Below are 55,321 nucleotides of genomic sequence, written 5' to 3'. Positions count from 1 at the left end.
TCCGACATCGGGCCGATCGTCGTGCCGGACGGGATCGAGGACGAGCGGGTGCTCTTCCTTTCCGACATCTTCCCCACAGGCTGGATGGCCGCCGAGAATGCGGGCATCGAGCCGGGCGACACGGTCGCCATCTGGGGCTGCGGGCCTGTCGGCCTGTTCGCCATCAAGAGCGCCAGGCTGATGGGCGCCGCGCGGATCATCGCCATCGACCACCATCCGCGTCGTCTGGAACTGGCCCGCGCCAACGGCGCGGAGGTCCTCGACTATCATGAGGTCAAGGTGCGCGAGGCCCTGATGGAGATGACCGCCGGGATCGGGCCGGACGCCTGCATCGACGCCGTCGGCATGGAGGCGCACGGCTTTTCGCCCGACAATATCATCGACGCGGTGAAGCAGGAGACCAAGCTGGGCACCGATCGCCAGCATGTGCTGCGCGAGACCCTGATGGCCTGTCGCAAGGGCGGCCGCGTCTCCATCCCCGGCGTCTATGGCGGCATCGGCGACAAGCTGCCGATCGGCGCGATGATGCAGAAGGGCCTGACGATCAAGACCGGCCAGACTCACGTCCAGAAATATCTGCCCGAACTGCTTCAACTGGTGCTCGAGGGCAAGATCGACACGACCGACCTGATCAGCCACCGCCTGCCGCTGGAACAGGCGCCAGAGGCTTACAAGAACTTCCACGACAATCCGAACGAATGGACGAAGGTCGTCCTCAAGCCGCACGCCTAAGCCTGAACCGGATCCGCTGACGACACTACGCAAACGTTTCCGTCAGCGGATCAGATTCACGATCGGCCGTCAGGATGACTGCGCCATGCGGCGACAGCCGCAAGCCGTGCTTCTCAAGGCGTCGATGCTGGTCAGACGAATCTGGCCGCGCGCCGTGCGGGTCAGACCGGCGTCGTGAAGGGCGCGGCACGACGCATTGACGGTGGTGCGACGCAGGCCGAGCATCACGCCCAGGCGTTCCTGGGACAGCGGGGCCGTGGCCAGGCCTGTTACGTCATGCAGGGCGCACAGCAGGTCTGCGACACGCTCGGTCGCACGATGCCGGGATGCGCACCGCAGACCCCGCTCGAGGCGGGCCTTGCTCCGGTCGACCGCTTCGAGCAGGTGAGACAGGCCGTCCACGCCAGCCGTCTCAATCCAGTCGGCCAGCGATGTCCGATAGACCAGTCCGTCGGTGATCCAGTTCCCCGCGACCTGCCGGCCGGCCCCCGTGGAGAAGACGTCGCCGGGTCCCAGAATGTCCGACGACAACCCCGAGCCGCCGACATGGACGCACAAGACGCCGGCGACCACCACGGCGACCTCGTCGCTGACGGCCAACCCTTGGCCAGCACCCGCAGCCTCCACCCGACCCTTCGCCAGCGCCCAGCGCCGTCGTTCCGGCGGCAACGGCGCAAAAGCCCGCCACAGCTGCAAGGTCTGTTCGGCGACCTGTGTGGGTTCGCCCCCTGCGGCCGGGTCCGAAAGTCGGCGTTCGGCAGTGATGGGCGCGGCGGAAGCCAGCAGGGGAGCCTCTGTCATGCCGCACCATGGGATTTCTTCGACAGCTGCGCATTCACATAGGTGAACGGCTTCACCGTGCGCCGCTTCGGCGAGATCACACGGGCTCGGACTGAAGTCTCAGATATACAGGATCGAATTCGGCCAGCTCCACCAGTCCGTCCCAATCGAGAACGACGACCCTTCCCTGCGCCCAGTTAAGCAGCCGCCGGGTGCGAAGTTCCGAGATCAGCCGGTTCACATGCACCGTCGAAAGGCCGAGAACATCGGCAAGGACAGACTGCGACAAGGGAAGATCGAACGCCCGATCCGGCGCGGCGCCGACAACGGCCAGCCTTGTGCACAGTTCGCACAGCAGATGCGCCATGTGGGCCAGGGCGCTGCGCCGCCCCATGGAGGCGATACACTGACGGTGGATGGCCGCGTCGATCACCGTGTCGAGCCAGAGCAGCCGCGAAAGGTGGGGATGGCTTTCCGTCAGCCGCCTTAGCGCGACGTGTGGCGCGGGCTGGATCACGCAGTCCGTCAAGGCCATCACGCCATGATCCATATGTTTCATGACGAAGCTGTGCAGATCGATGAAATCGCCGCTGACGTTCAGTTCGGTGATCTGACGTCCGCCATCGCCCAGCGTCACGTATCGCGCGGTGAAACCTTCGATCAGCAGGGTGCTGTTCTGGGGGCGATCGCCCTCGCGAATGATGTCCGTCCCGGCGGCGGCGATCTGGGTTTCGCCGAGAACCTCACGGAGCGCGGCCTCTTCCTCGCGGCTCAGATCGTCCCGTCGACGCAGTTTCTCGACAAGCCTGTCCACTTCACGCCCTCGCGCCCTGACCTGCCCTGCAACGCTCGGGCGGCGCAGCCGTTGCGCGAGATCGTCGTTCACATAAACGCCGGCGGTCCTTCCCGGCATGGTCGTCCCGCCTGCTCGCGCCAGCCGGCCAGCAAGGCGCCGGCGTCCTCGACCGGCGGCTGCGATACGCAGACGGCCGACACCACCTCGCCCGCAGCGTCGGTGCAGACGACGGCGAGATCCGCCCGGCCGGAAAGCTCGTCCATGTCGCGCAACATGTCTGCGGCGACCCGCAGCGCTTCCCGGCCGGCGGCCCCGACGTCCGGGAATTCCTCCCCGATCTCGTCGGGCGTGAAACGGTGATCCCGCAGGTGGAAGAAGAATCGCGGCATCAGGTCGACCAATCGCGCCTATTCCGCCAGTTGCGTGGTCTTGCCCGCGCCGGGACCGGCCCCGAGGTCGGCGCCTGTCACAGGGTTGCTGGCCGGGTTCGACGCGGTCCGCTCCGCGAAGGCCGCAACCGCCGCTCTGTCCGCCTTGTCCAGGTCCACGCTCGCGGTTCCGTCTCCGCCATCGACCGCCGACTGAAGGTCGGGATCGTCCACGAACTCCCATTGTTCGCCTTCATTCCAGGGCCCGCGCGCATCGCCTTCGCCGCGCGAGAGGTCGTAGTATTTGTCGCTGAACTCGGGCAGCCCGCCCAGCTTTCCGGCCGGGAAGTTCGGCTCGATGGCGTAGAGCGCCTTTTCGAAGGATTTCTGGTGCGCGACCTCGCGCGTCATCAAGAAGGCCAGCGCATCCTTGATCCCGACGTCGTCCGTCACGTTGATCAGCCGTTCATAGACGATCTTAGCGCGCGATTCCGCCGCGATGTTGGAGCGCAGGTCGCACGTGGGATCGCCGATCGAATCCACATAGGCGGCGGTCCAGGGCGTCCCGGCCGAATTCACCAACGCCGGCGCGCCGCCGTACAGGATCGACGTGGTGTGGCTTTCCCCGCGGTCGTTCAGCGAGAGATAGAGATCGGCCTCCTCCAACGCCGCCTCGGCCATCTTGCCCTTTGCGCCGCGGTTCAGCATGGCGACGATGGAGCCGATGACCTCAAGATGACTCAGTTCCTCGGTCGCGATATCCAGCAGCATGTCCTTGCGGCCCGGATCCTCCTCCGCCAGGGCCTGGGTGAAATAGCGCATCGCCGCAGCCAGTTCGCCCTGCGGTCCCCCGAATTGCTCCAGCATCAAGGTCGCCAGGCCGGGGTTCGGCTCGGCGACCCGGACCGTGTACATAAGACGTTTGTTGTGCATGAACATTTGGGCCGCTCCGGTTATGACAAAGCGCTAACCGGCCCCTCTGACCGCCTGTTCCGAAAGTCGTCTAGGCGACGTTTTCACCTGAGCGGCGTCGCATCCGGCGTCAGACCCGGCGGAGCGCGTCAAGGACCGTCCTGAAAAGGACGAGCGCCTCCCCATCCGTCAGGGCCTCGAAGTCGACGTCAGCCGTCAGGGTGTTGAGGCGATGGATGATGCTGCCGCAATCCGGCTGAGCGCCCGATGTCTCTTCGTCCACCCATTCGGCGATCGCGGAAATGGATTCCAGCGCTTCCCGGTCCGTCATCTGGGTGTCGGGCAAGCGCGCCACGGCGGCGATCTCTCCGATCTCCCGAAGCGCGCGACGACAGGTTTGTGGATCATCAGTCGACATTCGCCTTCAACTCGCGCCCTTGGAGACGGTTCACGCGGCGGAATTTCCATCCGCTTCCCATTTAATGCGGTTCGCTGCGCACGAGATTACAGCGGCGGCGTCGGGCCGGGTGCTCACCCTGACAGCAGCGTCTATCAGAATTTTGCTGGACCGAGCACATACAAGCCAGCGGGCCAAAAAGACCGCTAGGCGACTTTTGGAACGGATGAGGAAGTTGTCTTCTTCTCTTCGTATGCGGAGAGATGTTTCATGACCCTCAAGACCATCCTGGTCACTGGCGGAGCCGGCTATATCGGTTCGCACACCGCAAAGGCGCTGGCGCACTCCGGCCTGAGGCCTATCGTCTATGACGATTTCAGCAACGGCCACCGGGACGCCGTCCGCTGGGGATCGTCGATCCAGGGCGACGTTCGGGACCAGGCACGCCTCGCCGAGGTCATGAAACTCTTCGAGGTCGATGCGGTGATCCATTTCGCCGGATTGATCGAGGTCGCCCGATCGGTGATCGCGCCAGACCTGTTTTGGGACGTCAATCTGAACGGGGTCGCGGCGGTGTTGGGCGCGATGAGGCAGACCGGGGTCAGGCGAGTGGTGTTTTCATCGACCGCTGCGGTCTACGGCCAGCCCGTCGCCGACGATCTCGGCCGTCTCGACGAAGACGAGGTCACGGCTCCCATCAATCCCTATGGCGAAAGCAAACTCGCCGCCGAACGGCTGATCGCCGCCCATGCTCGGGCCTATGGCCTGGAAGGTGTGGCGCTGCGCTATTTCAACGCCGCCGGCGCCGACCCCTCGGGCGAACTGGGGGAGGCCCATGCTTGCGAAAGCCATCTCATCCCGCTCGCCATAGAGGCGGCGCTGGGCCTGGGACCGGCGCTCACGATCCATGGTGCGGACTATCCCACCCCTGACGGCGGGTGCCTGCGCGACTACGTCCATGTCTGCGACCTGGCCCGGGCTCACGTCCTGGCGCTGACCGCGCCCCTTAGCCCCAACGGCTTCGAGGCGATCAACCTAGGTTCCGGCGCCGGCCATTCGGTGCTCGATGTCGTCGGGGCCATCGATCGCGCGACGGGGCGCGCGACGCCCTATTCGATCGGCCCGCGCCGCGAGGGCGATCCCGCCGCGCTCGTCGCGGACCCCTCCCGCGCCGGACGGCTGCTGGGATGGCGCGCCGAACAATCCTCTCTGGACGAGATCGTTACGACGGCCATGGCTTGGCGCAAGGCGCCGCGGTTCGGCTTCGACCGCACCATCGGCGCAGCCGCTTGAGCATGGCGGGGCTCGACCTCTGGGGCGGCGCGGAGTGCACGGTCAATCGTGTCGGCGACCGGACCTACGATCAACTCAAGCTCACGGGCCATGAGAACCGCCTCGATGACCTGGACCGTTTCGCAGCCCTCGGCCTGCGGGCGCTCCGGGTCGCCGTGCTTTGGGAGAAGGTGGAAACGGCGCCCGGCATCCTAGACTGGCGCTGGCCGGACGCTGTCATGCTGCGCCTGCGGGCCCTTGACGTGCGCCCCATCGTCGGACTGATCCACCACGGCTCGGGCCCGACCTGGACCGACCTGACCCAGCCCTCGTTTGCTGAGGGGCTAGCCGCCCATGCCGCCCGGGTGGCTGAGCGCTATCCCTGGGTCACGGACTGGACGCCGGTGAACGAACCGCTGACGACCGCGCGGTTCAGTTGCCTTTACGGCCTCTGGCATCCCGGGCTTCGGGATGAAGCCGCGTTCTGGAACGCCCTGCTGACCCAGATCGAGGCGACAGGCCTGGCCATGCGGGCGATCCGGCGCGTCGTTCCGCAGGCCCGCCTCATTCAAACCGAGGATTTCGGGCGGACGGACGCCACCCCGCCCTGCGCGGCCCAGGCCGCTTTCGACAACGACCGCCGGCTGATGACGTGGGATTTGCTTTGCGGGCGGGTCGGCCCCGGTCATCCGCTGTATGCGCGCCTCGCCGCCTTCGGATTAACGTCGCGGCTGCTCGCCTTGGCGGGCGCCCCCGCCCCGCCGGACGTCATCGGTCTGAATTATTATGTCACTAGCGACCGCTTCCTCGACCACCGGATCGATCTCTACCCGCCGCACCTGCGCGGCGGCAATGGGCGGATGGCCTATGCCGACACCGAATCGGTTCGCGCCCTGCCGGACTGGACCCCCGGCTGGCGGCGGAACCTTGAAACGCTGCACGCCCGTTACGGCCTGCCGGTCGCCGTGACCGAATGCCATCTGGGCTGCGATCCAGAGCAACAGGCCGTCTGGTTGAACCAGTGCTGGCGCGCCGCCTTGGCGGCGCGTGAAGCCGGCGTGCTCGTGGAGGCCGTGACCGTCTGGTCCCTGCTCGGCGCAGTCGGCTGGGACCGCCTGCTGACCGAGGACGACGGCCGTTACGAAGCCGGTGTGTTCGACGCCGCCGCGCCGGGAGTCCCCGAGACGCCGCTGGGGACCGCCGTACGCCGCCTCGCCTCGGGCGGACCCCCTGCCGCCGATCTTCAGCCGGGGTGGTGGGACCGCCCCGACCGGCTTGCCCTGCCGTCGACCGCTCCGCTCTGCATTCCCCAACCCCTTGTCGCCTAGTCACGCCCGGAAGCCGCCAATGCCCCCCTCGTCGAACATCCCGTCGTCCCCGGCCGCTGACGCTCGCGTCGTTCCCCTGCCCCGCCGGACGGGTATGGCGTCGCCCATCGTCTGCCTGTCCCACCTGCGCTGGGACTTCGTCTTTCAACGCCCGCAACATCTGATGACGCGTTTCGCCGCCGACCGGCCTGTCTTCTATGTCGAGGAGCCGACGCCGGTGGAGCCGGGGGACAAGGCCTGGATGGATGCGCGCCCCTGTCCGCAAAGCGGTGTTGTCGTCGTCACCCCGCGCACGCCGCACGGCCTGTCCGAGGACGACCTGCAGGCTCTCCTCCGCAGTCTGCTCGACGATCTGCTCGCCGCCTGGAACGTGGCCGATCCCATCCTATGGTATTACACGCCGATGATGCTGCCGATTTCGCGGCATATCGATGCCTCCTTGGTCGTCTATGACTGCATGGACGAACTGGCTAATTTCCGCTTCGCGCCGTCAGGCCTGCGTCCGCTGGAGCAGGAATTGATCGCCACGGCGGACCTGATGTTCACCGGGGGCTACAGCCTGTTCGAGGCGAAGCGGCACCTCCACCCCGACATCCATCCGTTTCCCTCCAGCGTGGACCGAACCCATTTCGCCCAGGCTCGCGACGTGCCTGCGGGAACCGGCGACCGTCCCCGGCTAGGCTTCTACGGCGTCATCGACGAACGGATGGATCTGGAGCTGATCGCAGACCTCGCCGACGCCCGGCCGGACTGGACGCTGGTCATGGTCGGCCCCGTGGTCAAGATTTCGGAAGCCGACCTGCCGCGCCGCGACAATATCGAATACGTCGGACCGCGAGACTATGACGATCTGCCCGCCGCTCTTTCGACCTGGGACGTGGCGCTGATGCCGTTCGCCATCAATGAATCGACCCGGTTCATCAGCCCGACCAAGACGCCGGAATACCTCGCCGGCGGACGCCCCGTGGTGTCGACGCCGATCCGGGATGTCGAGCGGCATTACGGCGACCTCGCGGCGGTTTGGATCGCTGGCACGTCAGCGGCTTTCGTCGCCGCCTGCGACGAGGCCGTCGCCCTGGCGCGAAGCGGAGCGGGCGCCTGGCTCGACGAGGTCGATGAGGCGCTCGCCGACCTGTCGTGGGATCAGACGCTGCTGCGCATGTCGGCCCAGCTGGACCGGGTTCAGGCGCAGCGGGCGGCCAAAGGAGCGCAGAGGCGAACCAGGCCCGCCCGGGGCGCAAGCGGGCGTTACGATGTCCTGGTGGTCGGCGCCGGCTTTGCCGGAGCGGTGATGGCCGAAAGGCTGGCGGCGGACGCGGGCAAGCGCGTCCTCGTCGTCGATCGCCGGCCTCACGTCGGCGGCAACGCCTTCGATCACCTCGACGCGGCGGGGATTATGATCCACGAATACGGCCCGCACATCTTCCATACCAATTCGGTCGACGTCTTCGCCTATCTGTCGCGTTTCACGCGCTGGCGTCCGTATGAGCATCGCGTCCTCGCCCAAATCGGGGAAATGCTCGTCCCCATGCCGATCAACCGCACCACCCTGAACCGGCTCTACGGCCTGGATCTGCAGACGGACGAGGCGGCGGCGACCTTCCTCGCGACGCGCGCCGAGCCTGTGCCGATCGTGCGCACTTCGGAGGACGTGGTGGTCTCGGCGATCGGCCGGGACCTCTACGAGACCTTCTTCCGGGGCTACACCCGCAAGCAGTGGGGCCTGGACCCTTCGGACCTCGACAAGTCCGTCACCTCGCGGGTTCCGACCCGAACCGATACGGACGACCGCTATTTCACCGACGCCTTTCAGGCCATGCCGCTGGAGGGTTACACGCGGATGTTCGAACGCATGCTGGACCATCCCAACATCGACGTTCGGACAGGTGTCGAGTTCCGCGAGGTGATGGCCGAGGTCGCCTATGACCAACTCGTCTATACTGGGCCGATCGACGAATATTTCGACTTCCGTTACGGAAAACTGCCCTATCGCTCCCTGCGGTTCCGCCACCAGACCCTGGACCAGCCGTGGGTCCAGCCGGTCGCGACCGTGAACTTTCCGGACGAGGCGACGCCCTACACGCGGATCACCGAATACAAGCATCTTACCGGCCAATGCCATGACGCGACCAGTTTGACTTACGAGTATCCAGCGGCCGACGGCGACCCCTACTATCCGATCCCGCGCGAGGAGAACCAGGCGCTTTTCAAGAAGTATGAGGCGCTGGCCGCCGCCGAGCCGGATGTCGTTTTCGTGGGCCGGCTGGCGACCTACCGATACTACAACATGGACCAGGTGGTCGGTCAGGCGCTGGCGACCTACCGGAAAACCCCGGGACTGCGAGCGGCGTCCGCCGAGAAGCCGCAAAGCTCAACCGCAGTTTAAGCCTCGGACCATCTCGGTCTGAAGATGCGACTCGGGCGGCCCAACGTCTAGCTCGCCCGGGGCTTGGCGACGACACGCCGGCCGAGACGATAAACCGCCTCGATCCGATCGATCGTCCGAACATCTGCGAAGGGGTCGGCGGGAAGGACGATGAGGTCCGCCAGCATCCCCGTCTGAATTCGACCGCGATCCGCCAGACCCATCACAGAGGCGGTCCCCTCGGTCGCGATCGTCATCGCTTCGCGCGGCGACAGCCCGGCCTCGACCAGCAGCGCGAGTTCGCGGTGTTCCGCGAAGCCCGGAATGCGCAAGGGCATGGGCCCCGAATCCGCGCCGAAGGCCAAGGTCACGCCCGCCCGGTGCAAGGCGGCCGCGTTGGCCTTGTTCGTTGCAAAAGCGGCCTTCCATTGAGGCAAGGCCGGATTGGACAGGGTCCCCGCCCGCCATTGCGGGTTCGACAACTGCGCTCGAAGCGCTGGATCAAGGGCGCCGGAAAGGACCGGCGTCTGAAGCAACTCCGGCTGTTCGGCGAACAGATAGAAGGCCTCGTCGAGACCGAGGGTGGGAATGCATGCGGCCTTGCGCCGTTTCATCAGGTCGATGAAGGCCTGGTCCACCGGCCGGTCGCGGACGCCATGGCCCAGGATGTCGGCGCCAGCCTCCAGCACGGCGCGGGCGTCCTCGAGGTAGTAGACGTGCGCGATCACCTTTCGGCCGCCTCTATGCGCCTCGTCGATGATAGCGCGGTAGATGGAAGGATCCATCTTGACGAGATGGGCCCCCTGAAAGTCGTCGAGCCAAAGCTTGATGAAGTCAGCGCCTCGTTCGATGCTCTCCCGGACATTCGCGCGCGCCTCGGCCTCGGTAGCGGGACGGAAGAGTTGGGCGGACGTGGCCTGGGCCGGGGGGCCGCCATTCGGCACGCCGAAGCCGCGATCGGCCCCGAACAGATCCGCGCCCTGAATGGCGCCTGTCCGCACGTCGCGCTGAATGGCGTAGAACAGGTCTGTATTCAGTCCGAACGAGGCGACGGTCGTCACCCCATAGGCCGCGTAGACGCCCAGTTGGCGGGCGATGTTCTCCCTCGTGTAGAACTGGGCGCCGACCGAGACGCCCTGGACCGATCCGATGTGGCAGTGGGCGGAGATCAGGCCCGGCGAGACGAACTTGCCGCCCAGGTCCAGGTCCTGACCGTCGCTCGCCGGCAGCGACCGGCCGATCTGAGCGATCCGGCCGTCACGCAAACGCAGGTCGACAGCTTCGCCAGCCTGCCCGGCGATCCTGACGTTGCGCAACGTCGCAATGGGCTCGGACGCCTGCGCCGCCGCCCCGCCGCCAACGAGAGCCGCCGCGCCAGCCGAGAATAGAAGGGTTCGACGATCCATGGCCGATATCCTTTCGATCAATGCTTGAAGATCAGCGCGACGGCAGGGTCCAGGCGATCACGCTGTCGCCCAACGTCGTTCCAAGACGTGCATGGCCGCCCACGACCGCCACGACATATTGCTTGCCGTCCAGTTCGTAAGTCAGCGGAGCCCCCTGAGGACCGGCAGGCACGCGCTCTTCCCATAACATTTCGCCGCTCTGGGTGTCGAAGGCGCGCATGAAATTGTCCAGCGTGGCGCCGATGATGGTCACGCCTCCCGCCGTCGTCAGGGCGCCGGAGTCGCTGGGCGTGCCCATCTGCAGCCGCACCCGGGACTTGATGCCGAGCGGGCCGGTGTCATAGCCCGAGCCGAAGGGCCGCTTCCATACGACCTCCTGGGTCCGCAGATCGACGCCGGCCAGATAGCCCCAGGGCGGCGCGATGCATGGCGTGCCCAGGACGGATAGCCAGGGAGCCTTCATCGCCCCCACGGGCAGTCCGACCTGGGGCATCAAGCCCTTGGACGAGCCCTTCTGGTTCAGCGACTTCGACCCCGCCGCATCGATCTCGGCGCGCGGAATGACGCGCTCCACATAGGGCAGGCGATTGGTGTTGATCACCATCAGCCCCCGCAGCAGATCGACCGAGACGCCGCCCCAGTTGATGCCCCCGTGATTGCCCGGATAGGCCAGGGTGCCGCCGACCATGGGCGGGGTGAACATGCCGTCGTAGCGCAGCCGCCGATACTGAACCCGGCACATCAGCTGATCGAACGGACTGATCCCCCAGGCGTCGCTCTCGGTCAGCCGTTCGGGGATCTTGCCGGGTGCGCCGACCGTCATCGGCATGCCTGGCGAGATCGGCTGGGTCGCCGCGGTCCAGTTGCCGCCATCGGCGCCCTGGGGCGCGCGGGTCTGCACGACGGGCATGATCGGCTGGCCGGTTCGGCGATCCAGGACGAAGATTTGACCCGACTTGGTCGCCTGGATCACGGCCGGCCGGGACCCGCCCTTCGTCGGCCAGTCGACCAGGTTCGGTTGGGGGCCGATGTCGAAGTCCCACAGGTCGTGATTCACCGTGCGGAAATGCCAGCGCACGCGCCCGGTCTCGGCCTCCACCGCCACGATCGAAGACGTGTATTCCTCCTCCTGCGGCGTGCGGGTGGATCCGAAAAAGTCGCCCGAGGCGTTGCCGGTTGGAAGATAGACGAGACCGAGTTCGTCATCGGCGGCGAGCGGCGCCCAGACATTCGGGGTGCCCGGGGTGTAGTGTTCGTTCGGTCCCGGCTCGCTCGTGTCGCCGGGGCGTCCCAGATCCCAGGCCCAGCTGAACCGGCCGGTCACGGCGTCATAGGCGCGGACGACGCCGGACGGCGCGAACCGGTCCTGGCCGTCCCGCACCATATGGCCGATGATGACCCGCCCCCTTGAAACGATCGGCGCGGAGGTGTTGCCGAAATAGCCGGGCGTGAAATCGCCGATGCCTTTCTTGAGATCGACATACCCGTTCTCGCCGAAGCCGGCGCACAGCCGGCCGGTGCGCGCGTCGACAGCGGCGAGCCGACCGCCGGTGACGCCCCAGAGGATGCGTTCGGGGCAGTCCGTCACGCCAGCCGGGGCCTTGTAGTAGGCCACGCCGCGGCAGTAGGCGCCGGCGGTCTTCAGGGCCTTGGCGTCGGCTTGAGGATTAAAGCGCCACTTCTCCGCGCCCGTGGCGGCGTCATAGGCCACGACCTGCTGGGTGGGGGTGCAGACATAGAGGGTGCGCCCGACCATGAGCGGCGTGTTCTCGTTCAGATAGTCGGTCGTGACGCCCGGCCCCGGCAGATCTCCCGTGTGGGCTTCCCAGGCCCGCACGAGCCCGCCGACGTTGGCCGGCGTGATCAGATCGGCTTGGCTGAAATGGTTCGGGCCGGCGTCGAACTGGGCCATGCAGGCGAAGGCGGGCGACCGGTTCGAGATCAGCGAGCCGCATCCGCGCGGCGGCGTTCGTCTGGAGCCGCACCACACGCACTATCTGCTGTTCGGCGACGAGACGGCGCTGCCGGCGATGGCGAGCATCCTGGAGGCGCTGCCGGCGGCGACGCGCGCCGACGTCTTCGTCGAAATCGAGGATCGCGCGGAGGAGCAGCGGATCGAAAGCGCTGCGGCGGTGAACCTCCAATGGCTCTGCCGAGACGGTCGGGGCGCGAACAGCAGGCTGGTCGCGGCCGCCAGGGCGATGTCGGCGCCGGGCCCCGAGACGCTGGTGTTCGTGGCGGCGGAATCGTCCATCGTCCAGGCCGTCCGCTATCATGCCGTCCAGGAGTGGCGGGTCGCGCGCGAGAATCTCCACGCGGCGGGTTATTGGAAGCGCGGGGACGCCGATCATCGTGACAAGGAGGCGACTGCCTGAGCGAACCGCCGTTTCCCCGTTGTCGTCGATACTTGGTGGAATCCGCGAAGCGTGGCCTGGTTTGTCGCTGGAGACGGCCGGGCGAACACGAACCATCCGGCTCGCGCCGCCCTCAGCGCCGGTCAGTCCACGGTCAGCACGATCTTGCCCCGGATGTGGCCCTCGGCCGCGCGCTCGTGCGCCTTGCGGGCGTCGGCGAGCGGGAAGACGCTGTCGATCGCGACGCGGATCGTCGCGTCATCCAGCAGGCGGCCGACCTCTTCCAGCTGCGCGCCGCTTGCACGGACCTGCGTCGTCGAGACGGTCACGCCGCGCTGCTCCGCCTCGTCGCCGCCGGAGGCGCCAAGACCGAAGATCGGGAACAGCGCGCCGCCGCGCTTGAGCGTTCGCAGGAAGCGGGCGGTCGTCGGTCCGCCGATGGCGTCAACGACGAGATCGACATCGTGCACCACGTCTTCGGGCGTGACCTGGGTGTAATCGAGGAACGCGTCGGCCCCGAGATCGCGCAGGAAGGCTTCATGCCGGCCCGACGCGACCGCGGTCACATGCGCGCCCTTCCACTTGGCGATCTGCACCGCAAAATGGCCGACGCCGCCCGCCGCGCCGTTGACCAGCACGGTCTTCCCCTCGAGCGGAACCGGCGCGTGCGGGGTCGGCTGGAGGGGGTTGGGCGCATCATGGCCTTCGTCGATCAGGAATTGCCATGCCGTCAGCAACGACATCGGCGCGGCGGCGGCATGGATATGATCGATACCGGCCGGCTTGTGCGCCAGATCGGAGGCCGGCACGCTGACATATTCGGCATAGGCCTCTCCCATCCCGGTAGGAAAGCGCACCATCGAATAGACTTCGTCGCCGATCGCGAACCCCTGCACGTCCGGCGCGATCTCCGCCACGCGGCCCGAGATATCCGTTCCCAGGATCAGCGGGAATTGCACCGGCTGCCGCCATTCCGGAGGCAGTATCTTCAGCCCGTCGCGCAGATACCAGTCGGGGGGATTGAGGCCGACCCCGTGGACGCGGACGAGCACTTCGCCGGCCTGAAGGGTGGGCCGCGGCGCATCCTCATATTGCAGCACCTCCGGACCGCCGAACGCATGTTGCCGTATCGCCTTCATCGTCTTTTCCGACATTCCGTGATCCTCATGGCTCGACCAGCCCGCCGCCTTGGCGAGACGGCTGTGCATCGGTCTGTTGAACGTCGCATTCTCGGGAAGAGGCCGTCGATGCGATCAGGATCGACAAATAGACAGCGCAGACTCGGTTGATAATGCCGCTCTGTGTCGCTTTAATCATGCCATGAAGGAACAGATCGGCCTGGACAGGCTGACCGGGCTGATCGCCTTCGCGCGGGCCGGGTCGATGGGCAGCTATACGGCCGCCGCCCGCTCGCTCTCCATCTCGCCCTCGGCGGTGAGCAAAAGCGTGCAACGGCTTGAACAGCGCCTGGGCGTGTCGCTCTTCACCCGCACGACCCGCTCGCTGACGCTGACCCCGGAAGGCCGCGACCTGCACGAGCGCGCCCTCAGACTGTTGCGCGACGCCGAGGAGATCGAGCAGGCCGCGATCATGGCCCGGTCGGCGCCGTCGGGCACGTTGCGGATCGCAGCGCCCCTGACGATAGGCATCCATCTGATCGGACCCGCCCTGCCTGCGTTTCGCAGGCGCTACCCTGACGTCATGGTCGATCTGCGGCTCAGCGACCAGATCGTCGACATCGTCGAGCAGGGCATCGATATCGCGGTGCGGATCGGGGAGCCCGCGGATTCGCGGCTCCTGTGGCGCCGGCTGGCGCCCTACCGGCTCTGCGCCTTCGCATCGCCGGGCTATCTGGCCGAGCGGGGCGAGCCGGGGCGCCCGAACGACCTGGAGGGGCACGACACCGTCAACCTGCGCTACCAGAGCACGGGGCAATCCTATCGCTGGCCGTTTCGGATCGGCGAGCGCGAGATCGAGATCGTCCCCCCGTCAGGGATCATGGCGGACGCCAGCGAAGCGCTGGTCGCCGCCGTCGCGGCCGGCGGCGGCATCGGCATGCTCGCGACGTTTATCGCGGCGCCCTATGTGGCGCGCGGCGAACTGGTCCCCATCCTGTCCGACTTCGCCGTCGAGCGGAACAACATCGCCGCCCTCTGGCCTGAAAGTCGAAGGGCGAACCCCGCCGTGCGGGCCTTCCTGGCCCTGCTGCAAGAGCTGACGCTGGACGGTGGCGTCGACGCTGACCTATGAGCGGCCGGTCGGCGCCGATGCGCCGCCATCGCGTGAAAGCCGCTCGCCGCATCGTCGAATCCCCCACGCCGAAGGGCCGCTCTCGCCAGTCGACGCGGTTCGCACGCCCTTTGAAGCCGGGCTGTCGCGCTTGTCGCCGAAGCCGAGACCACACCGTTCCAGCCGCGCCCCGGTGTCGCTTTGACGGCCCCTGCGCCAGCCCCTAGGTGAGAACCTTGCCGAACCTTGAGCGTTCGGCAAAGCCCCCCGGTTGTTCGGAGAGACGCGCCGCCTTCATGTCCATCAGCTTGCTTCTCCTGATCATCCTGATCCTGCCCTTCATGGGCGCGATGGCGGCGGCCGGCCTGCCGCGTCATGCGCGCACGGCCGCCGCTATCCTGTCGTGGATCGTGGCCCTGGTCAGTCTGGGGTGTCTGGCGGCGCTTTGGCCGATGTTCCAGGACGGGGAGACGCTGCGCTACGAGATCCCCTGGCTGCCTTCGCTGGGGGTCAATCTTGTGCTGCGGCTGGACGGGCTGTCGTGGCTGTTCAGCGCCCTGATCCTGGGGATTGGCGCCTTGGTGGTGCTGTACGCCCGCTACTACATGTCGCCGAAGGATCCGGTCCCGCGCTTCTTCTCCTTCCTGCTGGCCTTCATGGGCGCGATGCAGGGGGTGGTGCTGTCGGGCAACCTAATCCAGATGGTGGTCTTCTGGGAGATGACCAGCCTCTTTTCCTTCCTCCTGATCGGCTATTGGCACCAGAACCCGGCCGCGCGCGAGGGTTCGCGCATGGCCCTGACGGTCACGGCGACGGGCGGGGTCGCCCTGCTGGTCGGCATGATTCTGATCGGGCGGATCGTCGGCAGTTACGACCTGGACGTCGTCCTGGCGTCACGGGACGCCATTCAGGCCAGCCCGCTCTATCTGCCGGCCCTGCTGCTTATTCTGCTGGGGGCGATGACCAAGAGCGCCCAGTTCCCTTTCCATTTCTGGCTGCCGCGCGCCATGGCCGCGCCCACGCCGGTCAGCGCCTATCTGCATTCCGCGACCATGGTGAAGGCGGGGGTCTTTCTGCTGATCCGCTTCTGGCCGGTCTTCGCCGGCACCGAAAGCTGGTATCTGATCGTCGGGGGCGCAGGGCTGGCGACCCTTCTGCTCGGCGCCTGGTGCGCCATCTTCCAGCACGATCTCAAGGGCCTCCTGGCCTATTCGACTATCAGCCACCTGGGCCTGATCGTGTTGCTGCTGGGCCTGGGCAGTCCGCTGGGCTGCATCGCCGCCATCTTCCACACGGTGAACCACGCCACCTTCAAGGCGTCCCTGTTCATGGCCGCCGGCATCATCGACCACGAGGCCGGCACCCGCGACATGAGAAAGCTGAGCGGACTGTTCCGCTTCATGCCCTACACCGCCACCCTGGCCATGGTGGCGGCGGCGGCGATGGCGGGCGTGCCCCTGCTGAACGGCTTTCTATCCAAGGAGATGTTCCTGGCCGAGGCGGTGGCCAGCGTGAACACCCACGGCCTGAACCTGATCTTGCCCGCACTGGCGACCCTGGCCAGCGCTTTCAGCGTCCTCTACTCGCTGCGTTTCATCCACACGACCTTCTTCGGCCCGCCGCCGACCGAACTGGACCGCACCCCGCACGAGCCGCCGGCCTGGATGCGTCGTCCGGTCGAGGTGCTGGTGGGGTTGTGCCTGGTCGTCGGCATCTTCCCGGCGGTGACGGTCGGCCCCTTCCTGAAAAGCGCCGCAGTGTCGGTTCTGGGGTTCGACCTGCCCTACTACAGCCTGGCGCTGTGGCACGGGTTCAACCTGCCGCTGATCCTCAGCATCGTCGCCCTGGCAGGCGGCGTGGCGCTGTATGTCGTGTTCGGCCGGCGCATCAACGCCAATCCGCGCGGCGCCCCCTGGGGCTGGAAGCGGCTGAACGGCGGGTGGCTGTTTGAAAAGGCCATGACCGGCCTGTTCAAGGGATCCGACGCGATGGTGCGCGTCTTCGGTTCGGCGCGCCAGCAGCCCCAGCTCAGAGCCATCGTTCTGGTCGCCCTGCTGGCCGGCGGGCTGGCGGCGCTGGGGGCGGGTCTGGTCATCGTGCCGATCACGCCGACCTTCACCCTGTCCAACTGGGCTTTCGCGGGCCTTTGGCTGGCCGGCGGGGCCTGCGCCGTCGCCGCCGCCTGGCAGGCCAAGTATCACAGGCTGGCGGCGGTGGTGTTGATGGGCGGCGCGGGTCTGGCCAGCTGCATCTCCTTCATCTGGCTGTCGGCGCCCGACCTGGCGGTGACGCAGTTGCTGGTGGAGGTGGTCACGACCGTCCTTCTGCTGCTGGGCCTGCGCTGGTTGCCGAAGCGGCTGGAGACCATCCGCCTGCCTGCGGCGATGGAGCGCCGCTCTCGCCGCCGCCGCCGTCTAGACCTGATCGTGGCCGGAGCGGCGGGCCTGTCGCTGTCCGCCATAGCCTACGCCGTCATGACCCGGCCGCCGGTCGAGGGGATTTCGCGCTATTTCGTCGAGCACGCCTATCGCGATGCGGGCGGGCGCAACATCGTCAATGTGATCCTGGTCGATTTCCGGGCCTTCGACACCTTTGGCGAGATCACGGTGCTGGGCATTGTCGGCCTGACCGTGTTCGCCCTATTGCGCCGGTTCCGGCCCGCCGACGACAGCCTTCCCGGACCCACGCAGCAGCGGGTTCAGAACGCCTCCGACCGCGACCACGAACATCGGGCCGAGGGCGATACCCTGAAAGAGACCATGCTGATCCCGCGCGTGGTGATGCGCTGGATATTCCCCTTCATCATCCTGCTGGCCGTGCACCTGTTCCTGCGCGGCCATGATCTGCCGGGCGGTGGATTCGCGGCGGGGGTGGCGCTGTCGATCGCCTTCATCCTGCAGTACATGGCCTCGGGCGCGCGCTGGGTGGAGGAACGGCTGACCATCCGCCCGATCAACTGGATCGGGGCCGGCCTGGTGATCGCGGTGCTGAGCGGCGCAGGCGCCTGGGTGTTCGGCCGGCCGTTCCTGACCTCCTGGTTCCGGTACGCCGACCTGCCGATCCTGGGCCGCGTGCCCCTGGCCAGCGCTGTCCTGTTCGACCTCGGGGTGGTGGTGCTGGTGGTCGGCGCCACGGTCCTGACCCTGGTCGCCCTGGCGCACCAGTCGCTGCGCAAGCCCAAACAGACAGACCCCGAGGGAGAACCGTCATGATGGAGCTGGTTCTGGCTCTGGCCATTGGGGTCCTGGCGGCGTCGGGGGTCTGGCTGATGCTGCGCCCGCGCACATTCCAGGTCATCATGGGCCTGTCGCTGCTGTCCTATGCCGTCAACATCTTCATCTTCGCCATGGGGCGGTTGAAGTCGGGCGCTCCGCCGGTTCTGGTCGACGGCGTGTCGGAGCCCGCCCGCTACGCCGATCCGACGCCCCAGGCCCTGGTACTGACGGCCATCGTCATCAGCTTCGCCCTGACAGCCCTGTTCCTGGTCGTCATCCTGGCGGCGCGCGGCGTGACCGGCAGCGACCATGTGGACGGCAAGGAGCCGGATGCATGACCCACTGGCACGACCATCTGATCATCGGCCCGATCCTGCTGCCTATGGCCGTCGCTGCGGCCATGCTGCTGATCGACGAGCGTCGGCGCACCCTGAAGGCGTCGCTGAGCCTGGCCGCCATGGCGGCCATACTGGCCATGGCTTTGATTCTGCTCCACGAAAGCGCGACCGGGGCGGCGGGCGGCGGCGACACGGCGCGCGTCTATCGCCTGGGCGACTGGGCCGCGCCCTATGGGGTGGTCCTGGTGGCGGACCGACTGTCGACCCTGATGGTGGCCCTGACCAGCGTGTTGGGCGGCTTAGCCCTGATCTTCGCCCTGGCGCGATGGGATCGGGCGGGGCCGCGTTTCCACGCCCTGTTTCTGACGCTGATCATGGGGGTGAACGGCGCCTTCCTTACCGGAGACCTGTTCAACCTGTTCGTCTTCTTCGAGGTCATGCTGGCCGCCTCTTACGGTTTGGCCCTGCACGGATCGGGCGAGGCGCGAGTTCGGGCCGGCGTGCTCTATATCGCCGTCAATCTGACGGCGTCTCTGCTGTTCCTGATCGGGGTGTCGCTGATCTATGGAGTCGCGGGCACCCTGAACATGGCCGATCTGGCGGCGCGGGTTCCGGGCGTCGCGGCCGGCGACCTGGGCCTGTTCCACGTCGGGGCGGCCGTGCTGGGCACGGCCTTCCTGATCAAATGCGCCATGTGGCCGCTGGGCTTCTGGCTGACCTCGACCTATTCGGCGGCCAGCGCCCCTTCGGCCGCCGCATTCGCCATCCTGTCCAAGGTCGGGGTCTATGTGGTGATCCGGCTCAGCCTGCTGCTGTTCGGCGTCCAGGCCGGGGCGTCGGCCGGATTCGGCCTGACCTGGCTGCTGGTCGGCGGGCTGGCGACCGTCGCCTTCGGCACCTTCGGCCTGATCGCCTCGCGCGACCTGTCCAGGGCGGCCGGGTTCGGCGTCATAATCTCGTCCGGTTCGGTTCTGGCCATCCTCGGCGTCGGCGATACGTCGGCGCTCAGCGGCGCCCTGTATTACCTGATCGGGTCGACCCTGGCCTGTGCGGCCCTGTTCCTGTTGGCCGAGATCCTACAGCGAGGCCGCGAGCCCGACGTGGGCGAGGCGCGGGCGGTGTTCGACGACGAATATCGCGACCCCTTCGACGACGACGAGAGGAACGAGCCCGGGCTGGTCATCCCGGCGGCCGTGGCGGCCCTGGGCGGCGCGTTCCTGATCTGCACCCTGATGCTGGCGGGTCTGCCCCCGCTGGCGGGCTTCGTCGGCAAGCTGGCCATGATCGACGCCCTAGTGCGCCAGGGCGGCGCGGCGCCCTGGATTCTGACGGCCGTGCTGTCGGTCTCCAGCATCGGCGCCCTTATCGGCCTGACCCGCCTGGGCGTCGGCGCCATCTGGACGCGCGATGACGACGCTCCCGCCCTGGTCGTCGGCGCGGCCGAGGCGACGGCCCTGGCGGGCCTCCTGGCCGCCTGCGTGCTGCTGGCCGTCTTCGCTGGCCCGGCCCTGGTCTATACCGACCATACCGCCGCCTGGCTGGCCGATCCGCAGGCCTATGTTCAGGCCGTCCTGAGCGGAGGCGGCCGATGAGACGCATCCTGCCCTACCCTATCCTCTCGGCGAGCCTGTTCGTCGCCTCCGTTTTGCTCAGCAACTCCCTCGCCCCGCCGTCGCTCGCCCTGGGGCTGCTGATCGCGCTTTTCGCCCCCGCCATCATGCTGGCCCTCAGGGTCGAGCGGGTGCGGGTGAAGAGCCCTTCCGCCATCCTCAGCTTGTTTGCAGACGTCGCCGCCGACATCGTGCGCTCCAACTGGGCGGTGTCGCAGATCATCGTGGCGGGGCGGCGGCGCAGTCGCACCTCGGGCTTCATCCATGTGCCGCTGGAGCTCCGCGACCGCTACGCCCTGGCCGTCCTGGCCATCATCGTGACCAGCACCCCCGGAACCCTGTGGGTCGAATACGAGCCGGCGACCGGCCGGCTGCTGCTGCATGTGCTCGACCTGGTCAATGAGGAGGAATGGATACGGCTGATCAAGGACCGCTACGAGCGCAGGCTGATGGAGATTTTCGAATGACGGCGGCGGTTCTGGTCTGGGGTATGGGCCTGGCCCAGCTGATGCTGGTCTGCGCCATGGGATTGGCCGTCTGGCGCATCGTTCGCGGACCGCGCGCCCAGGATCGCGTGCTGGGCATGGACACCCTTTATCTGAACGCCATGCTGCTGGTCGTCGTGTTCGGCGTGCGCACCAACAGCCAGCTGTATTTCGAGGCCGCCCTGATCATCGGCATGCTGGGCTTCGCCGCCACCGTCGCTCTGGCCAAGTTCCTGATGCGTGGCGAGGTGATCGAATGAGCGCCGACCAAGTTCCCCCCTGGGTCGCCTTCGTGGTCGCGGGCCTGGCCCTGGCCGGCGCCGCCCTGTCGCTGATCGGCGCGATCGGCCTGGCCCAGCTCAAGACCTTCTACGAGCGGGTGCACGCCCCGACCCTGGGCGCCACCCTGGGCATGGCCCTGGTGCTGGCGGCCTCCATCGTCTGGTTCACGGCGGTCGAAGGGCGTTTCATGCCGCGCGAAATCCTGATCGGCCTTTTCCTGACGGTGACGACGCCGGTGACGCTTATCCTTCTGGCGCGTGCAGCCCTTTTCCGCGACCGCACCGAGGACGCCGACGACAAAAAAGAGCCCGGCAGGGGGCCGCCGGGCTGAAGCTAGGTTCGGTGATGGCGCCCTTAAGGGCGCTCTCATTGGTTAACCGAATTGGTTTCCAACATCTTAACGAGCGGCGGCGGGACGATCCGGCAGCCAGGCGCTCTGATGGCCGTTGGGCTGCACCGGCCAATTGATGCGCCATCCCTGGCCAGCGCGCGCAATGGAGAATCCGCCTTGCCCGGCGTCTCCAGGATAGTCGAAGGCCTGGCCGTCCACGACGATCTCCACGGAGCCCGCCCGGCCCGCCATGGCCCGCCAGCGCCCCCGCGACGACGGCGCGACGTTGGCTGCAACCCCGCCCATCGCGACGACGGGCGGCTTGTGCCCAGCCGGACCCGAGATCATCAGGGTCGATCCATCCGAATCCACCGCATCCAGCACGCCCCTCCCGTCCAGCCTGATCGTCGGCTGGCCTGCGGCGATCAGGGCGACCGGCCCGGCCCCGCCCTGGATCACCACCAGCGTTTCGGGCGAGACGGCGGCGTCCTCGCCCACCTGCACCTCAGGCGTCAGGCGTAAGTCGCCGTAGAGCGGCGGCAGCCTCAGTTCGAAACGCCCGGCCGCATCGGCGTTGACCGCCACCGCCGCCACGTCCGGTGCGCGCAGCACCACGCGGGCGTCGGGATCGGCAGCCCCGCGCACGATCAGCACGCCGCCGTCGCGCGTCACCCCGTCGATCAGCGGGGGCCGAACCCAGGGCGAGGCCTTTTCCGCGCCAGCCGGTCCAGCCACCCCGCCATCGCCCCGCGAACAGGCCGACAGCGTCGCGCCCGCCGCCGCCAGGGCCGCGACGATCGCGATGCTGATCCGACGTTTCATCCTTGGCCTCGACGATATAGGACTGGCGACCCAGCGGCTTGCGCTGGTGTTAGCGCGAGCGCCGCCGGTTTGGCCATGGGTCGGATCGGCATTCGTTCTGTTCGAGGCCCCATGTCCCTGCCCCCCGTTTCGTTCCAGCCGTTCGACGGCCCGTCCGTCTGTCTGTTCTGCGGCGCCTCCGAGACCGCCGACCCCGCCTATGCCGAGGCGGCCTACGCCTTTGGCCGCGCAACGGCCCAGGCCGGATGGCGGCTGGTCTACGGCGGCGGCGGCGTGGGGCTGATGGGGGCGTCCGCGCGGGGCGCGCATGAGGCGGGCGGCCGCGTCGTCGGCATCATGCCGGCGTTCCTGCGCAGCCGCGAACGCCTGTTCGACGAGGTCGAGACCGTTGTCGTCACCTCCATGCACGAGCGCAAACAGCTGATGTACGATCAGTCGGACGCCTTCGTCGTGGCGCCCGGCGGCATCGGCACCTTGGAAGAGGTGGTCGAACTGCTGTCATGGAAACGGCTGGACCTGCACCACAAGCCGGTCGTCTTTCTGAACCTGAACGGCTTCTGGGACGGCTTTTTCGCCCTGATGCGCCACAGTGTGAACGAGGGCATGACCCCACCTTCGTTCCTGGACGCCTGGACCGTCGCCGACACGGTGGAGGACGCCTGGGCCCAGCTCCAGACTCCCGAGGCGCCGCAGCAAAGACATGATCGTCGCTAAGTGATCGCCGCTTCTATTCGCGGCCGACGTATTGACAGTTTTTATCCGAAACTGACATTGGGGACACGGCGGCAAGACGCCGTTCTTCGATGCGGAAAGTTTCCCATGCGCGCCCTGCTTATCGCCGCCGCCCTGTTCGCCGCCGCTCCGGCCGTCGCCCAGACGCCCGCCGCCACTCGCCTGACCTTGGCCGACGCCGCCAAGGCGCCGGCTCGCGCCACCATCATCGACGGCGCTCGCTGGTCCTGCGAGGGCGCGACCTGCACAGCCGCTGGCGGCACGGAGCAGCCCGCCACGCGCGCCTGCCGCCGCGTGGTTCAGAAGTTCGGCCCTGTGACCGCCTTCGCCTACAAGGGCGTCGAACTTAGCGCCGAAGAACTGGCCGTCTGCAACGCCTAATCCGGCAAAGGGTCGAGGCGGCTCAGGCCGCCTCGCCTCTCAGACGCCGCTGCAGGGTCTCGCGCCCGATCAGCGGCGCCAGGGCGGCCATGTCCGGCCCGTGCGCCTGGCCGGTCAGCGCCAGCCGCAACGGCATGAACAACGCCTTGCCCTTGGCGCCCGTCTCAGCCTTCACGGCGTTGGTCCAGGTCGGCCAGGCGGTTTCGTCGATCACGTCGGGCAGCAGTTTCGCGGCCGCATCGATGAAGGCCGCGTCCTCGATCACCGGCTGGATCGGCCCCTGAACGATCTTCGCCATTTCAACGACATCGGCGAACTTGTTCAGATTGCCCCGTACAACGGACCAGAAGGTTTCGCCCAGGTCGGCGCCCAGCGCCTGAAGCCGCGGCCTGGCCGTCTCATAGTCCATGACGTGTAGCGCCTGGGCGTTCAGCCGGTCCAAATCCGCCGTGTCGTAGCGCGCCGGCGAACGGCCCATCTTTGAGAAGGCGAAGCCGGCGCCCAGCGCCGCGATGGATTCGGCGACCTCCAGCGGGTCCGACGTGCCGATCCGGCCCAGGTGGCTGGTGATGGCGATTGGCTCGTAACCCTGGTCGCGCATATCGCTGATCGACAGCGACCCCAGCCGTTTCGACAGGGCCGCCCCGTCCGCGCCGACCAGCAACGGCATATGGGCGAAACCCGGCACGGGCGCGCCCAACGCCTCGAAGATTTCGATCTGGGCGCCGGTGTTGGTGACGTGATCCTCGCCCCGGATGATGTGGGTGATCGCCATATCGATGTCGTCCACGACCGACGGCAGGGTGTAGAGGAACAGGCCGTCCTCGCGGATCAGAACCGGATCGGACATCGAGGCGGTGTCGACCTCGGCATGGCCGCGCGCCAGGTCGTCCCAGGCGACGCGCTTGCCATCCAGCTTGAAGCGCCAGTGCGGGCGACGGCCCTCGGCCTCATAGGCGGCCTTCTGCTCTTCGGTCAGTTCCAGAGCGGCGCGGTCATAGATCGGCGGCAGGCCGCGCGACAACTGCACCTTGCGGCGGCGGTCCAGTTCGTCGGCCGTCTCATAGGCTGGGTAGAGACGCCCGGAGGCCTTCAGCCTCTCCGCCGCCTCTTCATATCGGTCGAACCGCTTGGACTGGTTGTGGCGTTCGTCCCACGTCATCCCCAGCCAGGTCAGATCGTCCTCGATCCCCTGTTCGAACTCGGCCGTCGAGCGAGCCAGGTCGGTGTCGTCGATACGCAACACGAACGCCCCCCCCTGCCCTTTCGCAAACAGCCAGTTCACCAGGGCGGTGCGGACATTGCCGACGTGCAGCCTACCCGTCGGCGACGGGGCGAAACGAACCTTGACGGACATGGGGGATCAACGACCTCGAAAGCGAGGCGGCTAGGTCGCGCCGCAACCCGGCGAAGTCAAGGCGCGGCTCGGATCGAACCGCCGTCATCATAGGATTTCACCTCGGAAGCGGTTTCGAAAGCGTCCGAAAGGCCTGAATTATTCCCACTCGATCAGTAGTGAGACAAATATCGTTTTGATTGCTCTCAATATTTTCAAACTGAGAAAACTACGATACTGGAAAATCGCTCTGGCATTACTTCTGCCGTTGAATTTACTAGAGAAATAAGCGGTATCACAATTGCGTGATTACGCTATCTTTTTCCACCTTTTTGGTCGTTCGCCCGAAAATGTGGTCGGCGCAACTTTGGAATTGAGTCGAAAGGCCGCGAAACGTCTCTTCGTGTAAACATTGTCGCGATTCGTATCGTTGCGCCGACCGCTTACGCCATCAGCTATTTGCCGACCAACTTGGTTCAAGACGCGCGCAGCGATGGCCGCCTTATCTTGCGGAAGCGTCCATAGTGCTCGGCGACCGTCTTCGGAGTATCCTGGATGGCGTAGCTGGCCTGCTCGTAGGAGCCCGTGACTTTCAGCACATGCGTCGCCAGCACATCCCTGACGCTGTGAGGACCATGGGGCAACAACCCAATCGCGCCCCGGCCTGTGTAGGGATTGAAGATGCCGTACCGCTGGATGACGAGCCGCCACGCCTCATAGAAGGTGGTCTGGCTGTAGGCGGCCGATCGGCTGCTCATCTTCACCGTCTTCACAAAGAAGGTCCCAGGATCGGGCGAAGCGGCAAGCAGTATCCGCCTATGCTTGGCGAGGTAGGCTTCGATCGCCTCATAGAGGCCCTTCAGGTCGGGAAGCAGAAGACGAAAGGGGCGCTTGGAGAAGTAGGCCGAACCGGCGTTCTTGAACGCGGCGCAAGGGATGAAGACCTCCCAACCTTCGTCGCGTTCGCTCCAACGCAGTTGACCCTGCCTACGACGTTCCAGCGCTCCTTCGGGCAAAGGGACGGATTGACGGCTGCACACCAGGAGTTGGCGCAGGTTCTTCTGCCGCAATCCGGACACCGTCGCGGACATGCTCAAGGTCGCACAACATCGCGGCTGGACCCGCCTCAAGGTGGCGGGAGACGAGGCCTTCCGGCGCGAAGTCTGGGTGCAGGCCCGGCCATGGGCCTGGAGATTCAAGGCTATCGCGCCCGGGACCGGGACCGCGCAGCGGCCGGGCTGCCGCATGGCCGGGCGGAGATGGAGGAGCGGCTCCGCCGGGCCTCCCTGGTGGTCCGCACCATCGTGATGGACACGCAGGCCCAGCAGCGCCTGATCGCCCATGCCGCGGAAAAGGCCGGACTGGCGCGATCGTCGGACCGGGAGCAGCGACACGGTCGTCAGCGGGATCGTTGAGCGCCAGGGCGCATCGATCCTCTTAGCACCCAAATATGGGCGATTAGGCCCTCCCATGGCGATAAGCGCCCATATTTATTGCGCATGGCTGCCGGTTTGAGGCGTTTCTCCCCTGCCCAGTCGGGCCTCGTCGTGTGGACGAGGCGGCAAACCTAAAGGATCTTTCACGGCAGCGCTTGACTCCGCCTCTGATGAAGAGGGCATATATGAGAACATTTAGAGAACATTCTCATGCCGCCGCCTCATGCCCTTCATCCGTTGCGCCAGCAGATCGCAACCTTGCAGCCCGACCGGACCAAGCCTGAACGGACCTTCCGCCTGGGCCTGGAGAGTGTCGACCAGCATCTGGGACCGCTCAGGGCCGACGCCCTGCATGAGGTTCTGGCCGCAGCGCCGCGTCAGGGCGTCGCGGCGCAGGGGTTCGCCCTGGGACTGGCGTTGAGGGCCACCTCCAGGGCCGTCATTTGGGTTCTGCAGTCGGCGGGGCGATCCGAACTGGGGGAGCCCTATGGCCCCGGGCTCATCCCCTGGGGCCTGGACCCGGCCCATCTCATCTTCGTCCGCGCGCCCGACGCCGCCGCCCTGCTGGCGGCCGGCGAGGAGGCGCTGCGCAGCGGGGCGGCGGGCGCCGTGATCCTGAGCGGCTGGGGCGAGGCCAGGGCCTACGGCCTGACCGCCAGCCGGCGGCTGATGATGGCGGCCCAGGCGGGATCGAGCCTGGGCGTGCTTGTGCGGGCCGGCGCATCCGTCGCTCCCAGCGCCGCCGAGACCCGCTGGTCGATCGCCGCCGCCCCATCCGCGCCGCTGGAGGCCGATGCGCCGGGACGACCAGCCTTCCGGGCCCGGCTGTTGCGCTGCCGCTCAGGCGCGCCGCCCGGCGAGTGGACGCTGGAGTGGGATCGTGAGACGCGCGCTTTCATCCCAGCGTCGGCACCTGGCGGTGTGGTTTCCGTTCCTGCCGACCGACCGGCTGCGGCGGACGCCATCCGCCGAACCCGCGCCGCCTGACCGCCCCCTGGTCTTGACCGACAAGGACCGGGGCGCCTTGCGCCTGACGGCGGCGGACGCCCAGGCCCTCGCGCTGGGCCTTTCACCCGGCATGACCCTGGCCGACGCGCGGGCGCGGGTTCCGAACCTCGACGTTCGGAGCCACGACGTCGATGCGGACGCCCGATTGCTAAAGGCCGTGCTTGCGGACTTCGACCGGTTCACGCCCATGGCGGCGCTGGATCATCCGCACGGCCTGATGCTGGACGTGACCGGCTGCGCTCATCTGTTCGGCGGCGAAGCGGGGCTGATGCAGGCGGTGCGATCCCGCGCCGAGCGTGTCGGACTGCAGACCCGCCTGGCCATGGCCCGCACGCCCCAGACCGCCCGGGCGCTGAGCCGGTTCGGCCCCGGCGGGATCGCGCCCCAGGGCCGGGACGCCGACCTTGCGCGGCGCCTGCCCATCGCGGCGATGGAGCTGCCGTCCCGCGACCATCAGGCCCTGCGCCGCGCGGGGCTGAAGACGCTTGGCGACCTGGACGATCGACCGCGCGCGCCGCTAGCCGCCCGCTTCGGCGCCGACTTTCCCGACCGGCTGGATCGTCTGATGGGACGCGTCGATGTGCGGATCACGCCGCACCGTCCGCCTCCGCCCGTCATCGCCGACCGCATCGTGGCCGAACCCATCGCCGAGACAGACGCGGTCCATGCGGTCATCGCCGACCTGCTGACCGATGTGGAGCATCAGCTTGAGACGCGCGGCCAGGGCGCACGGCGCTTCATCCTCGCCCTCTATCGTCTCGACGGGGACATCCGGCGCATCGCCCTTCAGACGGCACGGCCCCTGCGCGATCCAGCGGCCCTGCGACGCCTGTTCCGGGAGCGGCTGGCGGCCCTGTCGCGCCCCATCGATCCCGGCTTCGGGTTCGATCAGCTGCGGCTGAGCGCGGATCAGCTGCGCGGGCTTTCCCCCGAACAGGCCGCCTTCGATCGCCGCCCCGACGCCTCGGCCGCGCTGGACGCCCTGATCGACCAGCTCAGCGCGCGGCTGGGGCCGGAGGCGGTGTTGCGGATCGAACCCTTCGCCTCGCATCTGCCCGAACGGGCTTGGCGGCGCGTTCCAGCCCAGACCGCCGCCGTATCCGCCCCCTGGCCGAGACATGACGCAGACGCCGCGCCCTTGCGGCCGCTGCATCTGTTCGACCGACCCCAGCCGGTGGAGGCCATCGCCCTGGCGCCCGACAGCCCACCCGCCCGCTTCACCTGGCGCCGGGCCACCCACCGGGTCGTCTACGCCGAGGGGCCCGAGCGCATCGCCGCGGAGTGGTGGCGGGCGCCCCGTCACCGGGTGCGCGACTACTATCGGGTGGAAGACGAAGAGGGCCTTCGCTTCTGGCTGTTCCGGGCCGGGGAATATGGCGCAGACCCGCCCCCGCGCTGGTATGTGCACGGGCTGTTCGCATGAGCGCGCCCTCCCCTGGCCCCGCCTATGCCGAGCTGGTGGCCGCCAGCAATTTCTCCTTCCTGCGCGGCGCCTCCCACCCCAAGGACCTGGTCCTGACCGCCCTCCTGCGCGGCCATGCGGGCCTGGGTCTGGCCGACCGCAACACCGTCGCCGGCGTCGTGCGGGCCTGGTCCGCGCTGAAGCAACTGCGCGAACATGGCGGCACCCCGGTGGAGAAGGCGCGCACCGGCGGCTCGCCCGGAGAGGTCGTTTTCGTTGAAGGCGCCTCGGCCCCGTCAGACCTGGCCGAGGCGGTGAAGGCGAGAGCCCAGACCTTTCACCTGCTGACCGGCGCGCGCCTGGTTTTTACGGACGGCACACCGGATATCGTCGCCTACCCGGAGGATCGCACTGGGTGGGGCCGGCTGACCCGGCTTCTGACCCTAGGCAATCGCCGAGCGAAAAAGAGCGAGTGCGTCCTTCATCTGAACGACCTGCTGGCGAACTCTGACGGCTTGCTGCTGATCGTGGTTCCTGGCCAGCGGCTGGACAGCCTACCGGACCTGTTGTCCCGTCTCAACGACGCGCGTCCCGGCGCAGTCTGGCTGGGCGCGGCCATTCACCGACGCGGCGACGACCGGCGACGGCTGGCGCACCTGAGAGCCATAGCCGAAATGGCGGATACGCCCCTGCTGGCCATGAACGACGTGCTGTATCACGACCCCGAGGCGCGCGATCTTCAGGACGTCCTGACCTGCATCCGTGAAGGCGTCACCATCGATCAGGCGGGCCTGCGCCTGTTGGCCAACGCCGAGCGCCATCTGAAGGCGCCAGAGGAAATGGCCCGTCTGTTCGCCGATGCGCCCGAAGCCCTGGCGGAGACGCAGAACCTCCTCATGCGCTCCACCTTCGACCTGGAACAGCTCCGCTACGAATACCCTGAGGAGCCCATCCCGCCGGGCCAGACGCCGCAGGGTTGGCTCCGGGCCCTAGTCGATCGCCGCCTGCCCGTCCGCTATCCGGACGGCGCGCCGGAGAAGGTCACGGTCCTGATCGACAAGGAGCTGGCCTATATCGCCGAGCGGGACCTGGCCCCCTATTTCCTGACCATCCACGACATCGTGCGGGTGGCCGAGAACGAGGGCATCCTGTGCCAGGGCCGTGGCTCGGCCGCCAACTCGGCGGTCTGTTACGTGCTGGGCATCACCAGCGTCGATCCCGTCCACCACGACCTGCTGTTCGAACGCTTCATGTCGGCGGACCGCAACGAGCCGCCCGACATCGACGTGGATTTCGAGCACGAGCGGCGCGAGGAGATCATCCAGCACATCTATGACACCTACGGCCGGGAGCGGGCCGGCATCGCCGCCACCGTCATCCGCTATCGTCCCAAGAGCGCCATCCGCGAGGTCGGCAAGGCCCTGGGCCTGACCGAGGACGTGACTGCGGCGCTGGCCGCCACGCAATGGGGAAGCTGGGGCGCCTCCATCCCCGACGAACGCATCGAACAGGCGGGGTTGGACCCGGCCAATCCGATGATCCGCCGCGCCGTGGACATGGCGACCCGCATCATGGGCTTTCCCCGCCACCTCAGTCAGCATGTGGGCGGCTTCATCCTGACACGCGGGCGGTTGGACGAACTGGTCCCCATCGGCAATGCAGCCATGGCCGACCGCACCTTCATCGAATGGGACAAGGACGACATCGACGAACTGGGCCTGATGAAGGTCGATGTGCTGGCGCTGGGCATGCTGACCTGCATCCGAAAGGCCCTGGACCTGATGAAGGCCCACGAGGGTGCCGACTTCGACCTAGCCACGGTCCCGGCCGAACAGGCGGATGTCTATGACATGCTGTGCCGGGGCGACTCCATCGGCGTCTTCCAGGTGGAGAGCCGGGCCCAGATCAACATGCTGCCACGCCTGAAGCCCCGCATTTTCTATGATCTGGTGATCCAGGTGGCGATCGTGCGGCCCGGCCCGATCCAGGGCGACATGGTCCATCCCTATCTGAGAAGGCGAAAGGGCCAGGAGGATGTGATCTACGCCAGCCCGGCCCCGCCCCACGATCCGGGCGAGCTGAAGGCCATCCTGAACCGCACCCTGGGCGTGCCCCTGTTCCAGGAGCAGGCCATGAAGGTGGCCATGGTCGCCGCCGAGTTCAGCGACCGCGAGGCCAACGGCCTGAGAAAAGCCATGGGCACCTTCCGGGGCGACGGCACGCTGCACACCTATGAGAACCGCATGGTCGGGAAGATGATCGAACGGGGCTACGATCCCGACTTCGCCCGGCGCTGTTTCGAGCAGATAAAGGGCTTCGGCTCCTACGGCTTTCCGGAGAGCCACGCCGCCAGCTTCGCCCGGCTGGTCTATGTCTCCAGCTACATCAAATGCCGCCATCCAGCCGCCTTCGCCGCGGCTCTGCTGAACAGTCAGCCCATGGGCTTCTACGCCCCAGCCCAGATCGTCCGCGACGCCCAGGAACATGGTGTCGATATCCGACCCATCGACGTCAATCACTCGGTCTGGGACAACACCCTGGAAGGCCCTAAGGACGCCCTGGTACTCCGCCTAGGCCTGCGCCAGATCGACGGGTTCCGGGAGGACTGGGCCAAGGCCATGAACGCCGCCCGCACCCGCCCGTTCGACGGCGTCGAGAGCCTGATGCGCTGCGCCCGTCTGCCCACGGCGGCGATGCGCAAACTGGCCGACGCCGACGCCTTCCGCTCCCTGGGGCTCGACCGGCGCGAGGCCCTGTGGGCGGTGCGCCGCCTGCCGGACGACAACGCTCTGCCCCTGTTCGCGGCCGCCCATGCACAAGAACTGGGCGAGGAGCCGAACGCCAATCTGCCGACCATGGCGCTGGGCGAGCATGTGGCCGCCGACTACCAGACCACGCGCCTCAGCCTGAAGGCCCATCCCATGGTCATACTGCGCCCGGTGTTCGCCGCCGAGGGCCTGCTCACCTGCGCCCAGGTCGAAGCGAAACGGTCTGGCTCGCGCGTCCGCACCGCCGGCGTCGTCCTTGTGCGGCAGAGACCCGGTAAGGGCAACGCCATCTTCATCACCCTGGAGGATGAGACCGGCATCACCAACCTGGTCCTGTGGGTCCCAGTGTTCGAGGCCCACCGCCGCATCGTCATGGGCACCGGCCTGCTGGCCGTCGAAGGCGTGGTGGAGAAGAGCGCCGAGGGCGTGGTCCATCTGATGGCGCAGACGCTCCATGACCGCTCCGCCGAGCTGAACCGCCTGTCGCCCGACCATGACCCGGTACTGCAGCTGTCCGGCGCCGATGAGTTCGTCCACCCTCAGCATCCAAGGAACCTGCGCATGCTGCCGGGGTCGCGTGATTTTCATTGAGGCGTCCAGCGCTTGAATGGGCCTCGCCACATCGCCTAGCGTCAAAGCGCGCGCTCAGGGGATGACTTTGACGGATTCGATCGACGGCTACGATGCATCCAGGGAGGTCTTCGCCGCCCGCTATGAGAGCCTGGATGCGCAGACCGTGCACGCCGCCTTCCAGGACCTGCTGCCCTCCGGCCAGGACCGGATGGCCCTGGACATCGGCGCCGGCTCTGGCCGGGACGCCGCCTGGCTGACCCGTCTCGGCTTCGATGTCGTCGCGGTCGAACCAGCTCACAGCCTGCAGGCGGACGTAGCGCCTCCTCAAACCCGAACGGCCTGCGGAAGTCGCTCATGGCTCGGCCGACCAGTAGGACAGGTTGCCAGCGAAGGCCTCGTCCAGCCCACCCAGATGCCCTCGAATCTCGGCGGCGAAGGCGGCCAACTGCGCGATCTCCAGCTCGAGAACGGCCCCATCCATGACCGCCGTGTTCAGGGCGCGGGCGATCTGGTTGATGTTGACGCCTACGGCAAGGAACTGACGCCAGCCTTCGAGCTTCAACCTTGAAAACCGCATTACACCCCGCGCGCTTGTCGATTCCCGTATCGGTAGAGGCGCTCCATATGCGGGTCAATGACACATACGGCTCATGTTAAGATCAGATCGACAGCGGGCACTAAGAGAAGTTCAATGCAACTGACCGTCAACGACTGGCGGTATAAAATGACGCCGCGCGACTGTGACGTACGCGCGGCGTCGGTTTTCGGCTACGGAACCGGTCTTACTCGGCCGCGAACGAATAGGCGTCGTTGTCCGAACATGCGGCGTTCTCCGGCAAGGGCGCATTAACCGCCGCCGTGCGCAGCACCGGCGGCAGCCACCCCGTCCCCTCCACCAATCGTTCCGCCGCCTCGGCCATATCGGCCTTCTTCATCCCGGCGATCCGCCCGGCCTCCTCGGCGCCGACCGCCTCGGTCACCTCTTCCAGCACCCGCGCCTTGGACACCCGCGAGAAATATCCTTCAGCCGTGGCCGCCCACGTCCCGGTCATGTCCAGCCCGACCGCCGTCGCCAGCGTCTCGGTCTGGGCCAGTGCGCCGGGCCTGCGGGCGTGCGGATCGCGCACGGCGTAGAGGCCGACGCCCGCGCACACCGCCAGCAGGTCCAGCAGATCGGTCCCGCCCATGGGCGACAGCACCGCCCACAGGTCTTCGGGGTTTTCCGGAAGCCGGGCGCCCCATCGCTCAAGCCGGTCCGCCACGCGGCGACCGGCGGGGCTGGAGGGTGCGCAGGAAGCGGTTGGTCTCTAGGTAGCGGTAGTCGCGCGAGGGCGACCAGCCGACCAGTTCATAGCCCCGCATCAGGCTGCCGAACCTCTGGCGATAGGTGGAGCTGGACGGCATGTCCTCAAGCTCGTCGATGATCAGGCCTGACAGGCAGCCGCGCCGTTCCAACAGTTCCGTCAGCCGCTCCAGCATCTCGGCGTCGGTGTAGCGCCGGCAGCGTTCGGCGATGATGCGCTGGGCCGCCGCGAAGAAGTCCGGGTCGACGATGCCCTCGAAGGCCCCGTCCGCCCGCACCCACATGTCCGGCGTATTGGCCACGCGCTTCTTCTTCAGCTTAAAGGAGACGCGGTTGTAGACGTTGTTGCCGATGTATTTCTCGTTGGTGAGGATCTGGTGGACAACCCCGCGCGTCCACGGGCGGCCGAGGTCCGTCACCTGCCCCTCGCCGTTCAGGAGCGTGGCGATCTCGCGTTCGGAGCGGCGGTTGAGGACGAACATCCGATAGATGCGCCGGACCAGATCGATCTCCTCGGCCGGACCCGGCGTCAGGACCACCCGGTCGGTCTGCAGGCTCTTGTGCTCGCCGCGCAGCAGCGTCGCCTTGGGCCGTCGCTGTTCGTCGACGAGTTGCCGCCGCAGCCCGTAGCCGGCCGGCCCGCCTTGACGGTAGCCCAGACCGATCAGGCGGCACTGGCCAGTGAAGACCTTGACCGAGAGTTCGCGGCTGTACTCTCCGGCCATGGCCCGCTTCATGCTCTTGATGATCGTGGCGCTGAGGCTGCCATCGTTCTCGAACTGCTCGGCGCAGTAGTGGATGCTGATGCCGGCCTCGCGGCACAGGAACTCGTAGTAGGCGCTCTCGTCGGCATCCTGGAACCGACCCCAGCGGCTGACGTCGTAGACCAGCACCACCTTGAAGTCGGCCCGCCCGGCCTGCACGTCGGCTATCAACCGTTTCAGGGCGTCCCGACCGTCCAGGCGCAACCCGCTCTTGCCGTTGTCGGCATAGGTCTCGACGATCTCGAACCCCCGCTGGGCGGCATAGCGGGCGATGATCTCGGCCTGGTTTTCGGTCGAGTATTTCTGGTGCTCGGTCGACATCCGCACGTATTGGGCGGCGCGGATCGTCTGGGCCGGCCCGGGCTCTGCACTACTGTTTATTGCTTGGGTCATTCAGGGTCAGACGCCCTTCAGGGCGTCATGGGTCCTCGTCAGTTGGCTTTCCGGCCAAGCTACCGGCGGGGAGCCCTGAATGTCGTCTACGCAGAACGTCCGAAAACTTCGGTCAAATCACGGAAGAACTCTTCTTCCCCACACCTCCGCGCCCCCGGCCGACCGCTTTCCGGAGGCCGTCGCGGGCGCGCTGCGGCGCGAGTTCGGGGCGGTCCCGGGGGCCGTCAAGCAGGTGGTGCGGATCACGGGCGCGAACGAACGGGCGGTCCGAAACTGGTTCGAGGCCCGCAATGCGCCGAGCGGCGAAAATCTCGTCGCCTTGATGGGGCGATCCGACGAGGTGCTCGAGACCGTCCTGCATCTGGCGGGGCGTCAGGACTTGATCGCCACCCGCCGCTTGTCCGGAGCGCGCGACAAGCTGCGGGAGATGTTGGCGATGATCGACGACATCCAGACCGGATGAGCCGCAGGACCAGTCCGCAAACTCCGAAGGCCTACGGGTTCTCCCTTCGACGTCGTTCGGGTCCGATTCCTCCAAAAGAGGAGATGCGCCATGCCGACCCCGAACAGGCCCCTGCAACGGACGATCAAGAAGACCGAGTTGCGCCAGATGGTGCCCTTGGCGGACAGCACCATTTGGGAGATGGAGCGAAAGGGCGAGTTCCCGCGCCGGTTCCTGCTCACGCCCCGATGCGTGGTCTGGGACTTGGGCGAGGTCGAAGCTTGGCTGGCCTTGCGGCGCGAGCGTCCCATCATGCCGGCCAAGGGACCGGACGTGCATCTTCGACGCTCGCGCCCCGTGGGGCGCGGCCGACCCGAGCGACGCCCCTTCTAGCCTGCAGCGTTCACCCGTTCGGCGAGGTCGGCGCAACTCGCCATCAGCGCCTCGAACGTCGGAGCGTCGCGCTCCAGAAGGCCGTCTTCGAGCATGCGCCTGTAGTCGTCCGCCAACGCGGTCTGGACGGCCGCTTCGGGCACGAGGCGAGGTGCCCGCCAACCGCGCGGTGATAGTCGATCGCCGCGCCGTTCGCCGTCTCGCGAAAGAAGAGGGATTTGTGCCGAGCGACCGCGTCCGCCATCGCCCGGTCGGCTGCCGCGAGATCGGCCACCCCTGCGGCGTCCAGCCTCGCGAGATCGTACCAGTGGCGGGAAAATCGCTCGCCTCTCATCCGGCCCTGTTCGCAGTAGACGTGAGCGGCCGTGGCCTTCTCCCAGAAGGTCCGCTCAGCCTTCATCACGCGGGGCCGCGCGGTCGGGAAGACGAGGTCGGGCAAGACCGCTGCAGCGTCGCAGACCACGTCTCGCGCCTCGGCAGGCTCTCCCGTGGCGCGAGCGCCGAACTCCAGGAGCACCGAGGGCGGCGCATAGCCCGTGCCCTGGGTAAGCGGTCCGTAAGCGACGGTCAGCTTGTCGCCGTCCTCGACCAAATCGGCTTCCAATCCCTCGCTCGCCAGCGCGGCCTCGACAAAGGGGGACACCGTATCGGACACCCAAGACGGCAGGCACTCCCGCACGACCCGGCTCCACCGCCTCGCCTCGGCTATGGCCGCCGGCAGGCCATCGCCGTGCGGATCCGCAAGGTCCGGCGCGAGGGTGCGGATGTCGTAGGTGAGGTCGAGGTCTTCGGAGAAGCGGTCGATCAGGCCGTAGGCTTTCGCGAGCGACGTTCCGCCCTTGAAGACCAGGTGCTCCCCAAAGGGCGCACGGAACAGAACGTCGAGAAGCCAGACGACCCAGACATCCTTCTCAAGCAGATGCACAGGCCGTCCCGTCGCCGCCGCGGCGACTTGGAGCGCCTCGCGGCGGTCCGCGGCATCGAGCTCGAGAAAGACGTCAGCCATGCGCCGCCAGGCTCACCGAGCGGGCGAGCCAGGTCGGCAGGCGTGCGCCCACCTCGACCAGTTCCTCGAACGCGCTCCGAGGCAAGTGGCGGCGCAACGCCTTGAGGGCGCTTCCCGCCTGCTCCGGGCCCAGCCACGCCAAGGCGCGGACCGCCTCGCCCGCAGCGCTGTGGGGCAGGACGAGTTGCCAAGGCGGAGCGTGCCGCAGTTCAACCGATTGCTTGCCGAGTTGCAGCCGGCGGCTTCGGCCACTGGTCAGATAGACCTGGCGAATGGGCGTCTGAGTGGTGAGTCCCAGCTGATTGGCTGCGGCCGCGCCGCTGCGCACGACGGTTTCGCCGCCTTGCGCCGAGAGCCGCTCGACGAGGGCTTCTATGGTCGGGGGGCGCTCGCCATAGCGGCCTTGGACGGGCAGGACATAGAGCCCCCGCCCTGCCCGCAAGAGGCGTCCGCGCTTGACGAGCCGTGACAGCGCTTGATCCACGGCGGCGCGCTCGCCCAGGTGCAGCAGCCCCTTAGCGGCCAAGGGCTGGCCTTCCGGCAAGGTCGCGGCATGCGCGAGGATGTGTTCGGCGAGGGTCTGCATCGGTTTGTTCCTGTCAGAAATATAGTTCATTTTCTGACACCTTCAAGTTAACGCCGAGAAGGCCGGGCTGAAGCGTGGAGCGCCCGTGTCCGGCGGCGCCAGGACAGGCGAGAACGAACGCCCCTGCTCCCACGCCTCGACGGCGTCCGACCACTGCTGCGCCATGTGACGGCGCTGCATCTCGAACTCCGCCTTGTTGTAGACCCCGCGCGACGAGCGCTCCTCGTGGGCGAGGCATTTCTCGATCCAATCCGAGTTGAAGCCCATCTCGTGCAGCAGGGTTGAAGCCGTCCGCCGCAGGTCATGGACGGTGAAGGGCTCCAGCGGCAGTCCCTGCGCCTTGGCGCGGTCCGCTATGGCGGTCGTCACCCGGTTGAACGTCGCCCGCGACATGGGCGCATCGGCGTCGTAACGCGACGGCAGGAGGTATTTCGAATTCCCGGCGCAGGTCTTCAGGGCGATCAGGATGTCCACCATCTGAGTCGAGAGGTAGACGTTGTGGGGTCGCGACCGCTTCATGCGCGCCTTGGGAATGGACCAGACGGCGTTCTCAAAATCCACCTCGTCCCAGGTCCCGTCCTGAAGCTCGCTCTTGCGCACCCTGCTGAGCAGGATGAACTTCAGGCCGAGCCGGATGGTCGGCAAGGTGGCGACGTCGCCCAGCAAGCTGAGCGTGATCCGGATCTCGCTGGGCGAAAGACTACGATCCCGGGGCTTGAAGGTGGCGATGGACGCGGGGCCGACGCCGTCCGCCGGATTGTCGATCTTCTCGCCGTGCAAGATGGCCCAGCCGTAGATTTGCTTGACGATGTCCCGCACGTGGATGGCAGTCGCGGGCGCCCCGCGATCAACGATCGACTTGCAATGCGCCCTGAGATCGTCGGGCGTGATCTCGCTGAGCAGCCGGGTCCGCCATTGCGGCAGGACTTCCCGATTGAAGATCGACCGGCGCATATTTCGGGTGCTGTCCGCCATGGGTGCGGTGTCCATCCAGCGCTGCGCGACATGCTCGAAGCTGTGAGCCTCCTTCAGGCGACGTTTGGCCCGCTGCTTCTCCAGCGCCGGCGAGACGCCGTCCGCGATCGTCCGCTTGATCTCGAACAGACGTTCACGGGCCTGGGCGAGGCTCAACCCGCCGCGTCCGTAACGTCCAAGCGTGAGCGTCTCGCGCCGGCCGTTGAAGCGGTAGTCGTACCGGAACGAGATCGCCCCGCCGGGCGAGACATAGGCGTACAAGCCGTCCCTGTCGGTACTCTTGTAAGCTTTTGATTTTGGCTTCAAATTCTTGAGTGCGGCATCAGTAAGCACGGTAAAATCCCCTCACGCTGGAGCGAGCTGAAATTGGGCGCTTTCGAGCAGGTATTTCCCTTATATTTCCGCATCTTGGTTGGAAAAAATACCGTCAGCAGGTCACCACGAACCTGACGGTATGGGCCCTGGGCCGGGCGGGCAACGGCGAGCGATACCGTCTCGGCATCACAAAAGCGAGACCCTCCGAAAGGCTTCGAAGGGTCTCGTCAGAATTCACATTTTAGTCAGTGGCTTATCCGCGATTTCGGAAGCGATATCGAAAGCTCCCGAAAGGCCTGAATTATTCCCACTCGATCGTGCCGGGCGGTTTGGAGGTCACGTCGTAGACGACGCGGTTCACGCCGCGCACCTCATTGATGATGCGGGTTGCGGTCTTGGCGAGGACATCCCAGGGGAATTGGTAGAAGTCGGCCGTCATGCCGTCGGTGGAGGAGACCGCGCGCAGGGCCAGCACCTTTTCGTAGGTGCGCGCGTCGCCCATGACGCCGACGGTCTTGACCGGCAGCAACACGGCGAAAGCCTGCCAGATATCGTCGTAGAGGCCGGCCTTGCGGATTTCGTCCAGATAGATGGCGTCGGCGTCTTGAAGCGTGGCGACGGCGTCCGGCGTGATTTCGCCGGGAATACGGATGGCCAGGCCCGGTCCGGGGAAGGGGTGGCGGCCGACGAAGGCGTCGGTCAGGCCCAGTTCGCGGCCAAGCGCACGAACCTCGTCCTTGAACAGTTCGCGCAGGGGCTCGACCAGCTTCAGCTTCATATAGTCGGGCAGGCCGCCGACGTTGTGGTGGCTCTTGATGACGTGGGCCTTGCCGCTAGACGAGGAGACGCTCTCGATCACGTCGGGATAGAGGGTGCCTTGGGCCAGGAATTCCGCGCCCTCGATCTTGGCGGATTCGCGGTCGAACACCTCGATGAACAGCCGGCCGATGGTTTTGCGCTTGGTCTCCGGGTCGGAAATCCCGGCCAGTTCGCCCAGGAATTCCTTCGACGCATCCACATGCACCAGCGGGATGTTGTAATGTTCGCGGAACAGGGTCGTGACCTGGGTCGCCTCGTCCTTGCGCAACAGGCCGGTGTCGACGAAGACGCAGGTCAGCTGGTCGCCGATGGCCTCATGGATGAGCACGGCGGCGACTGAACTGTCGACGCCGCCTGACAGGCCGCAGATCACCTTGGCGTCGCCGACCTGTTCGCGGATCTGGGCGATCTTCTCGTCGCGATAGGCGGCCATGGTCCAGTCGCCCTTCAGCCCCGCGATGCCATGGGTGAAGTTCTTCAACATCTGATGGCCGCGCGGGGTGTGCATCACTTCGGGGTGGAACTGCACCCCATAGAAGCGGCGGGTCTCGTCGGCGATCACCGCATAGGGCGAGCCCTCCGACGAGGCGACCACGTCGAAGCCCTCGGGGATGGCGACGATCTTGTCGCCGTGGCTCATCCAGACCTCTTCGTTCTCGCCGACGGGGGCCAGGTCGGCCAGCAGGGGCGAGGCCTTCTGAACGGTGATCTCGGCGCGGCCGAACTCGCGGGTGTGGCCGCCCTCGACCTTGCCGCCCAGTTGCTCGCACATCGTCATCTCGCCGTAGCAGATGCCCAGCACCGGCACGCCGGCCTCGAACACGGCCTGGGGCGCGCGGGGGCTGCCTTCCTCGTGCACGCTCTCGGGGCCGCCCGACAGGATGATGGCCGCCGGCGTCATCGCCGCCAGGGCGGCCTCGGCCTTCTGAAACGGATGGATCTCGCAATAGACGCTGGCCTCGCGCAGACGGCGCGCGATCAGCTGCGTCACCTGGCTGCCGAAATCGACGATGAGGACCTTTTGGTGGTCTTGCAGAGTGGTCATGAGCTGGTCGAATCCGGGGAGAGGTGCGCGGGGTCTTGGCCCCGTGGGGCCGCAATTTCAAGATCGGGCGTCGCAACGGCCGCCAGGCCGCCGGCCTCCAGTACGGCGATCAGACGATCCAAGGCGGCGGCCAGGTTACGGTCCACGTGAGGCAGGGTGGAGGTCCAGTCCTCCAGCGCCTTCAGCTCGGCCCGGCCGTCCGAGACGCCGCGCAGGGCGACCAGCGGAACGCCGAAGGTCTGGGCCGACCGGACCAAAGCCCAGGTCTCCATATCCACCATATCCGCGTCGATGGCGTCATAGGCACCGCCCGAAACGACGTTCGCCCCGGTCGACAGACGCGCGGTCGGCACGCCCGGAATGGGGCACGGCAGGGGCATCACGGCGGGTTGGTCCAGCAGCGGCGTCATCCCCTTGGGGAAGCCCAGCACGCTGGCGTCCATGTCGCGATAGGCTACCGACGACGCCTGATAGACCGCCGCATGTTCCAATTCGCGCGATCCGCACGAGCCCAGGGACACGATCAGGTCGGGCAGGTCGTTCTCGGCGCTCAGCCGCGCCAGGGCGACGGTCAGGGCGACCGCCGCCTCCACCGGGCCGACGCCGGTCATCAGCGGCTGGATGCGGGCCTGAAGATGGCCCCCGTATTCGGCGGGCGCGGCCATGACATGGAGGATCGAAATCCCGCCGCGCCGATCCAGCCTCACGCCGCGCGCTCGTAGATCGCGGCGAAGAAGCCGTCGGTAGCGGTCGAGGCGGGCGACAGGCGAAGGCGGGGCCCCCGCCCCATTAGTGCAAGCCGGGCGCGGGCCGCCTCGGTCAGTTGCGGCGCGGCCAGGACGTCGCCGATCGGCACGGGCCGAAACTCCGGGTGCGCCGCCTCGAAGGCGTCGACGCTGGTCTCGTTCTCGCGCGCCAGCATCGAACAGGTGACATAAACCAGGCGGCCGCCCGGCTTCACCAGCTTGGTCGCCTGGCCCAGAATGCGGACCTGCAATCCATGCAGTTTCTCCGCCTCCTCGGCCGTCAGGCGCCAGGCGTCCTCGGGACGGCGGCGCCAGGTGCCCGAACCCGAACAGGGCGCATCGACGAAGACCAGATCGGCCTGGCCGTTCAGGGCCTCCAGCCCGCGGCCGTTCTGGCCGATCAAGACCAGGTCGGCCTCGACGCCCGCGCGTTGCAGGCGGGGACGGATGTTCTCCAGCCGCTTGTTCACGACATCGGACGCGACCAGCTTGCCCTGGCGCTTCATCGCCTGGGCCAGACCCAGGGTCTTGCCGCCGCCTCCGGCGCAATAGTCCACCACCGTCGTGCCGGGTTGCGCCCCGGCCAGCCAGCAGACGACCTGACTGCCTTCGTCCTGGATTTCGAACCGGCCGGCCTTGAAGCCTTCCAGCGCCTGGATGTTGGGCGGCGGTTCCGACGGCACGCGCAGGCCGACGGCCGACCAGGGCGTGCGCGAAACGTCTAGACCGGCGGCCTTCAGCTCGGCCTCGACCTCATCGACCGTGGCGGCCGCATCATTGACGCGCAGGTCGATCGGCGCGCGCGGCGCCATCAGGGCGTGGACTTCCTCGGCCCAGCGGTCGCCGAAGGTCGCCTTGAAATCCTCGACCACGAACTCGGGCAGACCGGCGGCGACCCAGCCCGGCAGTTCCCCCTGCCCCGCCGTAATGCGGCTGCGCTCCTGTTTCGACAGCGGGCGCGGACCATAGCCGTCACCCGAATGCAGCGCCTCGATCTCTTCCAGCGACAGGCCGTCGATGGCGTGCAGCGAACCGATGACCAGGGCCCGACCGTCTTCACGTCCGCCCATGATCCACGACAGGCGGCCGCGCGCGCGCAGCACCTTGTAGACGCGGTCGGCGATGGCGCGGCGATCCTTGGAGCCGGCGTAACGGTTGGCGGTCCCCCAGGCTTTCAGGACAGCCTCGGCCGGTTGGCGGCCCTGAGCGATGGAGTCCAGGACAGAGGCGGCGGCGGCGAGGCGGGCGGCTGGGGTCAATCTAGGCTTTCAGAAGAAACAGGGACGCCAGGACCATGATCAGTCCCGCAAGCGAGACCACCCAGACCAGCGACCGGACATAGGGAACGCCAAAGGCGTAAAGCGGAACATAGGCGACGCGCGCCCAGAAATAGAGGGCCGTCCCCCACAGGGTCAGGCGGCCGTCCGCGCCGACTGAATGGGCGATGAGCACCGCGCCTATGAACAGCGGCAGGGTCTCGTAGAGATTGGCCTGGGCGCGTTCGAGGCGCCCGGTCAACGGCCGGGTCGAAACGCGCGTTTGGTCGCGCGCCCCCGCATTCCACCTCAGGCCAAACTCGGCCGTTCGCGCCCCGGCGGGCAGAAAGACCTGCACCAGCGCCAGGATCAGCGTCAGGGACAGATAGGTCAGTTCGGTCGTCATGGCCTGATCCTTCGATGCGTCATCCTAGGCCTTGTGCCTAGGATCCAGAAACACAGCCGCCTGACGCCTGGGACCAGCCGTCGAACACCGGGAGTCTGGATCCTCGCCACAGGGGCGAGGATGACGGGAAAACGAAACTACCCCTGCCGATAATTCGGCGCCTCGCGCGTGATCATGACGTCATGGACATGGCTCTCGCGCAGGCCAGCGCCGGTGATGCGAACGAAGCGGGCGCGTTCCTGGAATTCCGGGATGGTTCCGGCCCCGACATAGCCCATCGATGCGCGAAGGCCGCCGACCAGCTGGTGTAGAACCGGGCTGATCGGCCCCTTGTACGGCGTCTGGCCTTCGATGCCCTCGGGCACCAGCTTTTCGGACGAAACCTCCTTCTGGAAGTAGCGGTCGGCCGATCCGCGCGCCATCGCCCCGACCGACCCCATGCCGCGATACGACTTGTAGCTGCGGCCCTGGTACAGGAAGACCTCGCCGGGGCTTTCGTCGGTGCCCGCGAACATAGAGCCCATCATGGCCACGTTCGCTCCGGCCGCGATGGCCTTGGCCAGGTCGCCCGAATATTTGATGCCGCCGTCGGCGATGACCGAAACGCCAGTGTCCCGCGCGGCCCGCGCTGCGTCCATCACGGCCGTCAGTTGCGGCACGCCCACGCCCGCGACGATCCGGGTGGTGCAGATGCTGCCCGGACCGATGCCGACCTTGACCGCATCGGCGCCCGCGTCGATCAGGGCGCGGGTGGCGTCATAGGTGGCGACATTGCCGGCGATGACCTGCAGGCGGTTGCTTTCGCGCTTGATCCGCTCGACCACGGCCGCGACCGAGGCCGAATGGCCGTGGGCGGTGTCGATCACCACCACGTCCACGCCCGCATCCGCCAGGGCCATGGCCCGTTCATAGCCCGCGTCGCCGACGGTGGAGGCGGCGCCGACCAGCAGCCGGCCCTGCTCGTCCTTGGCCGCATGGGGGAAGGCCTGGGCCTTCTCGATGTCCTTCATGGTGATCAGGCCGACGGCGCGGTAATCCTCGTCCACCACGATGACCCGCTCGATCTTGCGGGTGCGCAGCAGTTCGCGGGCCTCGTCGCGCCCGGCGCCCTCGCGCACCGTGATCAGTTCGCCGGTAGTCATCAGCGAGGCGGCGGTGACGTTCGGATCGCTCTCGAAGCGCATGTCGCGGTGGGTCAGCATTCCGACCAGCTTGCCTGTCGCCGGATCCACGACCGGGAAGCCGGTGATCTTCTTGCGCGCCACGATCTCGCGCACCTCGCCCAGCGTCGTCTGCGGGCCGACCGTCACCGGATTGACCACCATCCCGCTTTCATAGCGTTTGACGGCGCGGACCTCGTCGGCCTGCTCCTCGATGGTCATGTTCCGGTCATGGCGGACGACAGCAGCGGGATGTTCAGTTTGATGTCGCGCGTCAGCTGGGTCGAGACATCGACCATCGCCGGCATGAACTCGGACGGGCCGGGTTCGAGCAAAACATCGTCGAAGGTCAGTCCTTCGCGTATCTCCATAGGGAGTCTCCGTTTTGCGGGCCGCGTATACCGGGATGCGGGGGTGCGGGGCAAGGGCCGCGCCTATCGCGCCGATAGAATTTATTGCTTTGCAACCGTCGCGGCCGTTTCCCATTCTCCGTTCATGGTCGGCGTCATCCTCAGCACCGCGCGCAAACTGGCGTTGAAGATCGCCAGCTACGGCGTCATGCATCTGGTCGTCGCCATCCTGACGGCATTCGCCATCACCCGCGATTGGCGCGTCGCCCTGGCGGTGGGCGTGGTCGAGCCGATCTTCCAGACCATCGCCTATTCGATCCACGACCGAGTCTGGCACCGGATCGAACGTCGCCGCAGGGCGTCCGGGCTGGAGGAGGCGACCGAGGCGGTCGCAGCGCGCCTTGACGTCATGTCGCCCGAAGAGCAGGCCCGGGTTCACGACCACGCCGGTCATTCGCACGCGCTCCCCCGCTCCTTGCGGCAGATCGCACTGAAGACCGTCACCTATGGCGCGATGCATTTTACCGTCGCTGTATCGGTCGCTTTCGCTCTGACCCACGACATCCGCACGGCCCTGGCCATCGGCATAGTCGAGCCGGTGGTGCAAACGGTCTTTTTCACCCTGCACGACCGCATTTGGTTGCGTATCGAGGACCGCAGGGCGCGCGCCGCTATCGCGCCGGCCTGAGCTTCATCGCTTGTTCAGCGCCACCAGAAAGACCTCGGCGCTGTCCTTCCGGCTCGACGCCGGCTTGACGTATTTCACCGTCTCGAACTCTTCTCGCAGCCGCGCCAGCACCCCGCCGGCGTCCCCTCCCTGGAAGTTCTTGGACACGAAATTCCCGCCCGGCCTCAGCGTCCGGATGGCGAAGTCGGCGGCGATCTCGATCAGGGCGATGATCTTCAGGTGGTCGGTCTGGCGGTGGCCCACCGTGTTGTGCGCCATGTCCGACAGCACCAGGTCGGGCCGTCCGCCGATGGCGTCGATCAGCTGCTGGTCCACGCCCGGATGGGTGAAGTCCGCCTGAAGCAGGGTCGCGCCGGGAATCGGTTCGATCATCAACAGGTCCACGCCAGCAACCGCGCCGGCGCCGCGATCCAGCGCGACCTGTATCCAGCCGCCCGGCGCCGCGCCCAGGTCGATGACCTTGCTCCCACGCTTGATCAGGCGGAACTTGTCGTCGATCTCGATCAACTTGAAGGCGGCGCGCGAGCGCCAGCCCTCGGCCCGAGCCTTTTCGGACCATTTGTCGGACAGCTGGCGCTTGATCCACTGCTGGCTGCACATCGACTTGGTGTCCGCCGTCTTCATCTTCGCGCCCATGCCGCGCCCGGCGGCGGTCCCGCCGGTGGGGGGGCGCACCATGCGGCGGCGTTCTCCGTTCGGCTGATTCTGGGGCTTTTCGTCCTCGCTCATCGTTCCCACATAGCCCCGACCGGCGTTGCGGGCTATGTCCCGCCTCAAATCAACCCGAGAGGACGACCGAAATGGCCGACACCCTGACCTTCACCCTGGACACCGGCGACGGCGAAGCCCGCGACGTGGTCATCAAGCTGCGCCCCGACCTGGCCCCCGGCCACGTCGAACGCATCACCGAATTGGCCCAGGAAGGCTTTTACGACGGCGTCGTCTTCCACCGCGTCATCCCCGGCTTCATGGCTCAGGGCGGCGATCCCACCGGCACCGGGACTTCCGGTTCCAACAAGCCCAACCTGAAGCAGGAGTTCTCGGCCGAGCCGCACGTGCGCGGCGTCTGCTCCATGGCCCGCACCTCGGACCCGAACAGCGCCAATTCGCAGTTCTTCATCGTCTTCGACGACGCCACCTTCCTGGATCGCCAGTATACCGTGTGGGGCCAGGTCGAATCCGGCATGGAACACGTGGACGCCCTGCCCAAGGGGGAGCCGCCGCGCAACCCCGGCAAGATCGTCAAGGCGACCGTCAACTAGGATCACAATCTTGACGTTTTCCGACGATGGCTGGCAGTTGCGGAGCGGGACCATCGTCGGGGGACGGCAGGCGTGCGTATTCTTCAGGTCATCGAGCCGTCGGGCGGCGGTTCGGGACGCCATGTCGTCGACCTGTCCGAGGCGCTGATCGACGCCGGCCATCAGGTCGCCTTGGTCTATTCGCCGCTTCGCGCCGAACCCCGTTTCGAGACCGAGGCGGCGGCCTTGCCCCTGGCCGCTCTGGAACGTCTGCCGCTTCGCCGCGAGATCGGCCTGTGGGATTTCGCCGCGCTTCGGGCGTTGAACAAGCTGATCGCCCGCCTGGGGCCTTTCGAAATCCTGCACGGCCACAGCGCCAAGGCCGGCGCCCTTGCGCGGCTGGCCCATGCGCCGGGCGCCGCGCGGGTCTACACGCCCCACGCCCTGGCGATGATGGGCGCCGCCGGACTTGCGAAGACCGCGGCCGGCGTGGTGGAATTCGGTCTGGCGCGGGCGCGGACCGATGCGGTCGTCGCCGTCTCGACTGAGGAAGCCGCCGTAGCCCGTCGCTGGGGCTTGCCGAAAGATCGGCTGCATATCGTGCCGAACGGTCTGGCCCGCGCCCCGCACCGCGATCGGGCCGTCGCGCGTCAGCTCATGGACGTCCCCGACAGCGCCCTGATCGTGGGCTTCGTCGGCCGGCTGAGCCCGCAGAAGGACCCGATGCGGTTCGCCCGGGCCGTTCGGCTGGCGCGACAGGGCGATCCCCGCGTCCTGGGCGTCGTGATCGGGGGCGGACCGCTGGCGGCGGCGGTTGCTGAAACCGGCGGCGAGGCGGTGCGGTCGATCGGAGAGGCGGACGCCCGTCGCCTGATGGCCGGTTTCGACCTCTTCGTGATGACCAGCCGTTACGAGGCGGACGCCTACGCCCTTATCGAAGCGGCGGCCCTGGGCCTGCCCATCGTGACGACCGACGTCGGGGGCACGGACCGGCTGCTGGCGTCCGGCGCACGCCTCGACCGCGTGGCGGCGGATGTCGCGCCCGAACGGCTGGCCGAGGCGATGCTGGCGGCGCTGCGTCGTCCGCCACGGCTCGGCGCGCCGCCCGCGACGCCGTCGGCGGCGGAGATGGCGGCCCAGACCCTAGAGGTCTATCGCCAGGCCTTTCGGAGGCGTCGACCGGATGGTTGAGCCGATCCTGATCAACGGCCGCTTCCTGACCCGGCCCCTCAGCGGCGTGCAACGCTACGCCCATGAGATCGTCCGCGCGCTGAGCCGCCTGCCCGACGCCGAGCGACGCTATGTGCTGGCCGTTCCGAGGGGCGCCGCCCTGCCCGCCACCCTCATTCCGGTCCGTGTGCTGCCCGGCGTCGGCGGTCATCTGTGGGAACAGACGCACCTGGCCCGCGCGGCGAGAGGCGGTCGCCTCCTGTCGCTGTGCGGAGCCGGGCCGGTCGGTCATTCGCGGCAGTTGGCGGTCATCCATGACGCCGCCGTCTTTCGGCATCCCGAACTTTTTTGGCCAGCCTACGGCGTGGGCCATCGGCTCCTGGGTCGGCGACTGGCCAGACGCGCGCGCCTGGCCACGGTCTCGCGCTTCTCGCAGGGAGAACTGGCGAAGGCGCTGAACCTGCCGCCCGAAGTCATCGCCGTGGCCCCGAACGGCGCCGAACATGTGCACGACGTTGTTCCCGACGCGGCCGTCCTGACCGAATTGGACCTGTCGCGGCGTCCGTATTTCGTGGCCGTCGGCAATCAGACGCCGAACAAGAACCTCGCCGTGGCCGTCCGCGCCCTGGCCCGAATTACCGACCCGGACCTCAGGCTGGTGGTGGTCGGAGCCCGCCTGGGCCAGGTTGCTAAAACGGCGAGCCTGGCCGACGACCCGCGCGTCCTTCTCGCCGGCCGCCGCACCGACGCCGAGGTCGCCGCCCTGTTGCGGCACGCCGGGAGCCTGATTTTTCCCAGCCTGTACGAAGGATTCGGCCTTCCGCCTCTCGAGGCCATGGCCCAGGGCTGCCCCGTGATCGCCTCCGACATCGCAGCGACGCGCGAGGTGTGCTGCGACGCCGCCCTCTATTTCGACCCGACCGACGACGCGGCCCTGGCGGACCGAATGCGGAGAGTCATGGCCGGCGCCGATCCGGCGCGGCGCGCGGCGGGGATTCAGCGCGCCGCCGAATATCGCTGGTCGCGGTCGGCCAGGATTCTCGACGACCTGTTGGCCAGTATCTGATCGTAGATATCCAGATGGGCCGCCATCACGCCGGCCTGGGTCCAGGCCGGCCGCTGGGGCGCGGCGAACCGCCACCGTTCCGGGTCCGCTATCGCCGCCTGCATCGCCTGCGCCAAAGCCGCGTCGTCGCCCGGTTCGATCAGAGCTGCGGTGCCCGCGCCCCGGGACGCATCCGGCAGGCCGCCGATGCGCGAAGCGATCAAGCCTCGGCCATGCTGAACCGCCTCCGCAACCGCGCGGCCGAACGGCTCCACCCACGAGGCGGGCGCAACCAGCACATCCGCCGTCGGCCAGAAGTCGCCGGGCGCAACCTGGCCCAGCCAGACGATGCGCGGATCGGGGAACGCCGCCTGGAGACGCGCGACATAGGCCGGATCGCCGCGCCCCGCGATCCTGAGCCGCCAGTCCCCGGCCAGACGGACGGTCGCCCGCAGCAGGGTTTCGATCCCCTTTTCCGGCTCGATCCGGCCGATAAAACCGAACGTCAGCGCCGGCTCCTGCGACATAGGCGGCCGTGGCCGCTGCCGCGTCGGCGCAGAGGCGTTTCCTACGATCGACGCCGCGCTGTCGCGGAAATAGCCCGAGCGGCGATGCGCTTCCAGCAACGGCTGGCTCAGGCCGATCACATGCTCCACCACCTGCGACCGCGCCCGCTTGCCGGCCGTCAGCAGAACGCAGGCGGCGCACCGACGCAGGCACCGGCGCCCCTGGCGAAACATCGACGCCCGCGCGCACATCATCGACCAGTCGCGCAGCGTCTGGACCAGCGGCAGGTCGCGCCGCCGCGCCGCCCGATAGACCGAAAGGGAAAAGCCGGTCGTCAGATGCAGGTGGATCAGATCGGGCCTGACCTGCGCCACCACCCGATCCGCCATGTGGTCCATCAGCGGATTGGCCGTCTCCAGCCCGTGCCAGACGGCGCGTTGCAAGGCCGAGCGCCGCCGGCCGTCGTAGGGCCAATAGAGGTTCCTCAACGGCAGCCGATGGACGACAACGCCGTTCGCCGCCCGCTCGACGGGGGCTGCGCCCCCCGTCAGGGTCAAGACCGTCGTCGCGACCCCGGCCCCAGCCAACCCCTCGGCCAGTTGCGCCACGCTGCGTTCCGCCCCTCCGACATCGGCCGGGGGATAGAGGGTGTTGACGATCAGCACCCTCATGGCGGCGTCGGCCTGCGCCAGGCCAAGGTCGCGATCAGGCAGGACAGGAAGACGAACCCGGCGCCCTGGGCCAGATCCTCGCTGCCCATCGCCACGAGCAGATAGACCGAAAGCGGCGTGAAAACGTCCATCCGCGCGGCCGATATAAGATGCAGGACAAGCAGGACCGTCGCCGCCGCCAGCCCCGCGGTCCGGGCCGTGAACAGATAGCCGTTGTGGCTGACAGACTGGGCGCGATGAGCCCCCATGTCCTGGGCGGTGGTCCAGCCTTCGCCCAGGGGCTGATCCGCAATCAGCGCAAGGGTGCGCCGCCAGGTCTCCATCCGTCCCGCCAGATTGTCCGCCGCGGCCGCCCAGTCGAAACGCGCGGCCAGGCGCTCGATATCGGATTCGCCGCCGATCTGGAGCATCAGGACGCCGGCGACGACGACGCAAAGCGCCAACAGGGCGCCGGGCGTGTCGAACCGCTCACGCCATCGCCAGCCCACCACGATCCGCGCCAGCCAGGCCAGGCCTGCCGCCATCAGGCCGGCGCGGGACAGGGTTCCGACAAAGCCCAGCAGGGCCAGGCCGACGCCGGTCCAGGTCGTGACACGCCGAGACCATCGTCCCCGCGCCAGGGCGACGCCGGCCGGAACCGCCAGGCCGATCATGGCCATGGCGGCGTTCGGATGTTCGGCCAGGGTCGTGATCCGCACCTGGGCCGCGACCGTCGTGACCATGGCGCGCGGCGAGGCCAGCCCCGCCGCCTGCAAGGCCTCGCGCCCGATCAACACGGACAGGGCGGAAGTCGCCAGATGGACGGCCGATCCGAACAGGACGGCTGCGAAGAACAGACGCCTGGCCCTTTCGTCGCGCGCCAGCAAGTCGCCGACAGACGCCGCGACCAGGCTCGCGGCGATCCAGCGAAACCAGAAGACGGCGTCCCCAGCGTCGAAATCCGCGCCTGCGCGCGACTGTTGCGCCAGCAGACTTGCCGTGAGGAAAAAGGCCGCCGCCGCGCCGACAAGGCGAAACGCTGCTCTCGTCCGCCGCCATTCCACGACGATCATCGGCACGGCGATCGCCAGGGCCAGATCGCCCAGGCGCGGACCGCTGAGGCGTCCCGGCGTCAGGAACAGCGGCAGGGTCACGCCCAGCCCCAGCAACACGACCGCCGACCGGCCATAGAGACGGCCGAGATGCAGCCCGCGCCGCCCGCCGCGCGGCCTCGCCGTCACGACGTCGGACAAGGCTCGACCTCGGGGCTGAACCGCGCCCCGTCCATAACGCCGGCGACCAGCACCCCGGCCTGGCGCCACCGCCCCTTCAAGGCCAGGCCGACCGCCATCCGCAATCGCGACAGGGCATAACGCGCCGCTGGTCCCTTCCCCTCGTGACGCCGTTTGGCCAGGATGACGTTGCGGGTCAGATAGCGATGCAGCCGCTCGCGTCCCGGATCCGTCTCGGTCTCGATGCTCAGACGGCCGGGCGTCGCGCGGACATGCACGACACGGCTGGCGGCGACCAGATGCCCCGGCGCCTGCCGCGAAAGCCGCAGCGTATACTCCGTATCGTCGCCCCAGACGAACATCGGCGCCAGCGGCAGGCCGTGCCGCGCCACCGCCGACCGACTGACCATCAGGGAGACGAAGGTCGCCTGGCGCACCGGGATCAGCCCCCGGTCTAGCCGCTCCCCCCAGTCGGGATAGCCCAGGACGTTCTCGCGCCGGTCGATCTCGGGCGTATTGGTCAGATGGCCGTCCGGCGAACGGACGCTGGAGCACAGAAAGGCGGACGTCACGCCCTCCGACGCCAGCCCGTCTTCGGCCGCTAGCAGGGTCTGCAACGCATCGAGCGCGGCCAGCACGTCGTCGTCCATCAGCCACAGCCGTTCAGCGCCAGCCTGGACGGCGGCGCGGATCCCGGCGTTGAAGCCGCCTGCGCCCCCGGTGTTGGTCGCCATTCGCACCACTGTCGCCCGTCCCGCCCAGGCGTCGGCAAGCATGTCTGCGGTGCCGTCGTCGCTGGCGTTGTCGACCACGATCAGGCCGTCGCACGGCCGCGTCTGGGCCATCAGATGGGCCAGGCACTGTTCCAGCAGGGCGCGCCGGTTCCACGTGACGACCACGGCGAAGACGACGGGCGCCCTCATGCCGCGAACCGCGGCTCGGCCGGCGTCGGCCTTTCCGCGACCACGGCGCCGGTGAAGCCTGCGCCGACGACCAATCCATCACATCGCCGCGACATGGCGGCTCCGTGGCGGAAACAGCGAAACCCAACGCCCTCTCAGGCTGACGAGGCAGATCAGGACGACGGCCGCCTCGCCGACGATCCGCGCCCAGGCCATGCCCACGGCCCCGAACCTGGGGGCCAGCATCCAGGCCGCGCAAAGGGTCGCGGCGCATCCCGCGCCCGTCATCAGGGCGAACCGGCCGTCCATGCGCAGCGACGTCATCAGATGCAGTCCCAGAACCTGGCTGACCGCCACGAGAGGCAGGATGGCGGCCAGCAGGCGCAAGACCCCCTTGGCGTCCGCGAAGGCCGGGCCGAACAGGGCGCGCACCATGGTCGGCGCCCCGATCGCCATGACCGCAGCGACCGCGACAGCCGCGACGAAGGCGCTCGCCAGCGTCCAGCGGGCGGTGCGGAAGGCGGCGGCCGGGTCATGAACCAGAAGTCCGGCGATTCTCGGCGCGATCACGCCAGCCAGCGGCCGCATCGACGAGCCGGCCGCGGCGACCAGCCGATCCGCAGCGCCGTACAGCGCGGCCTGCGCCGGTCCCGCCAGGGCGGCGACCGTCAGCACCGCCGCCCCTGTATAGGCGACGATCACCGCGCGGCTGACCAACAGGGGCGCCCCCTGCTTCAAGGCGCCGACCTGAGATGTCTGGGACGGCCACTGGACCCGCTGATTTCGGCCAAGCAGGATCACGCCTGCGAACACGCCGGCCCAGACGCCCGCCGCCTGCCACCCCAGGACCCCGGCTACCTCCAGCCCTGGCGAAGCCACGATCGCGACCGCCGCCGCCAGCACGAGGCCGACTTCCAGCATCGCCAGCGGGGCCGGTCGTCCGATCCCCTGAAAATACCATAGCAGGCCCGCGCCCTGCCCCAGGCCCAGCAGTATCGCCATCGCCGTGACCGTCGTCTGGCCCTGCAGAACGGGTGTGATGACCGACAGGCCCAGCCCCACCGCGATGGCGGGCAGGGCCAACAAGGCCCGCGAGGTCGCCGCCAGGCCGACGACGGCGGACCTGGCCGAGACGTTCGCTGCGATGTCGCGCGGCCCGGAAACCGACAGACCGTAATCCGCGACCACAGAGACGGCCACCGCCAGCGAAAGGCCGGCCGCATAGGCGCCGAAGCCGTCGACCCCCAGCCGGCGCGTCAGAACAGGATAGAGCACCAGGGGCGCGGCGTAGCGGGCGGCATGGGCCGCGTACAGCCAGCCGACGGCGGCCACGCCCGGCGCAGACAGCAATCGCCGCCGATCATCCCCCACTCGCCGCCCCCGCATCTCAACCTGGGCGGGACGTTACACACGCACCATGCGCAACGGCAAGGCGCGAAGCCGCGAACCTGCGGCGCGCAAGGCGATTGCCCGGACCGGACTTGCCTTCTAGGTCTTGGGACGACTATGAGCGGGACGACGCCGCAATATTCATCAGACGGTGAAAAGGGAGAGCGATGGGAAAGATCTACGCTGACGTCGGGTCCGCGCTTGAGGGGCTGATCTTCGACGGCATGACGATCATGTCCGGCGGCTTCGGCCTGTGCGGCATTCCCGAGAACCTGATCGCCGCTCTGCGCGACAGCGGCGTCAAGGGTCTCACCGTCATCTCCAACAACGCGGGCGTGGACGGCTTCGGGCTGGGCCAGCTGCTGGAGACGCGTCAGATCGCCAAGATGATCTCGTCCTACGTCGGCGAGAACAAGGAGTTCGAGCGCCAGTACCTGGCCGGCGAGCTGGAGCTGGAGTTCAACCCCCAGGGCACCCTGGCCGAGCGCATCCGCGCGGGCGGCGCGGGCATGCCCGCCTTCTTCACCGCCACCGGCGTCGGCACCCTGGTCGCCGAGGGCAAGGAAGAGCGCACGTTCGACGGCCGCCGCTACATCATGGAGACCAGCCTGGTCGCGGACCTGGCCATCGTCAAGGCGTGGAAGGGCGACGAGCGCGGCAATCTTATCTTCCGCAAGACGGCCCGCAACTTCAACCCGATGATGGCCACGGCGGGCAAGGTGACGGTGGTGGAGGTCGAAGAGATCGTGCCCGTCGGATCGCTCGATCCCGACCACATCCACACGCCGGGGATTTACGTGGATCGCATCGTCCAGACCGTATCCGAAAAGCGCATCGAACAGCGCACCGTCCGCAAGCGGGAGACTGCGTGATAATGGCTCGTAATCGCGAACAACTGGCCGAACGCGCCGCCCAAGAGCTTCAGGACGGTTTCTACGTGAACCTGGGCATCGGCATTCCGACCCTGGTGGCCAACTACATCCCCGAAGGCATGACCGTCACGCTTCAGTCCGAGAACGGCATGCTGGGCATGGGCCCCTTCCCCTATGAGGGCGAGGAAGATCCCGACCTGATCAACGCCGGAAAGCAGACGATCACCGAAATCCCCGAGAGCAGCTATTTCAGCAGCGCCGACAGCTTCGCCATGATCCGCGGCGGCCACATCAATCTGTCGATCCTGGGCGCGATGGAAGTGGCCCAGAACGGCGACATCGCCAACTGGATGATCCCCGGCAAGCTGGTCAAGGGCATGGGCGGCGCCATGGACCTGGTCGCGGGCGTCAAGCGCGTCGTCGTGGTCATGGAACACGCCAACAAGCACGGCCAGTCCAAGGTGCTGAAAGCCTGCACCCTGCCCCTGACCGGCACCGGCGTGGTCAGCCGCATCATCACCGACCTGGCCACCTTCGACGTCAAGCCCGACGGCGCCGGCCTGGAGCTGATTGAACTGGCCGACGGCGTCGCCCTGGACGAGGTCGCGGCCAAGACAGAGGCGGCCTACACGGTTTCGGAGAATCTCAAGACGGCCTGACCGTCGGCGACGATGACGGCGTGCCTGATGAACCCTCGACATGAGGCGGGCACGTCGGCACGGTGTCAGCCGAAGTCTGCAGGCCGCCGACCACAATCTGAATGACGGGCTCGTTCCAATGCTCGTAGCTCGTCATCCCGGAGGGGACCGTGCAGACCGAGGTTTCGGCAGGTCCGCGCGCCTGTCCGCCTACATACCTCACGATGAAACCGGAATACTTCAGCCCCTCGCCCTGGCTGTTTTCGACCTTCAACAGCGACCCCACATCCCGGCGCGCGTGCAGTCCGAACCGGATCGTTCCAGGCGCCGCCTCGTTCAGCGGCTCGCGCGACCCTTCCGCAGGCGGCAGGACATCGCGAACCTCAATGCGGTCCACCTGAATCAGGTCGTAAGTTCCATTCGCATTCCGCCGCAGGGTCGCCCGCTCGCCTGCGGCGACGTTCAGTGTGCCTTGAACAAAGCCGGACCGCCGGCCTTCGAACTGTTGAGGGGTTGGCGGATACGCCAGCGGCGCGTCCTGCAGAAGAATCCCAGCCATCAGGGCGGCAAACAGCATGACGATCTCCAGTTGCGCTACAGCTAGCCTTTATCCCTGCCGATCCGTCAAGGGTTGAAGAAGCGGCCCCAGGATCAGTCTTGAACGTCCATCCTACGATAGGCGCCGCCGACAAAGGCCATCGTCAGCGGCGCCTGAAGGCCCGTCAGCACGATCGCGGAGATCACCCAGCCCACCGTTCCCGACAGCAGCCCCGCGCCGCACAGCAACACCAGGGCGATCTTCGGCGCCGCCGTCACGGTCAGGCCGATCAGCAGAGGCCAGAAGGCGCCGCGTGCGATGGCCATGCTGTGCAGCGACACCATATGACCGCGCCCCAAGGTCGCCGGGGCGAACAAGGACAGCCGCACGCTGAAGGCCACGACGGCGAACAGGGCGAAGGCCGTGACGACCGCCAGCAGGATCAGCTTCCACGCCGGCCCGACCGCGCTCCACTGACGCAGTTCGATGGCCTGGGCGTTCAGTTCGGCCATGCCGAAGACGGCCAGCAGCGCCAGGGCGACGACCGACAGGATCATGGCCATGAAGACCGCGCACAGCAGGCCCGCCCCCAGCAGCAGCAGTTCTGGCCGTCCGAACTGAAGCCCGACCGGCCCCAGGCCCAACCCGCGCGCCTGTGTCAGGTCGTCGGTGATGGCGATCCGTCCCAGCGCCCCGGCCAGCGCCAGCGTCGCGGCCAAGGCCAACATAGCCCAGATCAACCCGGCCGCGTCTACCGCCAAGGGCCGCGCGCTCCAGACCACGGCCGCCAGCAGGATCGCGCCCCAGGCGCCCCGCCACATCCGGGCAAGGT

The 55,321-nt window shown here is 67.6% G+C and carries 54 protein-coding genes and 1 pseudogene (1 of these 55 cut by a window edge); 26 read left to right on the top strand and 29 right to left on the bottom strand.

Annotation, left to right across the window (positions count from 1 at the left end; all coding sequences use genetic code 11):
• A protein-coding gene (locus DI624_RS03260; protein WP_291535980.1) for a zinc-dependent alcohol dehydrogenase crosses the window boundary here: on the top strand, positions 1-732 show its 3' portion. It extends 447 nt beyond the left edge of the window; 732 of the gene's 1,179 nt are visible here — the last part of the coding sequence; its start codon lies off the left edge, out of view; its stop codon occupies positions 730-732.
• A gap of 69 nt (positions 733-801) precedes the next feature.
• Here the strand turns inward: DI624_RS03260 and DI624_RS03255 are convergent, their stop codons facing one another.
• The 5 genes from DI624_RS03255 to DI624_RS03235 form a co-directional block, all read right to left on the bottom strand.
• Complete coding sequence (locus tag DI624_RS03255) at positions 802-1,533, bottom strand: Crp/Fnr family transcriptional regulator (RefSeq protein ID WP_291535979.1); 732 nt, start codon at positions 1,531-1,533, stop codon at positions 802-804.
• A gap of 76 nt (positions 1,534-1,609) precedes the next feature.
• Positions 1,610-2,398 carry a Crp/Fnr family transcriptional regulator gene (locus tag DI624_RS03250; RefSeq protein WP_291535978.1) on the bottom strand — a complete coding sequence of 263 codons (789 nt, stop codon included), beginning with the start codon at positions 2,396-2,398 and terminating at the stop codon, positions 1,610-1,612.
• Positions 2,395-2,709 carry a hypothetical protein gene (locus DI624_RS03245; RefSeq protein WP_291535976.1) on the bottom strand — a complete coding sequence of 105 codons (315 nt, stop codon included), beginning with the start codon at positions 2,707-2,709 and terminating at the stop codon, positions 2,395-2,397. Before DI624_RS03245 ends, DI624_RS03250 begins: the two co-directional genes overlap by 4 nt.
• 6 nt (positions 2,710-2,715) lie before the next feature.
• Positions 2,716-3,615 carry a manganese catalase family protein gene (locus tag DI624_RS03240; protein WP_291535974.1) on the bottom strand — a complete coding sequence of 300 codons (900 nt, stop codon included), beginning with the start codon at positions 3,613-3,615 and terminating at the stop codon, positions 2,716-2,718.
• Positions 3,616-3,718: 103 nt separating this feature from the next.
• Entirely contained in the window at positions 3,719-4,006 is a 288-nt protein-coding gene (locus DI624_RS03235; RefSeq protein ID WP_291535972.1) for a hypothetical protein, read from the bottom strand.
• 249 nt (positions 4,007-4,255) lie between these two features.
• Between DI624_RS03235 and galE the strand changes: the two genes are divergently transcribed.
• The 3 genes from galE to glf all read left to right on the top strand — a co-directional run bounded on the left by galE (position 4,256) and on the right by glf (position 8,971).
• Positions 4,256-5,278, top strand: coding sequence for a UDP-glucose 4-epimerase GalE (gene galE, locus DI624_RS03230; protein WP_291535970.1), 1,023 nt, complete (start codon positions 4,256-4,258; stop codon positions 5,276-5,278).
• Positions 5,279-5,280: 2 nt separating this feature from the next.
• Positions 5,281-6,585, top strand: coding sequence for a family 1 glycosylhydrolase (locus DI624_RS03225; RefSeq protein WP_291535968.1), 1,305 nt, complete (start codon positions 5,281-5,283; stop codon positions 6,583-6,585).
• 94 nt (positions 6,586-6,679) lie between these two features.
• On the top strand, positions 6,680-8,971 hold the full coding sequence (glf, locus tag DI624_RS03220; protein WP_291535966.1) for a UDP-galactopyranose mutase: 2,292 nt from the start codon (positions 6,680-6,682) through the stop codon (positions 8,969-8,971).
• A 47-nt stretch (positions 8,972-9,018) separates the two neighbouring features.
• On the opposite strand, the gene DI624_RS03215 is transcribed toward glf, so the two are convergent.
• Together DI624_RS03215 and DI624_RS03210 are read right to left on the bottom strand one after the other, a co-directional pair.
• A complete protein-coding gene (locus DI624_RS03215; protein ID WP_291535965.1) occupies positions 9,019-10,356 on the bottom strand; it encodes an amidohydrolase family protein in 1,338 nt (445 codons plus the stop codon).
• A gap of 31 nt (positions 10,357-10,387) precedes the next feature.
• Complete coding sequence (locus DI624_RS03210; protein WP_291535964.1) at positions 10,388-12,268, bottom strand: PQQ-binding-like beta-propeller repeat protein; 1,881 nt, start codon at positions 12,266-12,268, stop codon at positions 10,388-10,390.
• Here DI624_RS03210 and DI624_RS03205 point away from each other — a divergent pair.
• On the top strand, positions 12,267-12,731 hold the full coding sequence (locus DI624_RS03205) for a siderophore-interacting protein (protein WP_291535963.1): 465 nt from the start codon (positions 12,267-12,269) through the stop codon (positions 12,729-12,731). The two genes, DI624_RS03210 and DI624_RS03205, sit on opposite strands and share 2 nt — an antisense overlap.
• Positions 12,732-12,853: 122 nt before the next feature.
• On the opposite strand, the gene DI624_RS03200 is transcribed toward DI624_RS03205, so the two are convergent.
• Positions 12,854-13,864 carry an NADP-dependent oxidoreductase gene (locus DI624_RS03200; RefSeq protein ID WP_291535962.1) on the bottom strand — a complete coding sequence of 337 codons (1,011 nt, stop codon included), beginning with the start codon at positions 13,862-13,864 and terminating at the stop codon, positions 12,854-12,856.
• A 61-nt stretch (positions 13,865-13,925) separates the two neighbouring features.
• On the opposite strand from DI624_RS03200, the gene DI624_RS03195 reads away from it, so the two are divergent.
• The 7 genes from DI624_RS03195 (at position 13,926) to mnhG (ending at position 21,200) form a co-directional block, all read left to right on the top strand.
• The gene (locus tag DI624_RS03195) at positions 13,926-14,960 is read left to right on the top strand and encodes a LysR family transcriptional regulator (protein WP_291535961.1); all 1,035 of its coding nucleotides are present in this window, start codon (positions 13,926-13,928) and stop codon (positions 14,958-14,960) included.
• Between the two features lie 275 nt (positions 14,961-15,235).
• Entirely contained in the window at positions 15,236-18,151 is a 2,916-nt protein-coding gene (locus DI624_RS03190; RefSeq protein ID WP_291535960.1) for a monovalent cation/H+ antiporter subunit A, read from the top strand.
• Positions 18,151-18,492, top strand: a complete 342-nt coding sequence (locus DI624_RS03185; protein ID WP_366099099.1) for a Na+/H+ antiporter subunit C — start codon at positions 18,151-18,153, stop codon at positions 18,490-18,492. Before DI624_RS03190 ends, DI624_RS03185 begins: the two co-directional genes overlap by 1 nt.
• Complete coding sequence (locus DI624_RS03180; RefSeq protein ID WP_291535957.1) at positions 18,489-20,084, top strand: monovalent cation/H+ antiporter subunit D; 1,596 nt, start codon at positions 18,489-18,491, stop codon at positions 20,082-20,084. Before DI624_RS03185 ends, DI624_RS03180 begins: the two co-directional genes overlap by 4 nt.
• A complete protein-coding gene (locus DI624_RS03175) occupies positions 20,081-20,569 on the top strand; it encodes a Na+/H+ antiporter subunit E (protein ID WP_291535956.1) in 489 nt (162 codons plus the stop codon). Before DI624_RS03180 ends, DI624_RS03175 begins: the two co-directional genes overlap by 4 nt.
• On the top strand, positions 20,566-20,847 hold the full coding sequence (locus DI624_RS03170) for a K+/H+ antiporter subunit F (RefSeq protein WP_291535955.1): 282 nt from the start codon (positions 20,566-20,568) through the stop codon (positions 20,845-20,847). The genes DI624_RS03175 and DI624_RS03170 overlap by 4 nt, the downstream gene beginning before the upstream one ends.
• On the top strand, positions 20,844-21,200 hold the full coding sequence (gene mnhG / locus DI624_RS03165; protein ID WP_291535953.1) for a monovalent cation/H(+) antiporter subunit G: 357 nt from the start codon (positions 20,844-20,846) through the stop codon (positions 21,198-21,200). The genes DI624_RS03170 and mnhG overlap by 4 nt, the downstream gene beginning before the upstream one ends.
• Positions 21,201-21,266: 66 nt before the next feature.
• On the opposite strand, the gene DI624_RS03160 is transcribed toward mnhG, so the two are convergent.
• Positions 21,267-22,022, bottom strand: coding sequence for a hypothetical protein (locus DI624_RS03160; protein WP_291535952.1), 756 nt, complete (start codon positions 22,020-22,022; stop codon positions 21,267-21,269).
• A 111-nt stretch (positions 22,023-22,133) separates the two neighbouring features.
• Between DI624_RS03160 and DI624_RS03155 the strand changes: the two genes are divergently transcribed.
• The gene (locus DI624_RS03155; RefSeq protein ID WP_291535950.1) at positions 22,134-22,736 is read left to right on the top strand and encodes a TIGR00730 family Rossman fold protein; all 603 of its coding nucleotides are present in this window, start codon (positions 22,134-22,136) and stop codon (positions 22,734-22,736) included.
• Between the two features lie 105 nt (positions 22,737-22,841).
• Complete coding sequence (locus tag DI624_RS03150) at positions 22,842-23,135, top strand: hypothetical protein (protein WP_291535949.1); 294 nt, start codon at positions 22,842-22,844, stop codon at positions 23,133-23,135.
• A gap of 22 nt (positions 23,136-23,157) precedes the next feature.
• Here the strand turns inward: DI624_RS03150 and gltX are convergent, their stop codons facing one another.
• On the bottom strand, positions 23,158-24,492 hold the full coding sequence (gltX, locus tag DI624_RS03145; protein ID WP_291535948.1) for a glutamate--tRNA ligase: 1,335 nt from the start codon (positions 24,490-24,492) through the stop codon (positions 23,158-23,160).
• A 455-nt stretch (positions 24,493-24,947) separates the two neighbouring features.
• Positions 24,948-25,562 carry a hypothetical protein gene (locus DI624_RS03140; protein ID WP_291535947.1) on the bottom strand — a complete coding sequence of 205 codons (615 nt, stop codon included), beginning with the start codon at positions 25,560-25,562 and terminating at the stop codon, positions 24,948-24,950.
• Between the two features lie 90 nt (positions 25,563-25,652).
• Between DI624_RS03140 and DI624_RS03135 the strand changes: the two genes are divergently transcribed.
• From DI624_RS03135 to DI624_RS03120, 4 genes are all read left to right on the top strand, one after another.
• The gene (locus DI624_RS03135; RefSeq protein WP_291535946.1) at positions 25,653-25,886 is read left to right on the top strand and encodes a hypothetical protein; all 234 of its coding nucleotides are present in this window, start codon (positions 25,653-25,655) and stop codon (positions 25,884-25,886) included.
• A 231-nt stretch (positions 25,887-26,117) separates the two neighbouring features.
• The gene (locus DI624_RS03130) at positions 26,118-26,894 is read left to right on the top strand and encodes a hypothetical protein (protein WP_291535944.1); all 777 of its coding nucleotides are present in this window, start codon (positions 26,118-26,120) and stop codon (positions 26,892-26,894) included.
• On the top strand, positions 26,788-28,338 hold the full coding sequence (locus tag DI624_RS03125; protein ID WP_291535942.1) for a DNA polymerase Y family protein: 1,551 nt from the start codon (positions 26,788-26,790) through the stop codon (positions 28,336-28,338). Before DI624_RS03130 ends, DI624_RS03125 begins: the two co-directional genes overlap by 107 nt.
• A complete protein-coding gene (locus tag DI624_RS03120; protein ID WP_291535940.1) occupies positions 28,335-31,676 on the top strand; it encodes an error-prone DNA polymerase in 3,342 nt (1,113 codons plus the stop codon). Before DI624_RS03125 ends, DI624_RS03120 begins: the two co-directional genes overlap by 4 nt.
• 334 nt (positions 31,677-32,010) lie before the next feature.
• On the opposite strand, the gene mobC is transcribed toward DI624_RS03120, so the two are convergent.
• The 3 genes from mobC to DI624_RS03105 form a co-directional block, all read right to left on the bottom strand.
• The gene (gene mobC, locus DI624_RS03115) at positions 32,011-32,235 is read right to left on the bottom strand and encodes a plasmid mobilization relaxosome protein MobC (protein ID WP_291535939.1); all 225 of its coding nucleotides are present in this window, start codon (positions 32,233-32,235) and stop codon (positions 32,011-32,013) included.
• 205 nt (positions 32,236-32,440) lie between these two features.
• On the bottom strand, positions 32,441-32,920 hold the full coding sequence (locus DI624_RS03110) for a hypothetical protein (protein WP_291535937.1): 480 nt from the start codon (positions 32,918-32,920) through the stop codon (positions 32,441-32,443).
• Complete coding sequence (locus DI624_RS03105; protein ID WP_291535936.1) at positions 32,904-34,118, bottom strand: recombinase family protein; 1,215 nt, start codon at positions 34,116-34,118, stop codon at positions 32,904-32,906. The genes DI624_RS03110 and DI624_RS03105 overlap by 17 nt, the downstream gene beginning before the upstream one ends.
• Positions 34,119-34,197: 79 nt before the next feature.
• Here DI624_RS03105 and DI624_RS03100 point away from each other — a divergent pair, with 79 nt between their 5' ends.
• Both DI624_RS03100 and DI624_RS03095 read left to right on the top strand, forming a co-directional pair.
• Positions 34,198-34,581: a hypothetical protein gene (locus DI624_RS03100; protein ID WP_291535935.1), complete on the top strand. Its 384-nt coding sequence runs from the start codon at positions 34,198-34,200 to the stop codon at positions 34,579-34,581.
• A 90-nt stretch (positions 34,582-34,671) separates the two neighbouring features.
• On the top strand, positions 34,672-34,953 hold the full coding sequence (locus DI624_RS03095) for an AlpA family transcriptional regulator (protein WP_291535934.1): 282 nt from the start codon (positions 34,672-34,674) through the stop codon (positions 34,951-34,953).
• Between the two features lie 43 nt (positions 34,954-34,996).
• Here DI624_RS03095 and DI624_RS03090 read toward each other — a convergent pair whose 3' ends face one another.
• The 8 genes and pseudogenes from DI624_RS03090 to guaB form a co-directional block, all read right to left on the bottom strand.
• Entirely contained in the window at positions 34,997-35,959 is a 963-nt protein-coding gene (locus DI624_RS03090; protein WP_291535933.1) for a nucleotidyl transferase AbiEii/AbiGii toxin family protein, read from the bottom strand.
• A complete protein-coding gene (locus tag DI624_RS03085) occupies positions 35,952-36,545 on the bottom strand; it encodes a DUF6088 family protein (protein WP_314187356.1) in 594 nt (197 codons plus the stop codon). The genes DI624_RS03090 and DI624_RS03085 overlap by 8 nt, the downstream gene beginning before the upstream one ends.
• Positions 36,546-36,587: 42 nt before the next feature.
• Positions 36,588-37,853: a tyrosine-type recombinase/integrase gene (locus tag DI624_RS03080; protein ID WP_291535931.1), complete on the bottom strand. Its 1,266-nt coding sequence runs from the start codon at positions 37,851-37,853 to the stop codon at positions 36,588-36,590.
• A 283-nt stretch (positions 37,854-38,136) separates the two neighbouring features.
• Entirely contained in the window at positions 38,137-39,699 is a 1,563-nt protein-coding gene (gene guaA / locus DI624_RS03075; protein WP_291535930.1) for a glutamine-hydrolyzing GMP synthase, read from the bottom strand.
• Positions 39,696-40,406: a 5'-methylthioadenosine/S-adenosylhomocysteine nucleosidase gene (locus DI624_RS03070; protein WP_291535929.1), complete on the bottom strand. Its 711-nt coding sequence runs from the start codon at positions 40,404-40,406 to the stop codon at positions 39,696-39,698. Before DI624_RS03070 ends, guaA begins: the two co-directional genes overlap by 4 nt.
• Entirely contained in the window at positions 40,403-41,704 is a 1,302-nt protein-coding gene (locus DI624_RS03065) for an RsmB/NOP family class I SAM-dependent RNA methyltransferase (RefSeq protein ID WP_291535928.1), read from the bottom strand. Before DI624_RS03065 ends, DI624_RS03070 begins: the two co-directional genes overlap by 4 nt.
• Position 41,705: 1 nt before the next feature.
• On the bottom strand, positions 41,706-42,107 hold the full coding sequence (locus DI624_RS03060) for an MAPEG family protein (protein WP_291535927.1): 402 nt from the start codon (positions 42,105-42,107) through the stop codon (positions 41,706-41,708).
• 137 nt (positions 42,108-42,244) lie between these two features.
• Positions 42,245-43,602: pseudogene (gene guaB / locus DI624_RS03055) on the bottom strand (IMP dehydrogenase).
• Here guaB and DI624_RS03050 point away from each other — a divergent pair.
• Positions 43,499-44,305 carry a DUF2061 domain-containing protein gene (locus DI624_RS03050; RefSeq protein ID WP_291535926.1) on the top strand — a complete coding sequence of 269 codons (807 nt, stop codon included), beginning with the start codon at positions 43,499-43,501 and terminating at the stop codon, positions 44,303-44,305. The pseudogene guaB and the gene DI624_RS03050 sit on opposite strands and share 104 nt — an antisense overlap.
• A 3-nt stretch (positions 44,306-44,308) precedes the next feature.
• On the opposite strand, the gene DI624_RS03045 is transcribed toward DI624_RS03050, so the two are convergent.
• Positions 44,309-45,034: an RlmE family RNA methyltransferase gene (locus DI624_RS03045; protein WP_291535925.1), complete on the bottom strand. Its 726-nt coding sequence runs from the start codon at positions 45,032-45,034 to the stop codon at positions 44,309-44,311.
• Positions 45,035-45,105: 71 nt separating this feature from the next.
• Between DI624_RS03045 and DI624_RS03040 the strand changes: the two genes are divergently transcribed.
• The 3 genes from DI624_RS03040 (at position 45,106) to DI624_RS03030 (ending at position 47,782) form a co-directional block, all read left to right on the top strand.
• Positions 45,106-45,567, top strand: coding sequence for a peptidylprolyl isomerase (locus DI624_RS03040; RefSeq protein WP_291535924.1), 462 nt, complete (start codon positions 45,106-45,108; stop codon positions 45,565-45,567).
• 72 nt (positions 45,568-45,639) lie between these two features.
• On the top strand, positions 45,640-46,737 hold the full coding sequence (locus DI624_RS03035) for a glycosyltransferase (RefSeq protein WP_291535923.1): 1,098 nt from the start codon (positions 45,640-45,642) through the stop codon (positions 46,735-46,737).
• On the top strand, positions 46,730-47,782 hold the full coding sequence (locus DI624_RS03030) for a glycosyltransferase family 1 protein (protein ID WP_291535921.1): 1,053 nt from the start codon (positions 46,730-46,732) through the stop codon (positions 47,780-47,782). Before DI624_RS03035 ends, DI624_RS03030 begins: the two co-directional genes overlap by 8 nt.
• Here the strand turns inward: DI624_RS03030 and DI624_RS03025 are convergent.
• From DI624_RS03025 to DI624_RS03010, 4 genes are all read right to left on the bottom strand, one after another.
• Complete coding sequence (locus DI624_RS03025; RefSeq protein ID WP_291535920.1) at positions 47,713-48,939, bottom strand: glycosyltransferase; 1,227 nt, start codon at positions 48,937-48,939, stop codon at positions 47,713-47,715. The two genes, DI624_RS03030 and DI624_RS03025, sit on opposite strands and share 70 nt — an antisense overlap.
• The gene (locus DI624_RS03020; RefSeq protein ID WP_291535919.1) at positions 48,936-50,171 is read right to left on the bottom strand and encodes an O-antigen ligase; all 1,236 of its coding nucleotides are present in this window, start codon (positions 50,169-50,171) and stop codon (positions 48,936-48,938) included. The genes DI624_RS03025 and DI624_RS03020 overlap by 4 nt, the downstream gene beginning before the upstream one ends.
• Entirely contained in the window at positions 50,156-51,073 is a 918-nt protein-coding gene (locus DI624_RS03015) for a glycosyltransferase family 2 protein (RefSeq protein ID WP_291535918.1), read from the bottom strand. The genes DI624_RS03020 and DI624_RS03015 overlap by 16 nt, the downstream gene beginning before the upstream one ends.
• A 78-nt stretch (positions 51,074-51,151) precedes the next feature.
• Positions 51,152-52,402, bottom strand: coding sequence for an oligosaccharide flippase family protein (locus DI624_RS03010; RefSeq protein ID WP_291535917.1), 1,251 nt, complete (start codon positions 52,400-52,402; stop codon positions 51,152-51,154).
• 206 nt (positions 52,403-52,608) lie between these two features.
• On the opposite strand from DI624_RS03010, the gene DI624_RS03005 reads away from it, so the two are divergent.
• Both DI624_RS03005 and DI624_RS03000 read left to right on the top strand, forming a co-directional pair.
• A complete protein-coding gene (locus DI624_RS03005) occupies positions 52,609-53,313 on the top strand; it encodes a CoA transferase subunit A (protein ID WP_291535916.1) in 705 nt (234 codons plus the stop codon).
• Positions 53,314-53,315: 2 nt separating this feature from the next.
• Positions 53,316-53,972, top strand: a complete 657-nt coding sequence (locus DI624_RS03000; RefSeq protein WP_291535915.1) for a 3-oxoacid CoA-transferase subunit B — start codon at positions 53,316-53,318, stop codon at positions 53,970-53,972.
• On the opposite strand, the gene DI624_RS02995 is transcribed toward DI624_RS03000, so the two are convergent.
• Positions 53,959-54,528, bottom strand: a complete 570-nt coding sequence (locus tag DI624_RS02995; protein ID WP_291535914.1) for a hypothetical protein — start codon at positions 54,526-54,528, stop codon at positions 53,959-53,961. The genes DI624_RS03000 and DI624_RS02995 overlap by 14 nt on opposite strands.
• Before the next feature lie 74 nt (positions 54,529-54,602).
• Positions 54,603-55,310, bottom strand: coding sequence for a hypothetical protein (locus tag DI624_RS02990; protein WP_291535913.1), 708 nt, complete (start codon positions 55,308-55,310; stop codon positions 54,603-54,605).
• Between the last annotated feature and the right edge of the window lie 11 nt (positions 55,311-55,321).

It is taken from the genome of Brevundimonas sp. (genome assembly GCF_003248455.1).
Classification (GTDB): Bacteria; Pseudomonadota; Alphaproteobacteria; order Caulobacterales; family Caulobacteraceae; genus Brevundimonas.
Note: the sequence above shows the minus strand (reverse complement) of the source record. Positions and strands in the feature narration are given on the sequence as shown.

Excerpts from the sequence above, each read along its gene's own strand:
- DI624_RS03170 (WP_291535955.1), top strand. The coding sequence starts at position 20,566 with ATGACGGCGGCGGTTCTGGTCTGGGGTATGGGCCTGGCCCAGCTGATG.
- DI624_RS03225 (WP_291535968.1), top strand. The coding sequence starts at position 5,281 with ATGGCGGGGCTCGACCTCTGGGGCGGCGCGGAGTGCACGGTCAATCGT.
- DI624_RS03085 (WP_314187356.1), bottom strand. The coding sequence starts at position 36,545 with ATGCAGACCCTCGCCGAACACATCCTCGCGCATGCCGCGACCTTGCCG.
- glf (WP_291535966.1), top strand. The coding sequence starts at position 6,680 with ATGGCGTCGCCCATCGTCTGCCTGTCCCACCTGCGCTGGGACTTCGTC.
- DI624_RS03090 (WP_291535933.1), bottom strand. The coding sequence starts at position 35,959 with ATGGCTGACGTCTTTCTCGAGCTCGATGCCGCGGACCGCCGCGAGGCG.
- DI624_RS03100 (WP_291535935.1), top strand. The coding sequence starts at position 34,198 with ATGTCGTCTACGCAGAACGTCCGAAAACTTCGGTCAAATCACGGAAGA.
- DI624_RS03155 (WP_291535950.1), top strand. The coding sequence starts at position 22,134 with ATGTCCCTGCCCCCCGTTTCGTTCCAGCCGTTCGACGGCCCGTCCGTC.
- DI624_RS03025 (WP_291535920.1), bottom strand. The coding sequence starts at position 48,939 with ATGAGGGTGCTGATCGTCAACACCCTCTATCCCCCGGCCGATGTCGGA.
- DI624_RS03215 (WP_291535965.1), bottom strand. The coding sequence starts at position 10,356 with ATGGATCGTCGAACCCTTCTATTCTCGGCTGGCGCGGCGGCTCTCGTT.
- DI624_RS03200 (WP_291535962.1), bottom strand. The coding sequence starts at position 13,864 with ATGTCGGAAAAGACGATGAAGGCGATACGGCAACATGCGTTCGGCGGT.
- DI624_RS03105 (WP_291535936.1), bottom strand. The coding sequence starts at position 34,118 with ATGACCCAAGCAATAAACAGTAGTGCAGAGCCCGGGCCGGCCCAGACG.
- DI624_RS03210 (WP_291535964.1), bottom strand. The coding sequence starts at position 12,268 with ATGGCCCAGTTCGACGCCGGCCCGAACCATTTCAGCCAAGCCGATCTG.
- DI624_RS03005 (WP_291535916.1), top strand. The coding sequence starts at position 52,609 with ATGGGAAAGATCTACGCTGACGTCGGGTCCGCGCTTGAGGGGCTGATC.
- DI624_RS03185 (WP_366099099.1), top strand. The coding sequence starts at position 18,151 with ATGGAGCTGGTTCTGGCTCTGGCCATTGGGGTCCTGGCGGCGTCGGGG.
- DI624_RS03000 (WP_291535915.1), top strand. The coding sequence starts at position 53,316 with ATGGCTCGTAATCGCGAACAACTGGCCGAACGCGCCGCCCAAGAGCTT.
- DI624_RS03040 (WP_291535924.1), top strand. The coding sequence starts at position 45,106 with ATGGCCGACACCCTGACCTTCACCCTGGACACCGGCGACGGCGAAGCC.
- DI624_RS03015 (WP_291535918.1), bottom strand. The coding sequence starts at position 51,073 with ATGAGGGCGCCCGTCGTCTTCGCCGTGGTCGTCACGTGGAACCGGCGC.
- DI624_RS03240 (WP_291535974.1), bottom strand. The coding sequence starts at position 3,615 with ATGTTCATGCACAACAAACGTCTTATGTACACGGTCCGGGTCGCCGAG.
- DI624_RS03060 (WP_291535927.1), bottom strand. The coding sequence starts at position 42,107 with ATGACGACCGAACTGACCTATCTGTCCCTGACGCTGATCCTGGCGCTG.
- DI624_RS03175 (WP_291535956.1), top strand. The coding sequence starts at position 20,081 with ATGAGACGCATCCTGCCCTACCCTATCCTCTCGGCGAGCCTGTTCGTC.
- DI624_RS03130 (WP_291535944.1), top strand. The coding sequence starts at position 26,118 with ATGCCGCCGCCTCATGCCCTTCATCCGTTGCGCCAGCAGATCGCAACC.
- DI624_RS02995 (WP_291535914.1), bottom strand. The coding sequence starts at position 54,528 with ATGCTGTTTGCCGCCCTGATGGCTGGGATTCTTCTGCAGGACGCGCCG.
- DI624_RS03120 (WP_291535940.1), top strand. The coding sequence starts at position 28,335 with ATGAGCGCGCCCTCCCCTGGCCCCGCCTATGCCGAGCTGGTGGCCGCC.
- DI624_RS03235 (WP_291535972.1), bottom strand. The coding sequence starts at position 4,006 with ATGTCGACTGATGATCCACAAACCTGTCGTCGCGCGCTTCGGGAGATC.
- DI624_RS03180 (WP_291535957.1), top strand. The coding sequence starts at position 18,489 with ATGACCCACTGGCACGACCATCTGATCATCGGCCCGATCCTGCTGCCT.
- galE (WP_291535970.1), top strand. The coding sequence starts at position 4,256 with ATGACCCTCAAGACCATCCTGGTCACTGGCGGAGCCGGCTATATCGGT.
- DI624_RS03095 (WP_291535934.1), top strand. The coding sequence starts at position 34,672 with ATGCCGACCCCGAACAGGCCCCTGCAACGGACGATCAAGAAGACCGAG.
- mnhG (WP_291535953.1), top strand. The coding sequence starts at position 20,844 with ATGAGCGCCGACCAAGTTCCCCCCTGGGTCGCCTTCGTGGTCGCGGGC.
- DI624_RS03140 (WP_291535947.1), bottom strand. The coding sequence starts at position 25,562 with ATGTCCGCGACGGTGTCCGGATTGCGGCAGAAGAACCTGCGCCAACTC.
- DI624_RS03050 (WP_291535926.1), top strand. The coding sequence starts at position 43,499 with ATGGCGGACGACAGCAGCGGGATGTTCAGTTTGATGTCGCGCGTCAGC.
- mobC (WP_291535939.1), bottom strand. The coding sequence starts at position 32,235 with ATGCGGTTTTCAAGGTTGAAGCTCGAAGGCTGGCGTCAGTTCCTTGCC.
- DI624_RS03135 (WP_291535946.1), top strand. The coding sequence starts at position 25,653 with ATGGGCCTGGAGATTCAAGGCTATCGCGCCCGGGACCGGGACCGCGCA.
- DI624_RS03045 (WP_291535925.1), bottom strand. The coding sequence starts at position 45,034 with ATGAGCGAGGACGAAAAGCCCCAGAATCAGCCGAACGGAGAACGCCGC.
- DI624_RS03190 (WP_291535960.1), top strand. The coding sequence starts at position 15,236 with ATGTCCATCAGCTTGCTTCTCCTGATCATCCTGATCCTGCCCTTCATG.
- DI624_RS02990 (WP_291535913.1), bottom strand. The coding sequence starts at position 55,310 with ATGTGGCGGGGCGCCTGGGGCGCGATCCTGCTGGCGGCCGTGGTCTGG.
- gltX (WP_291535948.1), bottom strand. The coding sequence starts at position 24,492 with ATGTCCGTCAAGGTTCGTTTCGCCCCGTCGCCGACGGGTAGGCTGCAC.
- DI624_RS03030 (WP_291535921.1), top strand. The coding sequence starts at position 46,730 with ATGGTTGAGCCGATCCTGATCAACGGCCGCTTCCTGACCCGGCCCCTC.
- DI624_RS03160 (WP_291535952.1), bottom strand. The coding sequence starts at position 22,022 with ATGAAACGTCGGATCAGCATCGCGATCGTCGCGGCCCTGGCGGCGGCG.
- DI624_RS03255 (WP_291535979.1), bottom strand. The coding sequence starts at position 1,533 with ATGACAGAGGCTCCCCTGCTGGCTTCCGCCGCGCCCATCACTGCCGAA.
- DI624_RS03150 (WP_291535949.1), top strand. The coding sequence starts at position 22,842 with ATGCGCGCCCTGCTTATCGCCGCCGCCCTGTTCGCCGCCGCTCCGGCC.
- guaA (WP_291535930.1), bottom strand. The coding sequence starts at position 39,699 with ATGACCACTCTGCAAGACCACCAAAAGGTCCTCATCGTCGATTTCGGC.
- DI624_RS03205 (WP_291535963.1), top strand. The coding sequence starts at position 12,267 with ATGCAGGCGAAGGCGGGCGACCGGTTCGAGATCAGCGAGCCGCATCCG.